The organism is Mesorhizobium sp. M1078 (genome assembly GCF_040318615.1).
Taxonomy (GTDB): domain Bacteria; phylum Pseudomonadota; class Alphaproteobacteria; order Rhizobiales; family Rhizobiaceae; genus Mesorhizobium.
Window position 1 is genome coordinate 1 of sequence record NZ_JAMYMP010000005.1, and the last position, 55,211, is coordinate 55,211.

Consider the following 55,211-nt stretch of genomic DNA (forward strand, 5'->3'; position numbering starts at 1 on the left):
GCCCTGCGCCAAAATCTCCATGCCTTGCGATATCGCTGGCGCGAACCACCACGAAAGCGCAAGTTTCAGTCCATGCCAAAGCTATCTTAGCGCCTATGCCCTTGACGGGAGATGTCGCCGAAGGCGACAGAGGGGGTCGCCTCGCGTGGAGCGCTAACCTCCTTCTGCAGCGGCAGGTAGGCCGAGCCCAGTCGACCCGACTCCCTCTGGCCTGCCGGCCATCTCCCCCGCACGGGGAGATTAGCGGCTCATGCGTTCCACCTACCGATCGATCCGTGTCGACAAAATAATCGACGACGACGTCCGCTCGACCCCGTCCATCGCCCCGATCTCGTCCAGCAACGCATCCAGATCCCTGATCGACGGCGCGTCGACGATGACGATCATGTCGAAATTGCCGCTCACCGAGTGCAGCGTCCGTACCGGCGGCAGCGCCTGCAGCGCCCGCACCACCTTGTCGGCGAGTTTCGGCGTGACGGTGAGCAGCACATGCGCCCGCACCAGCCCCTGCTCGTAGTCCGGCGCCATCCGCACGCCATAGCCGGTGATGATGCCGCGCTGTTCCAGCCGCTCGATCCGGCTCTGCACCGTCGTGCGCGAAACGCCGAGCTGGCGCGCCAGCTCAGTGGTCGATGCGCGGGCATTGGCGCGCAGCAAGGAAAGCAGCTTTTGTTCGGCGTCAGTGAGCATTTTGACGAACTTTATCGGCGTATTGATCAATTGTGGGGTTCGTTTCGAACAGTTTCACGCTTCCTTTCGACAGGCAAGCTGCGATTCTTGAAGGCATCGCGTCCACCGCGCGGCGGTCTGGGCCAAAGAGTTTTCACGAGGGGCAAGGTCATGAAGAAAATCATCGTCGTCGGCGCCGGCAAGATCGGCTCCACCATTGCAGGCATGCTCGCCGACAGCGGCGACTACCACGTCACCGTTATCGACCGCGCGGCGGCGCAGCTTGCCGCGGCCGAACTTCCCGCCGGCGTCGAGGGGCTGGAGCTCGATATCGCAGCGCCGGGCGCACTCGAGGCCGCCCTTGCCGGCGCCTTCGCCGTGCTGAGCGCCGCCCCCTTCCATTTGACCACGCGCATCGCCGAAGCGGCCGCCGCCACCGGCGTGCACTATCTCGATTTGACCGAGGATGTCGTCTCGACCCGCCGCGTCAAGGAGCTGGCCAAGTCGGGCAACAGCGCCTTCATTCCGCAATGCGGCCTGGCGCCGGGCTTCATCTCGATCGTCGCCAATGATCTCGCCAGCCGCTTCGACACGCTGGAAAGCGTTCGCATGCGCGTCGGCGCGCTGCCGCAATACCCATCCAATGCGCTGAACTACAATCTGACCTGGAGCACCGACGGCGTCATCAACGAATATTGCGAACCCTGCGAGGCGATCGTCGAGGGCGAGCTGATCGAGGTGCCGCCGCTGGAGGAGCGCGAAGAGTTCTCGCTCGACGGCGTCACCTATGAGGCCTTCAACACCTCCGGCGGTCTCGGCACGCTGGCCGAGACGCTGAAGGGCAAGGTGCGCACGCTGAACTACCGCACCATCCGCTATCCCGGCCACGCGGCGATCATGAAGGCGCTGCTCAACGATCTCGGCCTGCGCCACCGCCGCGACGTGCTGAAGGATATCTTCGAGAGCGCCCTGCCGGCAACGCTGCAGGATGTGGTCATCGTCTTCGTCACCGTCTCGGGCCGCCGCAATGGCCGCCTGCTGCAGGAAACCTACGCCAACAAGATCTATTCGCAGCGCATCGGCAACCAGGTGCGCAGCGCAATCCAGATCACCACCGCCTCCGGCATCTGCGCCGTGCTCGACATGCTGGCCGACGGCACCTTGCCGGCGACCGGCTTCGTCAAGCAGGAAAACATCGCGCTGGATGCGTTTCTCGCCAATCGTTTTGGGCGCGCTTATGCGCAGCACGAGATGGTAAGCCGGCTGGCAAGCTGAGCTACTTCACCCTCCCCCTTGTGGGGAGGGTCGGCGCGCAATCGGAGCGAAGCGGAGATGGCGAGACGGGGTGGGGGTGAGCGCCGACGGTTGGCGAGGACCCCCACCCCGCTCCGCTCCGCGATCGACCCTCCCCACAAGGGGGAGGGTGAAGCGCCCGCTACTTCCGCAGAGCCATCGGTCGTCCGAGCAGAAACCGGATGAAGTTGCCTGCGGTCCGCGGCGCCATGCGGGGCTGCGTCGCCTGTCGTGGCGCGCTTTGCCTTCGCGCTGGCACCTTGGGTTCGACACCCGGTCGGCCCACCGTGAAGGAGGGCCCCGAGACCGGCTTCCCCCTCAACACGTTGGCGGCGTTGTTGTCATGGATGACGATGCACCATTGTGCGCCCTTCGATGCCGCCACGACGGTGTTGAAGCGCGTCGCCATTTTTGCGTGGTGCTCGCTGTAGACGCCGCTCATCGCCGGCGATCTCCTTTCGACCAGCGTGCCGAACGCCGACGTGACATAGTCGTGGTGCGTGTAGCGTCCGCTTGCCGTGTCGAAATTCTGGCCGTCCGGAAAGGCAATGTAGAGCGGCTGCAGGTCCACCACACGCTTTTCGATCTCCCGGCGCGCGTAGTGCTCGACGCGCTCCATGAAGGTCGGCGCCAGCGCGTCGTCGCTGTCGAGCCGCGTGAGCGAAACATAGTCGGCATCGGTATCGGCCTGGACGAAGGCATTGAAGCGATCATTGTAATCCTCGCCCGCCTCGACAAGGATCGGCCTGACGTCGACACCGGCCACGCAGCTGCACACGGTGCGAACATAGTTCTCGTGCGTATCGGCATCGAACGCCAGAAGGACGGTAAAATCCTTCAGCGACTGGCCTTCGAGCGACGACGCGCAATAGGTGTCGAACAACGCCAGGCGCTCGACCAGCCAGACCGGGTCGAGATTGGCGCGGCCCTTTCCGTCCCACTGGCTTGGCTTGAAGCCAGCGGCGATGTTGTAGCGTATGGCGATGTATTTCTTCAGGCCGGTGTCCATGGACCGACACTTAGTACATTCCGCTGATCTGCGACAACCAACGGCTGAGCGGCCACCCTCCCCCTTGTGGGGAGGGTCGGCTCGCGGTCGGAGCGAAGCGGAGATGGCGAGACGGGGTGGGGGTGAGCGCTGACGGTCGGCGAGGACCCCCACCCCGCTCCGCTACGCGGATCGACCCTCCCCACAAGGGGGAGGGTAAGCGCACTTCAAATATGCAGCGCGTGGCCCAGCGCCTTCAGCGCCGCTTCCTGGAAGCCTTCGCCTTGCGTCGGATGCGCATGGATGGTCCCGGCGATATCCTCCAGCCGCGCGCCCATTTCCAGCGCCAGGCCGAACGCCGCCGCCAGTTCCGACACGCCTTGCCCGACCGCCTGGATGCCCAGCACCAGATGGTTGTCCGCGCGGGCGACAACACGAACAAACCCGTCCTCGCCGAGTTTCGTCATCGCCCGGCCGTTGGCGGCGAAGGGGAACTGGCCGATCTTGATTTCGCCTGAAGCCTTCGCCTCCTCCGGCGTTAGCCCTGCCGTCACCAGCTCCGGATCGGTGAAGCAGACGGCCGGGATCGAGCGCTTGTCCCAGCTGCGCTTGTGGCCGGCGACGATCTCGGCCACCATTTCGCCTTGCGCCATCGCCCGGTGCGCCAGCATCGGCTCGCCGGTGACGTCGCCAATGGCATAGATGCCGCGCATCGAGGTGCGGCACTGGTCGTCGATCTTGATGAACTTGCCGGCCATGTCGAGATCGATCTGATCGAGGCCCCAGCCCTCCGTCACCGGCTTGCGGCCGACCGTGACCAGGATCTTGTCTGCCGCGATTTTGGTGCTCTTGCCGTCCGCGGTCTCGACCAGCAACGCGTCGCCCTTGACCCCCTTGGCCTTGGCGCCAAGCATCACCTCGACGCCGAGCTGGGCCAGCCGTTTCACCACCGGCCGGGTCAGTTCCGCATCATACTGCGCCAGCACGCGCGGCAGCGCCTCGACCACGGTCACCGCGGCGCCCATTTTGGCGAACGCCATGCCGAGTTCCAGCCCGATATAGCCGCCGCCGACCACGGCGAGCTTTTTCGGCACCTCGCCGAGAGCCAGCGCTTCTGTGGATGAAATCACCGGGCCGCCGAACGGCAGAAACGGCAGTTCCACCGTCGCCGAGCCGGTGGCGATCACAACCGTTTCGGCGCGGATGATCTGGGTGCCGGTCTCGGTCTCGACCGCGACGGTCTTGCCGTCGCGGAACGTCGCCCAGCCATAGACGGTCTTGACCTTGGCCTTCTTCAGTAGCCCGGCAACGCCCCCGGTCAGCCGGCTAACAATGCCGTCCTTCCACGCAACCGTCTTGCCGAGATCGAGCACGGGCGCTGCTACCGAGATGCCGAGCGGACTGCTGCCGCCGGCCATATGCGCGACCTTCTCGAACTCTTCCGCCGCATGGATCATCGCCTTGGACGGGATGCAGCCGACATTGAGACAGGTGCCGCCCGGTTTGCCGGCTTCAACGATCACCGTATCGATGCCGAGCTGGCCGGCACGGATAGCGCAGACGTAGCCGCCGGGCCCAGCGCCGATGACCAGCAGCTTGCAGGAGATTTCTTTCATGGCGTGACCCTTTGATGCGAGGGAATGTTCCGTCCCGATCCTTCGCGCCCCCCTCTGTCCTGCCGGACTTCTCCCCACGAGGGGGGAGATCAGCAGTTTCTTCGCTTCGCTCATTCCTGCAACGATGGAGATTGGCGAAACCCTGCGTGACGTCCAATCTCCCCCCTTGTGGGGGAGATGCCTGGTAAGGCAGAGGGGGGCGCTGTCCCGCCGTCATCTCGGTCGTTCCGCCCCTCAATCCACAAATATCAGCGCTGGCGTCTCAATCAGCGCCTTGATCCGCTGCACAAACACCGCCGCATCCCAGCCGTCGACCACCCGGTGATCGAAGCTTGATGACAGGTTCATCATCTTGCGCGGGATGAACTGGGTGCCGTCCCACACCGGCCGCACCATCATCTTGTTGACGCCGACGATCGCCACCTCAGGATGGTTGATGACCGGCGTCGTCGCCACGCCGCCCATGGCGCCGAGCGAGGTGATGGTGATGGTCGATCCCGACAGCTCGTCGCGGCTCGCCGTGCCCGACTTCGCCGCTTCGGCCAGGCGGTTGAGCTCGGCCGCGCAATCCCAGAGGTCGCGCGCCTCGGCGTGCTTGACCACCGGCACCACCAGGCCCGACGGTGTCTGCGCGGCAATGCCGATATGGACGCCGCCATGTTGGTGGATGATGCCCGCCTCGTCGTCGAACAGCGCGTTGATGTTGGGCTGGTCGGCAATCGCCTTGACCATCGCCCGCATCAGGAACGGCAGCAGCGTCAGCTTCGGCCTCTCCACACCCTTGCGCTTTTCCTTGTTGAGCGCCGCGCGCAACTCCTCGAGTGCTGTGACGTCGATCTCCTCGACATAGGTGATGTGCGGGATGCGTGACTTCGCCAGCGACATTTTTTCGGCGATCTTGCGCCGTAGTCCGATGACCTTGATATCCTCGACGCTGTCATTGCGCGCCAGACCCGACGCCTTCGCCACCTGCGGCCCACGCGCGAGAAAGGCCTCGATATCTTCGTGGCTGATGCGGCCGGCAGGGCCGGTTCCCGACACCTGGCGCAGATCGATCCCCGCCTCCTTCGCCCTGAGCCGGATGGCGGGCGACGCCAAGGGCTTTTCGCCCTCCGCGCGCGGCGCGCCGGAGGGTGCCGCACCTTTAGATGTCGGCGCAGTACCCCCACCCCTGGCCCCTCCCCACAAGGGGGAGGGGGATTCAGTCTCAGCTGCCCGTGCGCTTTTGGCTGCTGGTGCAGGTAATGGCGACTTGGCGTCGGATTTCGTGGCCGAAACGCCTCCCCCTTGTGGGGGTCCGGAGGACGGGCGAGACCCGTGGCTCGCCCCGGCAGGGGTGGGGGTCGGTGCCGCCGTGGCCTCTGACGATTTCGAGCCTTCGGCGACATTGCCCTCGCCCGCAACCTTCAGCCGCACGATCGGCGAGCCGATCGCCACCGTGTCGCCGATCTCGGCGCCCAGCCACAGGATCTCGCCATCGACCGGCGAAGGTATTTCCACAGTGGCCTTGTCGGTCATCACGGCGGCAAGCACCGAGTCCTCCCGCACGAGGTCGCCGACCTTGACGTGCCACTCTACAAGTTCGGCCTCGGCGACGCCTTCGCCGACATCCGGCAGCTTGATGATGTGTTCGCCCATCCCTAAGCTCCCATGGTTTCGAGAAGCGCGCGGCCGACACGGGCCGGCCCCGGGAAATACTCCCATTCCTGCGCATGCGGGTAGGGCGTGTCCCAACCGGTGACGCGCGCCACCGGCGCTTCCAGATGGTAGAAACAATTTTCCTGCACCAACGCCGACAACTCGGCGCCGAAGCCGGAGGTCAGTGTCGCCTCGTGCACGACGACGCAGCGCCCGGTCTTCTTCACCGAAGCGACTATCGCGTCGAGATCGAGCGGCAGCAGGGTCCGCAAATCGATGATCTCGGCATTGATGCCGGTTTCTTCCACGGCCGCCTGCGCGACATAGACCATGGTGCCGTAGGCGAGCACGGTGACGGCCGAGCCCGCCCGGCGGATCGCCGCCTTGCCGAGCGGCACCGTGTAATGGCCGTCGGCGACCTCGCCCAGTTCATGCTTCGACCATGGCGTCACCGGTCGGTCGTGATGGCCATCGAACGGTCCGTTATAGAGCCGCTTCGGCTCCAGAAAAATCACCGGATCGGGATCCTCGATCGCCGCGATCAGCAGCCCCTTGGCATCATGAGGATTGGACGGCACCACCGTCTTCAGCCCCGACACATGGGTGAACAGCGCTTCCGGGCTCTGGCTGTGCGTCTGGCCGCCAAAAATGCCGCCGCCGGTCGGCATGCGGACAACGATCGGGCAGGTGAAATCGCCGTTCGAGCGGTAGCGCAGGCGTGCTGCTTCCTGCGTCAGCTGGTCGTAAGCCGGGTACATGTAGTCGGCAAACTGAATTTCCACGCATGGCTTCAGCCCATAGGCGGCCATGCCGATGGCGGAGCCGACAATGCCGGATTCGTTGATCGGCGCATCGAAGCAGCGGCTCTTGCCGTATTTCGCTTGCAGGCCTGCCGTGCAGCGAAAAACCCCGCCGAAGAAGCCGACATCCTCGCCATAGACGACGACGCGTTCGTCGCGCGCCATCGACACGTCCATGGCGTCGCGGATCGCCTCGATCATGGTCCGTCTCGGCATGGTCAGACTCCCGCCTGCTGGCGCTGGCGCCTGAGATGCGGCGGCATCTCGGCAAACACGCCCTCGAACATTTCGCGCGTCGACGGCTTGCCGCCGGCATGCAGCGTGCCGTTGCTTTCGGCCTCCTTCTGCGCCGCGATCACCGTGTCGAGGATTTCCGCTTCGGCCTGTACATGGCGCTCATCCGACCAGACGCCGCGCTGGATCAGATGGTTCTTCAGCCGCATCACCGGATCGCCGAGCGGCCAGGCGTCGGATTCAGTCTTCGGCCGATAGGCAGATGGATCGTCCGAGCTCGAATGCGCGCCGGCACGGTAGGTGACATATTCGATCAGAGTCGGGCCGAGATTCTGGCGCGCCCGCTCCGCCGCCCATTTGGCCACGGCATGAACGGCGAGATAGTCGTTGCCGTCGACGCGCAACGCCGGAATACCGAAGCCGAGGCCGCGCGCGGCAAAGGTGCCGGAACCGCCGCGCGCAATGCCTTGAAACGTCGAGATCGCCCACTGGTTGTTGACGACATTGAGGATGACCGGCGCCTTGTAGGTCGAGGCGAACACCAGTGCGGAATGGAAATCGGATTCGGCCGTCGAGCCGTCGCCGATCCACGCCGCCGCGATTTTCGAATCGTTGCTGATAGCGGAAGCCATCGCCCAGCCGACCGCCTGGATGTATTGCGTCGCCAGATTGCCGGAGATCGAGAAGAAGCCATGCTCCTTCGACGAATACATGATCGGCAATTGCCGCCCTTTGAGCGGATCGGCCTCGTTGGAATAAATCTGGTTCATCATCGTGACCATCGGATAGCCGTCGGCGATGAGCAGGCCGGCTTGCCGATAGGTCGGGAAATTCATGTCGCCTGGCGCTAGCGCCTTGCGGAAAGCGCAGCTCACCGCCTCTTCGCCCAGATGCTGCATGTAGAACGAGGTCTTGCCCTGGCGCTGCGCCATCTGCATGCGCGCATCGAAGCTGCGCAGCGTCATCATGTGGCGCAACCCCTCGAGCAGCTCCTCGTCGGTGAGCAGCCCGGCCCACGGCCCGACCGCCTCACCGGTGCGGTTGAGCACACGGATGATCGAAAACGCCATGTCGCGGACGGTGCGCGGATCGACATTGATGTCCGGTCGCGGCACCGAGCCGGCCTTGGGGATAGGCACGTTGGAGAAGTCGGGCGTTCCGCCCGGCCGCACTTCCGGCTCCGGCACATGAAACCGCAACATCCCAGCATCGGTCATGACCATGGTCCTCCCATTTGCCTGGCGTCGATATTTGCACATCCGCGCGCCCGGCACAGCGCCAATTCATGGGGCGCCGAAACCGATCCGGCGTCCCGGCCGGCAGGCGACCGCAAGATGCAGATATGTCGGCGAAATTTCTTGTCGATGTTGGGGAGCGGCGCGCAATTAGGCGCAAAGTTTTGCAGGATTTCCGGCAGATAGTCACTTCACAGCCTCCGGGAGAGATGAGGGAACCAAGGTCGGCGAACTTGCGCTTTCCTCTCCCCCGTCGATCGGGGGAGAGGTGTCGAGCGAAGCTCGACGGAGTGGGGGTCGACCCTTGGGCGCTAGGCAACGCTTGAGATAGTGCCCTTCCTTTGTCCGTTCGCGGCGATTGCCAGGTGGTTCCCCCACTCCGTCTCGGCTTCGCCGAGCCACCTCTCCCCCCTCCGGAGGAAGGGCAATCGGGTCTCGAACTCTCTGGAGAAGGTTCACTCCGCCCTCTCCCCATGCTAACCACCGCTAATGGCGCAGAAAAAAGGATACGAAGTCGATTCGTGGCTGGCGAAGCCGGACGCGCGCATATCGATCGTCCTGCTTTACGGACCCGACCGCGGCTTGGTCGCCGAGCGGGCCAAAACCTTTGCCGCGAAAACCGGCCTGCCGCTCGACGATCCGTTTTCCGTCGTACGGCTCGACGGCGCGGAGGTCGATCGCGACCAGGGCCGGCTGCTCGATGAAGCCCGCACCGTGCCGATGTTCTCCGACCGGCGGCTTCTGTGGGTGCGAAATGCCAGCGGTCAGAAGGCGCTGGCCGACGACGTCAAGGCGCTAACGGCGGAGCCCGTGCGCGACGCCATCATTCTCATCGAGGCCGGCGATCTCAAAAAGGGCGTCGGGCTGCGCGCCGTGGTCGAGGCGGCCGACAACGCCATGGCGCTGCCTTGCTATGCCGATGAAGCCCGCGACATCGACAGCGTCATCGACGACGAGCTGCGCAAGGCCGGCATGTCGATGGCGCTCGATGCGCGCCAGGCGCTGCGCCGCAATCTCGGCGGCGACCGGCTGGCCTCGCGCGGTGAAATCGAAAAGCTGGTGCTTTACGCCCACGGCCAGAAGGACATTGGCCTCGATGACGTCAGGGCGATGTCCGGCGACGTTTCCGGCGCCTCCTTCGACGACGCGGTCGATGCTGTGCTGGAAGGCAAGATCGGTGACTTCGACACCGCCTTCACCCGCCACTGCCTGTCCGGCGGCCATGCTTTCCTGGTGCTGTCCTCGGCGATGCGGCAGCTGCAGCAGCTTCAGGTCATGCGCGGCCAGATGGACACCGCCGGCCGCAACGCCGCCTCGGCCATGGCCGGCGCCCGTCCGCCGGTGTTTTTCTCGCGGCGCAAGCTGGTGGAGAAGGCGCTGGAGCGCTGGAACGTCGAGGCGCTCAGCCGCGCGCTGAACCGGCTGCAATCGGCCGTGCTGCAGACCAGGCGCAGGCCGGATTTGTCGGAAGCGCTGGCACGGCAGGCGCTGCTCGGCATTGCGGTGGAGAGCGCGAGGCTGGCGCAGCGGTGATTTCCCCCTTGAGGGGGAGATGTCGCCAAAGGCGACAGAGGGGGTCGCCGCGCGTGGAGCGCTGGCGCCTTTCGCAACGACAAACGAGGTCGGCGCTTGATGGGAGACGACCCCTTCTGGCCTGCCGGCCATCTCCCCCTCAAGGGGGGAGATCAGCAGTTCGATCCCTTCGGCAATCGCCAATAAAAAGAAGGGCCGGCAACCGCCAAGCCCTTTCTTCATCCTAAGCCAGAACTTCATTCGCCGGCTAAATATGGCGCAACCTCAACTTTCTACCGCTCGTCCTTCAACCGCCGGCATAGCTCGTCGAGCTGCTCCAGGCTGCGGTAGTCCACGCGGATCGCGCCGCCTTTGCCCTTGTGCTCGATGGTCACGATCATGCCGATCGTGTTGGTCATCAGCCTTTCCAGCGCCAGCGTGTCGGCATCCTTGCCCGATGCGCCGTGTGCTGGTTTTGCCTTGGGCGGCGTACCGCCCGCCGGCATTTGCGCCAGCGCCTCGGCCTGGCGCACCGAAAGCCCTTCTTCGACGATCTGCTTGGCTAGCCCGGCGGGATCCTGCGCCGTCACCAGCGTCCGGGCATGGCCGGCCGACAGCGCGCCGTCGACCAGCATGTCGCGGATCACGTCGGGCAGCTTCAACAGCCTGAGCGTGTTGGCGACGTGGCTGCGGCTCTTGCCGATTACATTGCCGAGGTCGGCCTGTGTGTAGCCGTGGTCGTCGATCAATTGCTGGTAGCCGAGCGCCTCCTCGACCGGGTTGAGATCGGTGCGCTGGACGTTTTCTATGATCGCCAGTTCCAGCGCTGTGCGGTCGTTGACGTCGCGCACGATGATCGGGATCTCGGTCAGCCCGGCTCGCTGGGCCGCGCGCCAGCGCCGCTCGCCGGCGATGATTTCGTAGCGCCCGGCCTGCGTCGGCGAAGGCCGCGCCACCACCGGCTGCACCACGCCATGCTCGCGGATCGACTGCGCGAGATCGGTGAGGTCGGCGTCGCCAAAGTGGCGGCGCGGGTTTTTCGGGTTCGGGCTCAGGAACTCTATCGGCACCTTGCCGTCCGCATTCAAGCCCGGCTTTTCGGCTGCCACCGGGCGGTCGATCTCGCCGATCAGCGCCGCCAGTCCACGCCCCAGTCTCTTTCTCGAAAGGTCTTCGCTCATCTCAATTCCAGATTCTTGATCGTTTCGGTGACGGATCGGCTTTGTTTATCGACCCTGCCTAGTCAAGCGGCGCGCAATTTGCGCTCGCGGCGGATCACTTCGGACGCCAGCTGCAGATAGGCCTGGCTGCCTGAGCACTTGAGATCGTAGAGGATTGCCGGCTTGCCGTAGGACGGCGCCTCGGACACCCGCACATTCCTAGGAATGATCGTCTCGTAGACTTTGTCGCCCATGTGTGCCCGCACGTCCTGCACCACCTGGTTGGCGAGGTTGTTGCGGCCGTCATACATGGTCAGCACGATGCCCTGGATGATCAGGTCTGGATTGATCGAACGACGCACCTGCTCCACCGTTTCCAGGAGTTGGCTTAGCCCTTCCAGCGCGAAGAACTCGCACTGCAGCGGCACAAGAACAGAATCGGCTGCCGCCATTGAATTCAAAGTCAAAAGGTTGAGCGAGGGCGGGCAGTCGATCAGCACATAGCCGAACGGCGCACCGCGCTCGGTGGCGGCGCGCAGCGCGTTGCGCAGCTTAAGCACGCGATCCGGCGCCGAGGCGATTTCCATCTCGATGCCGAGCAGATCGAGCGTCGACGGCACGATCGACAGGCCGGGCACCGCCGTTGGAATGGCGGCCTCTTCCAGGCCCAGTTCGCCGGTCAGCACATCGTAGGAGGAGACGGTGCGGTCCTTGCGGTCGATACCGAGACCCGTCGAGGCATTGCCTTGCGGGTCGAGATCGACGATCAGCACCTTTTCGCCGATCGCGGCCAGCGCCGTGGCCAGATTGATGGCGGTGGTTGTCTTGCCGACGCCGCCCTTCTGGTTGGCGACGGTGATGATGCGAGGTCCGGTTTTCATGGGTCTGTGCCAGGTATTCATGTGGGCCAGATATTCATTGCGTCGCCAAGGTTGCGAAGGAGAGCTTACGCAGTCTGCAGATCGGTCACTTCGAGGATGACGCCATGGGCGTCGGTCATGCTCGGATGTTCTACCAGATCGAAAGCCCAGCGGTGAGTGCTTTCTTCCACCTCGGAGCGGTAATCCCGGCCTTTGTGGAACAGCGCCCGCGATCCCTTGGTCAGCCACGGCGCCGACAGATCGAGCAGCGCCGGCAGCGCGGCAAGCGCCCGCGCCGTGATGATTTCCGGTGCGGAAACAAGCGCATAGCTGTCGTCGATGCGCCGGGCGACGACCCGTGCCGGCAAACCGAACTGGCCAATGACCGCCTGTAAAAACGACGCTTTCTTGCGATTGCTCTCGACCAGATCGATCGACGCGCCATCGCGTTCGACCAGCAGGAAGGCCATTACCAGGCCCGGAAAACCGCCGCCCGAACCGAGATCGGCCCAGCGTTTGGCCTGCGGTGCGATTCGCGCCAGCTGCGCGCTATCCAGAATATGGCGGCCCCAGACATCGTCCAGCGTCGACGGCGCGGCCAGATTGATGCTGCGGTTCCATTTCAGGAACAACTGTTCGAACGTCACCAACCGATCGAATGTTTCACGTGAAACCGGTCCCGCGGCCTCTTGCAGGCTCGCCCATGAGGCAGCGCTCACGCAACGGCCCTTTGGGCGGCCGATTCGGCGTTGCGGACGTGCGCGACGATGATGGCCAGCGCCGCCGGCGTCATGCCTTCCATACGCTGCGCGTCAGCGATCGACCGGGGCTGACGCGTTAGCATCTTCTGCTTCAGCTCATTGGACAGGCCAGGAACATCGGCGAAATCCACCGACGCCGGGATCAGCCGGCTTTCCTCGTGGCGGATCTGTGCGACATCCGCCTGCTGGCGATCAAGGTAAACCGAATATTTCGCTTCCGTTTCGAGCCGCTCAGCGGTTTTGACGTTGATTGCGCCAAAGGCCGGCGCAACACGGGCCAGCCAGGCTATATCGACGCCGGGATGAGCGAGCAATTCATAAGCGGAGCGGCGCACGCCGTCCCTGTTGATCTCCAGCCCATGCCGCGCCGCTTCGTTGGGCGTCATCGTCGTCGCAACTGCGAGTTCGCGCGCCCTATCAAGATCCTGTGTGACTTGATTGAACCGCCGCGTCCGCTCCGGCGACACGATACCAAGCCGATTTGCCAGCGGCGTAAGCCTTTCATCGGCATTGTCGGCGCGCAGCGATAGGCGAAACTCCGCCCGCGAAGTGAACATGCGGTAGGGCTCGGCAATGCCGCGGCTGGTGAGGTCGTCGACCATCACACCGATATAGGCTTCGGTGCGGCTGAGCACGATCTGGTCGCCAGCCGAAACCTTGCGCCCGGCGTTGAGCCCGGCGAGCAGGCCCTGCGCTCCGGCTTCTTCATAGCCGGTGGTGCCGTTGATCTGCCCGGCCAGGAAAAGCCCCGCAATACGTTTGGTCTCAAGCGTCGGCTCGAGCTCGCGCGGATCGACGTGGTCATATTCGATGGCGTAGCCGGGCTGCAGCATGGTCGCGCGTTCCAGGCCCGGGATCGTCTTCAGAATGTCGAGTTGGACGTCTTCGGGCAGGGAGGTCGAGATGCCATTGGGGTAGACGGTGTCATCGTCCAGCCCTTCCGGCTCCAGGAATATCTGATGACCTTCTCGATCGCCGAACTTGACGATCTTGTCTTCGATCGACGGGCAGTAACGTGGACCTACGCCTTCGATCGAGCCGGAATACATGGCGGAGCGGTCGAGATTGGCGCGGATCAGCTCGTGCGTCGCCGGCGTCGTACGCGTGATGCCGCAATGGATTTGCGGATTCTTGATTGTGTCGGTGAGCAGCGAGAACGGCACTGGATGTTCGTCGGCCGCCTGGCTTTCCAGCGACGCCCAGTCGATGGTGCGGCCATCGAGCCGCGGTGGCGTGCCGGTCTTCAGCCGTCCAAGCGCGAAACCGGCGCGGCTCATCGTCGCCGACAGGCCAAGGCTCGCCTGCTCGTTCATCCGCCCGGCGACAATCTTCCTGTCGCCAATGTGAATAAGACCGCGGAGAAACGTGCCGGTGGTCAGCACCACCGCGCCGCACACCAACCGGCGCCCGTCGGCCAGGCGCACAGCGGCGACCCGTCCATCCACGATGTCGAAGTCCAGTACCTCGCCTTCGACGACGTCGAGACCGTTCTGCTGCCGAATCGCTTCCTGCATGGCCAGCCGATACAGCTTGCGGTCGGCCTGCGTGCGCGGCCCGCGCACGGCAGGGCCTTTGCGGCGATTAAGCAGGCGGAATTGGATGCCGGCAGCATCGGCGATGCGGCCCATCAGCCCGTCCATTGCGTCGATCTCACGCACCAGATGGCCCTTCCCGAGTCCGCCGATCGCCGGATTGCAGGACATGAAACCGATCGTGTCGAAGCGCAGCGTGATCAGCGCGGTCCTGGCACCGGCGCGCGCGGCAGCGCTCGCAGCCTCGCACCCGGCATGGCCACCGCCCACCACAACCACATCATAGTGATCGATCATTGTCCCTTCCAGATTCAGAGATTTCCCGACACATGTCCCCACGAGAGCACGCTGTCAAGGATTGCAGGTTGATTCGTTCACGGGGAACGGAGTGCTGAAAGCCGCAGAGGTGTTTCACGTGAGTCAGGGAAGCGGCGACAATTACCTCGGCTGGCGCTGCCCCTCATCTGCCTGCCGGCATCTTCTCCCGGTGAACAAGGAGGAGCTCAAGCGCTGGCGCGCTTCGGTGGTTGGCGAAATCCCGGATAACAGTATCTTTCTCCCCGTCACTGCACGTGAGAAATGCCCGGAGGACAATGAGGGGCGGGGCCGGCCTTCGGCACTTGCCGTTTTTGCCAAACTCCTCATTTCACGTGAAACACGCACTAGGGCGGCCCCCTGTGTTTCACGTGAGTCACTCACACGCCCCCCCTGTTTCACGTGAGTCACTTTCCAATGCAAAACTGCGAAAAGATCACGTCCAGCAGGTCCTCGACATCCACCGCGCCGACAATCCGGCCAAGCCGGTCCGCCGCAAGACGCAGCTCTTCCGCCCGCAGCTCCTGGCCGCGCTCTTGCCCCGACAAAGCCGAGATCAGAAAGCGCCTGGTCTCATTGAGCAGCTCCACATGCCGCAACCGAGACGGCAGGATGTCACCGGCATCGCCGATAGCAGCTGCGGCGCGCCTGCCGATCTCGGCCAGGAGTTCAGCCAACCCAGTGCCGTCCACCGTCGATATCAACGCATCATACGCCTCTGATCGCGGCGAACCTTTCAAGAGATCGACCTTGGTGCCGATTCTCAAAGCCGGGGCGTCAACAGGCATGTTGCCGATGGCAGTAGGGTCCGCCAGATCTTCCAGCAACAGCACCAGGTCAGCCGTGTGCGCCTTGGCCCGCGCCTTTTCGATACCGATCGCTTCGATCTTGCCGGGCGACTGGCGCAGGCCCGCGGTGTCGGTTACCCTGACCCGCACTCCGTGGAGATCCAGCACCACTTCGAGCAAGTCCCGCGTCGTGCCGGGCTCGTCGGTAACAATCGCCGCCTCACGCCTGGCCAGCGCGTTGAACAGGCTGGATTTTCCGGCGTTCGGTGCACCGAGGATGACAACCTCAAACCCGTCACGGATGATCTCGGCGGCATGGAAGCCATCGACATGCCGGCCGATCTCGCCCACCATTGCGCGCACATCGGACCAGACCGTGTCCGAAACCGAACCGGGCACGTCGTCTTCGTCGGCGAAGTCGATTTCCGCCTCGATCATCGCCCGTGCATGGATCAGCCGACGGCGCCAGCCAAGATAGAGTTCGCTTTGCACTCCTTCGGCATTCTGCACGGCAAAGCGCCGCTGCGCTTCGGTTTCGGCATTGACCAGATCGGCCAACGCCTCCGTCTCGACCAGATCCAGCTTGCCGTTGAGAAGAGCCCGGCGCGTAAATTCCCCAGGCTCCGCATGACGCAGGCCGTCAAAGCCGACGACGATCTCCAGCATCTTGCCGGCGACCGCGCGGCCGCCATGGACGTGGAACTCGGCGACATCCTCGCCGGTAAAACTGTTCGGCCCAGGAAAAAACAGCACCAGGCCGTTGTCGATAAGCGACCCGTCCACCGTTCGGAGCTTGCGCAGGGTCGCACACCGGTCCTTGACCGTGCCACCAGCCACCGTTTCGACAACGAATCGAGTCCTCGGTCCGGAAATGCGGATGACAGCGATGCCGGCGGGCAGGCGCCCGCTGGAAAGCGCAACGATCGAATCGCCTGAAATCATTTGCCCTTCTCACCGGTCGCCTAGCTGTCCGATCGACAATCCCACAGTGTCGCGGCCGTCATGAACCGGCTGTTCGTCAATATCAAGGTTGATCGCGAGGAGCGGCCGGACATTACCAAATCTGTATAGCCGCCTTGTCATCCATGTGCGAGCAGGCGGGTCCTAATCCCGACGCCAAGCAGTTCTGGGCGGGCCAGCAAGCCCTACGGCAGGCCGGCATCGTTAATGCCTGTTCCTGGCCCGGAACCGTGAAGCTGGAGCTCATCTCCCCATGAGGCAAGCCTCGTTCCGGTTGCGAATCGGAAATCCCGACCCGCGTCACGCCGATCGTCTCCGCGATCGGAACGGATGCGAATCGACTTAACATTGGCCAGTGGCATCCGGCCGCAGACCGGCAGACCGGAGCTATGTACCGGCTATCCTGCCCGTGGGGCCGGATCCGTAGGAACCGAGCCGCTGTTGCGACCCCGGCAACCCGTGTTTCCGTCCAAGGCCGAAGGAAGCCGCGTCACATCAATGGATGGCGGCCGCGGCGCGAACAGCAAATCCTTGGCCGCGACCACCGCTCCGACCGTGATCAGGATGCAAGCAACAGCCACCGACCAGTGAAACACACCAAAGCCTGCCAGCAGAAGCACGATGACCGAGAAGAGGGGCGCCGCGTAGGAGAGGGCGCCGAGGATCATGATGTCGCCGTGCTTGCAGCCATAGTCCCAGGCGTAAAAGCCGGCGCCTAGCGGTATTACGCCCAAGATGACGATGGCGCTCCACTGCGTCGCCGTCTGTGGCCAGACGGTAGCCTCAAGCGTCAGGTGCAGCACCAAGGCGACCGCAGCCGTGATGAAGCAGTAACCGGCGACGACATCGGTCGGCACCTTGCCAAAGCGGCGCGATAAAACCGAATAGCCGGCCCAGATGAAAGCGCAGAACAGCGCGATGACATGCCCCTTCATCACACCATTGGCCAGTCCGATCGTGCCGCCCTTGGTGATCACCACAATGGCGCCGGCAAGGCCGAGCACGACGCCGGCGATGTGATGGGCCCTAAGCTTTTCTCCAGGCAGGAAGGCGGCAAAGACGACGATCAGCAACGGCCAGAGATAGGCGATCAGGCTGACCTCGACCGGCGGCGCCGAGTGGATGGCGAAGAAATAGGCGCAGTGATAGATGCACAGCCCCGCTGTGCCGAGCGCCCAGACCTGCCACGGCTGGCGCAGCGACTTGATCGCCGCCGGACGGACAAGCCAGCTCGACGCGCCGACCAACCCGCCAAGCAGAAACGTCATCGCCGCCAGCTGAAAGGGCGGAATCGGTCCAGCCGCAGTCGAAAGCAGCGCCAGGAACGACCATGTCAGGATGGCCGAGAAGCCGATCAGGGTCGGGATTGTTTTCTTCATGCGGCCTCCGATCTTCGAGACGGGATTACTCGCATGACGACAGCGATGGAAATTGCCGCCCAAGGCCACGCCCTGTCGGAAATGCGACCTGTTTGCCCCCGCAATGAAAAACCCCGTCCCGGTTTCCCGGAACGGGGTTTCATGCATGACCGATGATCCGGTGAAACTGCTTACGTGTTCATTGAATCGAAGAAATCGGCGTTGGTCTTGGTCTGCTTCAGCTTGTCGATCAGGAACTCGATCGCGTCGGTGGTTCCCATCGGCGCCAGGATGCGGCGCAGGACGAAGATCTTCTGCAGATCCTGCTTGGAGACCAGCAGGTCTTCCTTGCGGGTGCCGGACTTCAAAATGTCCATGGCCGGGTAGATGCGCTTGTCGGCGACCTTGCGGTCGAGCTGGATTTCGCAGTTGCCGGTGCCCTTGAACTCTTCGAAGATGACTTCGTCCATGCGGCTGCCGGTGTCGATCAGCGCGGTGGCGATGATGGTCAACGAGCCGCCTTCCTCGATGTTGCGGGCCGCGCCGAAGAAGCGCTTCGGCCGCTGCAGCGCGTTGGCGTCGACACCGCCGGTCAGCACCTTGCCGGAGGACGGCACAACGGTGTTGTAGGCACGGCCGAGGCGGGTGATCGAATCGAGCAGAATAACGACGTCGCGGCCATGCTCGACCAGGCGCTTGGCCTTTTCGATGACCATTTCGGCGACCTGGACGTGGCGCACCGCCGGTTCGTCAAAGGTCGAGGACACGACCTCGCCCTTCACCGAACGCTGCATGTCGGTCACTTCTTCTGGCCGTTCGTCGATCAGAAGTACGATCAGATAGCATTCCGGATGATTGGCCGTGATCGAGTGGGCGATATTCTGCATCAGCACCGTTTTACCGGTACGCGGCTGCGCGTTGATGAGCGCGCGCTGTCCCTTGCCGATCGGCGCCACCAGGTCGATTACCCGCGACGAGATGTCCTTGCCGGTCGGATTGTCGATCTCCATCTTCAGCCGCTTGGTCGGATAGAGCGGCGTCAGATTGTCGAAATGGATCTTGTGACGGATCTTTTCGGGATCGTCGAAATTGATCGTGTTGACCTTGAGAAGGGCGAAATAGCGCTCGCCCTCTTTTGGGCTGCGGATCGGGCCTTCGACGGTATCGCCGGTCTTCAAGGAGAAGCGGCGGATCTGCGAGGGCGAGATGTAGATATCGTCGGGACCCGGCAGATAATTGGCGTTGGCTGAGCGCAGGAAGCCGAAACCGTCCTGCAGCAACTCGACCACACCATCGCCGATGATCTCGACGTCCTGGGCGGCCAGTTTCTTCAGGATGGCAAACATCAACTCCTGCTTGCGCATGACGCTGGCGTTTTCTACTTCGAGCGATTCGGCATAGGCGATCAGCTCTGGCGGCTTCTTGTTCTTGAACTCTGCGAGTTTCATTTCTTGCATAGACGGACTCTGAATCTGCTTTGGGGAAAATATATCGGCTGGATGCGATAAATGCCGGGCGCGGCCGAAAGCAATCAAGGGCGGCGCATGACGGGAAGGAAGACCCGTCTTTTATCGTCGGTCGGGGGAAAGAGCAAGCTGCGTTTTGTCGACCGAAATGGGCCTAGAACGGCTTGACGACAACCAGGATGACGATGGCGATCATCAGCAATGTGGGGATCTCGTTGACGATTCGCCAGTGCCGCGCCGGTTTTTCATTGCGGTCCTCGGCGAATTTCCTGACAGCACCGGCCAGATAGCCATGCACGCCCGACAGCAACAGCACCAAGCCTATCTTGGCGTGCAGCCAGCCGCCGTGAAAGCCAAACACTTTCCAGGCAAGCCAAAGCCCGAACACCCAGGTGACGATCATCGCCGGATTGATGATGCCGCGCAGCAGACGCCGCTCCATCACCTTGAAGGTCTCCGATTGGACGGACCCCTTCTCTGCGTCGGCGTGGTAGACCAGCAATCGCGGCAGATAGAGCATGCCGGCCATCCAGGAGATGACGGCCAGGATATGGATTGCCTTCGCCCAGGGATAGAAACCCTCAGGCGCAAAGAAAAACAAAAGTGCGGTGAGAACAACCAGCACTCCGATGCCGATGGTCATGCGCATCATCGCCCCACGAGTGCTGTTGCCGCCCGTATTATCCGATTGAGCCATCAGCGTGTCGCGCTCCGCACCTGCTTCACCATCGCCTCGACATGTGCCACCGGCGTCTCCGGCGTGATGCCATGGCCGAGATTGAAGATCAGCGGTCCGTCTCCCAGCGCCTTGAGGATCGCATCAACGCCGTCCGACAGGGCTTTGCCGCCGGCCACCAGGCGCAAGGGATCGAGGTTGCCCTGGACCGCCCCTGAATGCTGCAGTTCGTTCGCAGCCGCCAGGGGCACGGTCCAGTCGATCCCCAGCCCCGTCACACCGGTCTTCTCACGATAGGTCTCGTAGCGGGCGCCGGCGCCCTTGGGAAAGCCGATGATCGGTACATCGGGATGAACCGCACGAACCTGGCCGACAATCTCCGCCACCGGCTGCACGCAGAACTGCTCGAAAGACGCATCATCAAGCACGCCGGACCAGGAATCGAAAATCTGCACCACGTCGGCACCGGCTTCGATCTGGCGGATCAAATAGGCCGCGGAGTTATCGGCGAGCACTTTCAGGAGATGCTTGAAGGCCGTCGGTTCGCGATAGGCAAACAGCCGCGCCGGCGCTTGGTCGGGTGTGCCGTGGCCAGCGATCATGTAGGTCGCCACCGTCCACGGCGCGCCGCAGAAGCCGATCAGCGTGGTCTCGTCAGGCAATCTTGCCCGCAGCCGGCGAACCGTCTCGTAGACCGGTTCGAGATTCACGTGAAACGTTTCGCCGTTGAGAGCCGAAATCTCAGCTGCAGTGATTGGCGTCAGCAGCGGCCCGCGGCCCTCCTCAAAGCGGACATCGCGCCCCAGCGCATGCGGCACGACCAGAATGTCCGAGAACAGGATCGAGGCATCGAAGCCAAAGCGCTCGATCGGCTGCAGCGTCACCTCGACGGCCAGATCAGGATTGTAGCAAAGATCGAGAAAGGACCCGGCGCGCTTTCTGGTCTCGCGGTACTCCGGCAAATAGCGCCCGGCCTGGCGCATCATCCAGAGCGGCGGCGGAAACACTGCCTCGCCTCTCAGCACGTCCAGCACGATGCGGTTCTCGGGCATTGAGCGCTCTCTTCCCTGCCTTCTCTGTAATTAAATAGTCTATTTCTAGAATCTTCTGATTCTAAGAGTCTGTTGGTATCGGTGGTTGTCACCTGTCCCGCTTTGCCCTGGAAAAGGCCAGCCAGCATTTTGTCGCGTGTTTCTTCCGCGGGATTGTCAAAGAGTGTGGATGACCAGGATTCCATCACTTGAGTCAATGGTTTGGCGTAGCCGCTGAAAAACCGCCTCTGTGGATGAAGCGCTGGCAAAAACGCCCGTCCCCAGATTTGTCCCCAGCCGCACAGTGAAGCTGACAGCGCATCGAATTGTGGACAACTGGCCTTCTGATACAGTCGCCTCCAGCCGGTCGCCTTTGCGGTCCCTATTTATCCACACAAGCCCACAGCCTGAGGCGCCCCCTGTGAACAAACCCCAGAGCTTCTTTCACCTGCACCTGATCTCCGACGCCACCGGCGAGACGCTGCTGGCGGCCGGCCGCGCCGCCTCGGCGCAATACAAGGATGCGCGCGCCATCGAGCATATCTATCCGCTCATCCGCACCGAAAAGCAGGTGGCGAAAGTCTTCGAGGACATAGAGGAGGAACCGGGCATCATCCTCTACACCGTCGTCGACCAGAAGCTGGCGCGCGGCATTGACGAGCGCTGCGCCACCATGGGGCTACCCTGTGTTTCGGTGCTGGAGCCGGTCCTCACCGTCTTCCAGTCCTATCTCGGCACGCCGGCCGGCCGCCGCGTCGGCGCCCAGCATGTGCTCGACGCCGATTATTTCCACCGTATCGACGCACTCAATTTCACCATGGAGCATGATGACGGCCAGCTGCCGCTCAATATGGACGACGCGGATGTGGTGCTGATCGGCATTTCCAGGACATCGAAGACGCCGACCAGCATCTATCTCGCCAACCGCGGCATCAAGACCGCCAACATCCCGATCGTGCTCGGCGTGCCGGTGCCCGAAAGCCTGGTCGCTGCCACCAAGCCGCTGATCGTCGGGCTGATCGCCACCGCCGAACGCATCTCGCATGTCCGGCAGAACCGCGTGCTCGGCAACAGCAGCACCTACGAAGCGACCGATTATGTCGACCGTGCCTCGATCGCCGAAGAGCTCGCCTATGCCCGCCAGATCTGCACCCGCCACAATTGGCCGATGATAGACGTCAGCCGCCGCTCGATCGAAGAGACCGCGGCAGCCATTGTTGCCCTGCGGGGGAAGAATAGATGATGGGATGGCAACTCGACCTCCTGCCCCAATCAACCACTATCGACCAGGCCCAGAACCCATGACCGAAAAAATCATCCTTGCCTCCGGCAGCCCGTTCCGCAAAGCAATGCTCATCAATGCCGGGCTCGGCATCGAAGCGGTGCCTGCCGATGTCGACGAGCGTGCGCTCGAGGCGCCGTTGCAGGACAGCGGTGTGTCGCCGGAAGATGTCGCCCTGATACTCGCCGAAGCCAAGGCGACCGAGGTCAGCGAACGCAGACCGGGCGCCCTGGTGCTCGGCTGCGACCAGACTTTGTCACTGGGAGATGAAGTGTTCCACAAGCCGGCCGACATGGAAGGCGCCCGCCGCCATCTGCTGGCGCTGTCAGGCAAGACGCATCAGCTGAACAGCGCCGCCGTGCTCTGCCGCAACGGCAAGGTGCTGTGGCGCCATGTCGGCATCGCCAGCCTTACCATGCGCAAGCTCGATCCGGCCTTCGTCGGCCGGCACCTGGCCCGCGTCGGCGCCAAGGCGTTGTCGAGCGTCGGCGCCTACCAGATCGAGGGCGAAGGCATCCAGCTGTTCGAAAAGATCGAAGGCGATTATTTCACCATTGTCGGCCTGCCGCTGTTACCGGTGCTGGCGGAATTGCGTGCGCTCGGAGCCATCGATGGTTGAGAAAAAAGCTTTCGTCACCGGCCATCCGATCGCGCATTCGCGCTCGCCGAAGATCCACGGCTATTGGCTGAACACATACGGCATCGACGGCAGCTATCATGCGATCGATGTCGCGCCGGCCGATTTCCCCGAGTTCCTCTCTTCCCTCCAGGCCAATGGCTACCAGGGCGGCAACGTCACCATCCCGCACAAGGAGGTCGCCTTCGCCCGGGTCGAGCGCCGCGACCAGGCGGCGGAGATGATCGGCGCGGTCAACATGCTGTGGCTGGACGACGGCGTGCTGTGGGGCGGCAATTCGGACTGGATCGGCTTTGCCGGCAATCTCGACGAGCATGCCCCGGGCTGGGAGAGAAACGCTCCGGCCGTGGTGCTCGGCGCCGGCGGCGCGTCGCGCGCGGTCATCCACGCGCTCAAAGTGCGCGGCATCAAAGATATCCGCATCGTCAACCGCACATTGGCGCGGGCGCAGGAACTCGCCGACCGCTTCGGCGCCGGCGTTTCGGCGCATGGCGCGGTCGGCGACTTGCTTGGCGATGCCGGCTTGCTGATCAACACGACGGCACTTGGCATGCATGGCGATGCGACGCTGGCCGCCGATCCGGCCTGCCTGCCAGCTCACGCCATTGTCGCAGACATCGTCTATGTGCCGCTGGAAACACCGCTGCTTGCCGCTGCCCGCGGGAGAAATTTGAAGACAGTCGACGGGCTCGGCATGCTGTTGCACCAGGCTGTGCCCGGTTTCGAACGCTGGTTCGGCAAGATGCCACAGGTCACGCCTGAGTTGCGACAGATGATCGTCGCCGACATCCTCGCCAAATGATGGGTCGCAAATGATGGGCGCCAAATGATGACCGTGCTCGGCCTCACCGGATCGATCGGCATGGGCAAGTCGACGACGGCGAAAATGTTCGTCGACGCCGGCGTGCCGGTGCATGACTCCGACGAGACCGTGCATCGCCTCTATGCCGGCAAGGCAGCACCTCTCGTCGAGGCGGCCTTTCCCGGCACCGTGATTGCCGGTTCGGTCGACCGCACCGAGTTGGCGCGCCGCGTGCTCGGCAACGCTGCTGCGCTGAAGACATTGGAGACGATCGTCCATCCGCTGGTGCGGGCCGATGCCGATGCCTTTCTGGCAAGGCACCGCGCCGCCGGCGCGCCGCTCGTCGTGCTCGACATTCCGCTGCTGTTCGAAACCGGCGGCCGCAACCGTGTCGACAAGGTCGTCGTCGTCACCGCGCCGGCCGAAATCCAGCGCGCCCGCGTGCTGGCGCGTCCTGACATGAGTGAGGAAAAGCTGGCGGCAATCCTGGCCAAGCAGGTGCCCGACGCCGAAAAGCGCCGGCAGGCCGATTTCGTCATCGACACCGGCGAAGGCATGGACGCCGCCCGCACCGCGGTCGGCGCGATCATTGCCGAGCTCTCAGGGCGCTGAACTCGCCTGCTAACTCCTGGGGGATAAGTCGCGCCCATCAGGCTCCTGACGGCAGGCTGTCGGCATTGCCCATTGCCATTTTGTTCCGCTCCATGATTCTACTCCTCCAGGAGTGGGTTGATTCTATGCGTGAGATCATTTTCGATACCGAAACCACCGGACTCGACATGCGCGACGACCGCATCATCGAGCTTGGTGGCGTCGAGCTGGTCAACCGCTTCCCGACCGGCCGCACCTTCCACAAATTCATCAATCCGCAGGGGCGCGCCGTCCATGTCGAGGCGCAAGCCGTGCACGGCATCAGCGCCGCCGACCTCGTCGGCAAGCCGACCTTTGCCGAAATCGCCGAGGAATGGCTCGCCTTCACCGACGGCGCCAAGCTCGTCGCCCACAACGCCAATTTCGACATCGGCTTCCTCAACACGGAATTCGGGCGGCTCGGCCAGCCGGCCATAGACACCGGGCGCGTCGTCGACACGCTGGCGCTGGCGCGGCGCAAGCACCCTATGGGACCCAATTCGCTCGACGCGCTCTGCCGCCGCTACGGCATCGACAACGGCCACCGCACCAAGCACGGCGCGCTGCTCGATTCCGAGCTCCTGGCCGAAGTCTACATCGAACTCATCGGCGGCAAGCAGGCCGCACTTGTCCTCGACGCCGTCGTGGTGCAGCTCAACAGCAATGGCGACGTTGCCGATATCGACATCTCGATCGCCGCCAGGCCAATTGCCCTGCCGCCGCGCCTGACCCAGGGCGAGCGAGCGGCGCATGCGGGGCTGGTGGCGACGCTCGGTGAAAAGGCGCTGTGGCTGAAGGTGGCGGCGGGGTGAACGGATCGCGGAGGTAGCGTTCCGTCACACCCCTCTCTGGCCTGCCGGCCATCTCCCCCTCAAGGGGGGAGATCAGCAGCTTCGCCGCTCCAGCCCATTCCTGCAACCTCTAAAGTTGGCGAAGGTCGCGATGACGGCCAATCTCCCCCCCTGAGGGGGAGATGCCTGGCAAGGCAGAGGGGGGTGCTGTCCCGCCAGCATCTCAGTATACAAAAAGCCCGGCACGAAGCCGGGCTTTCAACTCATGCGCGTGACGCTTGCCTTCAGCTCACCTTGACCTTCGATGCCGCCTGGTCCTCTGCCAGCTTCTGCTGGAACATCTGGGCGAAATCGATCGGGTCGAGCATCAGGGGCGGGAAGCCGCCATTGCGGGTGGCTTCGGCGATGATCTGGCGGGCGAACGGGAACAAAAGCCGCGGGCATTCAATGAACAGGATCGGCAGCATGTGCTCCTGCGGGAAGCCGGCGATGGCAAATACGCCGCCATAGACCAGTTCGACATTGAACAGCACTTCCTGGTCGAAGGACGCCTTGGCGTTCAAGGTCAGATTGACGTCGAACTGCTTGTCGGAGAGCGGGTTGGCATTGACATTGACGTTGATCGCGATGCCGGGGGCCTTGTCGCGGCCGCGCAGCGAGTTCGGCGCGCCGGGGCTTTCGAAGGACAGGTCCTTCACATACTGGGCAAGCACGTTGAGCGACGGCTGCGCCGTTTCGCCGTTGCCGTTGGCGGCGCCGACCGGCGCGTCATCTTTGCTGGCCATGAGCCTTGTTCCTTTTGCCTGGACAGCAGCGCTGACCGAATTGAAATCGGGCGTTGGCTAGCATGGTCGGCAAGACAAGACAAGGTTTGCCGCCTTCAGGCCGGAAGGGGTCAATAGTCAGTCGTCCTCAAGGCGACATTCAGTCGTCCTTCAGGCGGCGCCACGGCGAGTTATGGTCGGGACCGCGGTTGAAATCGTCCTCGCGCGAATAGTCGCCGTCGTCGAGGTCGATGACCTTGTCGCGCGACCTGCCGCGAAAACCGCCGGCGGTGAAATCGGTCGCGACGACGATGCGGCCCTTGAGCCTGCGCCAGGCAAGGTCGCGCACCGGCGGCAGGAACAGCAGCAGGCCGATAATATCGGTAATGAAGCCGGGGATGATCAACAGGATCGCGGCGACCACGATCATGGCGCCATGCGCGAGCTGGCGGCTGGGGTCGCCGCCGCCGGCCATCTCGGCGCGGACCCGCGCCATGACGCCAAAACCCTGGTGCCGGAGCAGAAGCACGCCGGCAATGCTTGAAGCCAGCACCAGGCCGACCGTCGCCAGCGCCCCGACCTCGCGGCCGACAATGACGAAACCGGCGATTTCCAGCAGCGGCAGCGCAAGCAGGAACAGAGGAAGGAAGGAAATGCGCAAGTCTAGACCGATCGTTTCCATGTTTGCCGGGCGGCGCATAATCGCCGCTGGCACTGAGGCCGTTAGATAGGTATGCCTGCCTTTGATTTGAATGATTGCGCCATGCGTTCTATATGCTTTGCATGTTTAACGCCATGCGACCGCCGCCCGATTGGCTGGCGGTCCCGGCCAGGTCAGGGATTGATTGGCGAAAGTTATGGGATTCTTCGACTTCGGCACCATTTTCTTTCTGATTGCGGCGGTGGTGATCTTTTTCCAGTTGCGCAACGTGCTTGGCCGCCGCACGGGCAGCGAGCGCCCGCCCTTCGATCCGTACACGGCCAGCCGCACCGAGAAGGACGCGACCCAGAAGCCCGAAAATGTGGTTTCGCTGCCACGCAAGCGCATGCAGGGCGAGACGGCTGCCGAGACCTATGCGGCCATCGATGCCTTCGCCAAGCCCGACACCGACCTCAACAAGGGCCTGCGCGCGATCAAGGATAATGATCCCTCCTTCGACCCCAAAGTCTTCGTCGACGGCGCCAAGATGGCTTATGAGATGATCGTCATGGCCTATGCCGATGGCGACCGCAAAACGCTGAAGAACCTGTTGTCGCGCGAGGTTTTTGACGGCTTCGTTGCCGCGATTGGCGACCGCGAGGCGAAAGCCGAAAAGATCCAGTCCTCCTTCGTCGGCATCGACAAGGCCGACATCGTCTCGGCCGAGATGAAGGGCGGCGAGGCCCACATCACGCTGCGCATCGTGAGCGAACTGATTTCGGCGACCCGCGACAAGGCGGGTGCCGTCATCGATGGCGATCCCGAGACGGTGGCCGAGGTCAAGGATGTCTGGACCTTCGCACGCGACACACGCTCGCGCGATCCGAACTGGAAGCTGGTCGCCACCGAGGAAGAAGACTGAGCCTATGCATGTCGCCCGGCGCGGGCAGCTTTTTTGGGATAGCGACATGCAGGCAAACATGGGCAGTGGCGAGGCTGAGGTGTCGCTCTCGCCGCTTTTCGTGGAAAAGTCCTTCGATGATCTTCCCGGTTGGAATTCCGATGACCATCTGCCCGCTTTCGAAGCCTTCCGCCGTTCGGCCTTTCATGTCCTGAACAAGCCCTACCGCACCGGTTCGTTGGGCGTCCGGTTCGACGCGTTTGCCGGCGCTTATGACGAGGCGCGCACCGTTTCGCCGGCGAATCGGTCGGCGGCCAAGGGTTTTTTCGAGCGCCATTTCGCACCAGTCCAGATTCGATCCGAAAACCCCGGCCTGGTCACCGGCTTCTACGAGCCCGAGGCCGAGGCTTCACCAGTGCGCACGGATGAATTCACGGTGCCGCTACTGGCGCGGCCTTCCGATCTCGTCGACATCGATGATGCCAACCGTCCTCGAGGGATGGACGACTATCTCGCCTTGGCCCGCGATACGCCGCAGGGCCTGGTGGAGTATTTCGACCGCAGTGAGATCGAGAGAGGCGCGCTGGCCGGCCAAGGCCTGGAAATCGCCTGGCTTGCCGACAAGGTCGACGTCTTCTTCATCCATGTGCAAGGTGCGGCCAGGCTGAAGATGACCGACGGCCGGCTTTGCCGCGTCACCTACGCCGCCAAATCCGGCCAACGTTTCAGCGGTCCGGGGAAGATTCTCGCCGAACTCGGCGAAATCCCACTGGAAAAAGTGACGATGCAGTCTATCCGCGCCTGGTTCAGGGCGCATCCGGATCGCGTCGACGAGATCCTCTGGCAGAACCGCTCCTACATCTTCTTTCGCGAAGCCGATGTCGACGATGCCGCACTCGGTCCTGTCGCCGCCGCCAAGGTGCCGTTGACGCCGGGCCGTTCGCTCGCGGTCGACCGGCTGCTGCACACATTCGGTACCCCCTTCTACATCGACGCTCCGTCGCTGACCGCCTTCGACGGAAAACCGTTCCGGCGGCTGATGATTGCGCAGGACACCGGCTCGGCCATCATCGGGCCGGCGCGGGGCGATCTGTTCGCCGGCTCCGGCGATGCGGCCGGCGAGATCGCCGGCGTCGTTCGCAATGCGGCCGATTTCTATGCCTTGGTTCCACGCGCTCTCGTTTCGGAATCGAATCGATGAGCAAGCGCCCCGATAAACTCAACGAAGACGATCGGGTGCTGTGGAACCTGGTGGCGCGTACCGCCCGACCGCTGAAGGGCCGGACCGCGGTCGAGATTCCCGACATCGTCGTAGACCCTAGGCCGGCACAGACGCCGGTCGCTGTCGGTCCGGTCCTCGCCGCCAAGCCGAAGGCGCAGCATGTATCGCACGCGCTGGACGAGCCGACATTGGACAAGCTGAAGAAGGGCCGGCTGCCGATCGAAGGCCGCGTCGATCTGCATGGCATGACCCAGGACGAGGCCTATTCGCTGCTGTTTTCGTTCCTGCACCGGGCCCATGCCGGCGGCATCCGCTATGTCCTCGTCATTACGGGAAAAGGGTCGTCGTCGGGCGGCGACGGCGTCTTGCGGCGCGCCGTGCCTGCCTGGCTGTCGACGCCTGCCTTCCGGCCGCTGGTCTCCAGCCACGATCACGCCGCCCGCAACCACGGCGGTTCGGGCGCGCTCTACGTTCGACTCAGGCGAACCCGCTGATGACGCCGTTCGGCGAAAAACTGCGGGCGCTTCGAGCCGAGCGCGGCTTGCGCCAGAAGGACATGGCGCAGGCGATCGGAGTCAGCGCCGCCTATTTGTCGGCGCTGGAACATGGCCGCCGCGGCGCGCCGACCTGGACGCTGATCCAGAAGATCATCGGCTATTTCAACGTCATCTGGGACGATGCCGAAGAGCTGGCGCGTCTGGCCGAGGCCTCACATCCGCGGGTGAGACTCGATACGTCCGGCCTCAGTCCTGCCGCCACCGAGTTGGCCAATCTGTTGGCCGAAAACATCGAGAAGCTGGACGAAGCCGAGCTTGCCCGCATCACCGGCTCGATCCGGGCGGCACTGGAGCGGCGTAAGTAGGGCGGCGCCAAGGCCACGAATGCTCATCAATAGCGCCGGCATTTCATCCTGAAGGCGATGCCCGCCGGCCGTTAGCCAGCGGGCATATAGCGAGATTACTTCGCGCCGGCCTGGCCGCCACGGCCGCCAGTGCTGTCATGATCGCCGCCGCGACCGCCACCCAGGCAGTCCGAGGTGAGATCGCAACAGCGATTGCCCCACTGGTTGTTCTTGGCGCAGCCGGTCTGGTCGGCCATAGCGGATCCGGCCAGGGACGATACCGCGATGGCGGCGAGGAAAGCATTACGCAGGAAAGCAGTCATTTGAAGTCTCCATGGTTGGGTTTCTGTTTACGGCTGTGTGTCGCCGCTGGAGACGGTTTGGTTCACGCAGGTAGCGAAATTTTTTGAGGAGGCGTTTCGAGAGGTAAGATTTCGAGGGCAGCGCTGCCCTCATCCGCCTGCCGGCGACTATTTTGCAACGTTGACGATTGGCGAAATCACCGATGGCAGCATCTTTCTCCCCGTCACTATACGGGGAGAAATGCCCGGCAGGGCAATGAGGGGCAGCGCCGACTTGCGGTTATCTCGTGAAAGTTATTAGCCGCGGGCTTCCGACGAAGCTGTTCGCAGCGACGCGCTCACATGCATCGTCCTTATTTACTGGACCGCGCCGACCAGCACCTGCTGGCCGCCGCGGATCGAGACCCAGCGGCCGGTGTTGTCGATGGCCTGCCGCTTGAGGAAGCGATAGCCGGTGGCGTCCCAGATCTTCACCTTGTCGGTCAGATTGTCGAGGACGTAGTCGCCCTTGTCGGTGCGTACGGTCAGCACGGCATGGCCTTCGCCGTCCGGCTTGCGCACGACGGTGATCAAGAGATCGGCCAGCGACACGCCCGAGCGCGAGAGCTGGCGGCGTTTTTCCAGCACATAGTCTTCGCAATCGCCGACGCCCTTGTCGGGATAGGCCCAGACCTCGTCCTTGCCATAGATGTCGTAGTCGCTCATCGGCTTGACGGCGGCGTTGACCCTTGACGTCACGTTGATCAGCTTGCGCATGAAGGCGTCGGTCATCGCGGCGGGGTTGAGGTTGCTCGGCCGGATCGAGCATTCGCCGGGCTGGGTTTTACAGAAATCATAGTGGCCGATCGGCTGCGAGGTCATGCCGCCCGTCGCCATGGCGCCGCCTGCAAGTGCCGGCATCGCCCAGCATGCAGAGATCGCCAGCCCTGCTGCCGCCCACAGGCGCAGCGTCCGTGCCATCGGTGAGGAAGTCATTGTCCCCGTTCGCCCTTGTTCTTAACGAAAGGTTAAAGGGGATTTACACTCCGTGTCAATTATGGGGGGAGCCAGATTCTTCGGCATGGTTACCCGCGCCCGCCCAACAGCGTCTATTGTGCAACAGAACGCCTGTGGCGCGCAAAATCGCCTCGCTTTTGCGGGCAATGCACGCTGCAGCCGGATCGAGCCTCAGCCTTTGGCGGAGCGGACCAGCTTGGGTTTCACCGCTACGCGTGTTTGGCGGCCGTAGCTTGTGATGAAATCGACGATGCGCGGCACGATCTCCGAGCGGAATCGCGACCCGTTGAAGACGCCGTAATGGCCGACGGCCGGCTGCATGTAATGCGCATGCCGGTCAGCCGGGATGTTGGGGCAGAGATCATGCGCGGCCTGGGTCTGGCCGAGACCGGAAATGTCGTCGTTCTCGCCTTCGACCGTGAACAGCGCGACATTGCGGATCGCCTTGGTGTCGACCACCTCGCCGCGATGCGTCATCTCGCCCTTGGGCAGCGCATGGCGCACGAACACCGTGTCGACGGTCTGCAGATAGAATTCCGCCGTCAGGTCCATCACCGCCAGATATTCGTCGTAGAAATCGCGGTGCTTCTCGGCATTGTCGCCGTCATGCTTGACCAGATGCATGAAGAAGTCCTTGTGGGCGGTGATGTGGCGGTCGAGGTTCATGCTCATGAAGCCCGACAGCTGCAGGAACCCCGGATAGACCTCGCGGCCGAAGCCCAGCACCGGCCATGGCGCATGCATGATGACGTTGTCGCGGAACCAGTCGATGCCCTTTTCCTTGGCCAGAAGATTGACCGCGGTCGGGTTGCGGCGTGTGTCGATCGGCCCGCCCATCAGGGTCATGGTCGAGGGCACGAAGGGATCGCCGCGCTTTTCCATCAGCGCCACCGCTGCCAGCACCGGCACCGAAGGCTGGCACACCGCCATCACATGGGTGTCCGGCCCCAGCGCATGCAGCATGTCGATGATGTAGTCGATATAGTCGTCGAGGTCGAAATGGCCGTCAGTCACCGGTACCATGCGGGCATCGACCCAGTCGGTGATGTGCACGTCGGCATAGGGCAGCATCGCCTCGACCGTGCCGCGCAGCAGCGTCGCATAATGGCCCGACATCGGCGCCACGATGAGAAGCTTGGGGTCGGCCTTTCGCCCGGCGGGCACCGACCGCTCGAAGCGGGTAAGATTGCAGAACGGCTTCGACCACACCGTCTTTTCGCTGACCTCGACGCTCTTCCAGTCGACCACGGTCTTGCTCAGGCCGAAATGCGGCTTGCTGTAGCGGCGCGTCGTGCGCTCGAACAGTTCGGCGGTGGCGGCGACCGAGCGGCCCCACGGCGTATGCGAAAACGGATTGAGCGGGTTGGTGTAGAACAGCCGCACTGCATCGGCATAAAGCCGCGCGGGCTGCAAGGCGGCATGGTTCATTTCATAGAGCTGATAGAACATCAGGTACTCCGCAGCTGCCGTGACCGAAGGGACGACGGACAGCGCCGAGCCTTGAATGTCTCGCGCGGAGGTTAACAAGATATTGCTGCGATGCAATACGTCACGTGGCGTGACATATGCCAATCTTTCGTCCAAGGCCTTGAGAAACCGCGTTGGGCGGGTGCAGCCGGCTCAATGTGCACTGCAAAATGCAAGGCTGTTGGACGACGGGGCAGGATGTGTCCGGCCCGATCGGGCCGGACTTGGACAGATCTAGACGCGCGCCATGCACACCGAGGTATGGCCGGAGCCGATGAAGCCGAGTTGGCCGGCGGCGCCCTTGGACAGATCGAGCACGCGCCCTTTGATGAACGGGCCGCGGTCGTTGATGCGCACGATGACGCTGCGGCCATTATTCTGGTTGGTCACTTTCAACTTGGTGCCGAAAGGCAGGCTGCGGTGCGCGGCGGTCAGCGCCGACGGGTTCATGCGTTCGCCATTGGCGGTCCTGGAATGCAGTGCGTACCAGGAGGCGCGGCCGCACTGGCCAGCGGCGGAGGAGGCGGATGCACCGACCATTAGGCCAGCCGCGATCGTTACCGCGACAAGCGCGGTCTGGTTTGTTTTCTTCATGTTGGGGGGATTGGCTCCGTTTTCGACAGACCCCAGCCGTTAAGTGTCGAATAAGGCAGGAAATGCGGCAAGCATCAGGCAGTTCCGTGGCACCGGCACACGTTTGGAGTCGCTGGGAAACAGTTTGTCAGGCATCTTTCGTGTGGCGCGGCCGTATCGCCGGCGATATTGCGAGCTGTTTCACAGATTCCGTGAGCAAGGCAGGACGTTATAGTACAAGTAGAAGAGAGCGCGATTGGGCGCCGTCCTTTCGCTCTGTCATCACGGTCATGGCGCAGTTGACGATCGACTTTGAAAAGGGATTCCAACGATGAGACTGTTCAAATATCTGCTGGCTCTGATCGTACTGGCCATCGGCGCGCTGTGGTCGCTGCAAGGCATTGGCGTGGTCGGCGGCAGCTTCATGACCGGCCAGTCGCAATGGCTCTATATCGGCATCGTGACCATGCTGGTCGGTTTCGCCGGGCTGGTATGGGCGAGCCGTTCGCCGGGGTGAGTTGCGACGAAAGTCGACCGCCACAGATCGACCCCCACTCGGGCTCGCTTCGCTCGACACCTCTCCCCCGATCGACGGGGGAGAGGAAAGGCGCGAGCCTTGCAGGGGCGCGAATTTATGCGGCCTGGCTCCCTTCCTCTCCCTCCGGAGGGGGGAGAGGTGGCGCCGCAAAGCGGTGACGGAGTGGGGGAAGGCGCTGGTCAAACCCGCAGTCGCAAACAGGGCCAACCCGGCGAGCAAGAAAACAGCCACCCCATATTGCCGGTCCATTCTGTTACCTATCTATCCGGTTCGGATAGAATGCCCGCGACAGCACTACCCGAACAGCTGATCCAGAATCCTGCCCTCCAGCCTGGCAAGCTCGACCGAACCGCGCCGGCGCGGCCGCGCCACCGATACGTCGAGATCGAGCGCGATGCGGCCGTCCTCGATCACCACCACCCGGTCGGCGAGCGCAACCGCCTCGGCGACGTCATGCGTGACCAGCACCGCGGTGAATTTTTGCTCCAGCCAGATGCGTTCCAGAAGCTGCTGCATTTCGATGCGGGTCAGCGCATCGAGCGCGCCGAGCGGCTCGTCGAGCGCCAGGATCCGAGGCTGGCCGATCAGGGCGCGCGCCAGCGCCACGCGCTGCTTCTGGCCGCCCGACAGCACCGAGGGCCATTCGTCGGCGCGGTCGGCGAGGCCGACTTCACCCAGGATGGCGAGCGCGCGCCGCCTGGCTTCCGCACCGGTGGCAAGCCCGGTCAGCCCGACCTCGACGTTTTTCACCACGCTGGCCCAGGGCAACAGCCGCGGCTCCTGGAACATGAAGCGGCTCTCTTCGCCGGCGCCGGCCTTCGCCTCCGGCCCGAATGTAAGGGATCCAGCGGTTGGCCGATCGAGCCCGGCCAGCAGCCGCAACAGCGTACTCTTGCCGCAGCCGCTCTTAGTAGAGAAACGATTTTGCGAGATGAATAGGCGGAACGGAATTGTTTTCTACGGGCGGGTCGAGAAAGCCTCTTTCTCGCCGTTCACGGGGCGAGGAGCGCCAATCACCTCACTGCGACCAATACTGCCAGGCCCAGTAAAATCCCTCGTCGCGTGGCGGCAGGCGGTCGCGTTCGGCGTCGAGTTGCACCGGGGCCGGCGATTTCGGCTGCGGCTGCCACGACGAGTTCTCCCGCCAGGCGAGCAGCCAGTTGCCGAGATGGGCGAACAGCACCGCGGTGGACTGGGTCATGACATCACTCCTTCTGTTCCGGATCGGCGGTCGCCGTGCTGCGAAGGGAAGCAGCCGGTCAAACCGGCAGAAACTTGTTTCATTCCTTTCCCGCCCACGGAACCAGCTGACGCTCGATCCGGCGGATGATGAATTCCAGCACGAAGGCTATTGTCGCGATCACCACTATTCCCATCACCACGACATCGGTGACCAGGAACTGGGCGGCCGACTGGATCATGAAGCCGAGGCCGCGCGTTGCCGCCACCAGCTCGGCTGCAACCAGCGTCGACCAGCCGGCGCCGAGCGCGATGCGCAGGCCGGTGAGGATCGACGGCAGCGCGCTGGGCAGGATGACATGGCGCACCACTTGGCGCTGCGTCGCACCAAGCGAACGGGCCGCATCGATGCGCTCCTTTGAGACACCGCGCACGCCCGAGGCCGTCGACAGCGCCACCGGCGCCAGCATGGCAATGGCGATCACCAGGATCTTTGACGGTTCGCCGATACCGAACCAGATGATGACCAGCGGCAGATAGGCGAGCGGCGGGATCGGCCGCAAAAATTCGAGCAAGGGATCGAAGATGCCGCGCCCGACCGTCGAAATGCCGATAGCCAGCCCAACCGGAACGCCGATGACGATGGCCGCGAGCAGCGCCGCGAACACGCGGCCGAGGCTGGCGACGATATGCTGGAGCAAAGTCGCGTCGACGAAGCCGTCCTTGATCACCACGATGAACTTGGTCCACACGGCGGCGGGCGACGGCAAGAACACCGGCGACACCAGTTGCAGGCGCGCAGACAGCGCCCATGCCGCCAGCACGACCAGGATGGTGACGGCGCTGATCGCCCGCGAGGAAACCCTGCGCCGCTTCCGCACCGGCCGCGACCACGGGACCGAAAGGGCATCGGCCTCGCCGGTTGCGACGGCCGGCCGCTCGCTGTAGGAGGTGACGCTCATGCCACCTCTCCTTCGAAGATCGCGTCGGTCAGTTCGCCGCGCGCCGCGGCAAAGGCCGGATCGGCCTTGATGGCGCGGATCGGCTCGCCTGCGGCATAGCGCCGGCTGAAACCGGTCTTGAATGTCCGCACCACATGGCCAGGTCCCGGCGCCAGCACGACGATGCTTGTGGCCAGCACCAGCGCCTCCTCGATGCCGTGCGTGACCATCAGCACGCCAACCCGGCTTGCGGTCCACAGGTCGAGCAGCGTCGTCTGCATGCGCTCGCGCGTCAGCGCATCGAGCGCGCCGAGCGGTTCGTCGAGCAGCAGGAATTCCGGTTCGGCGGCGAGTGCACGGGCGAGGCCGACGCGCTGGCGCATGCCGCCGGACAATTCCCATATGCGCTTGTCGCCGACGCCGTCGAGCTTGACCAGTACCAGCAATTCGTCGGCGCGACGCGCCCGCTCCGCTTGCGGCACGCCGCGCAGCCTGAGCGCAAAGGCGACGTTTTCCCGCGCCGTCAGCCAGGGAAACAGCGCATCGTTCTGGAACACGACCGCCCGGTCGGAGCCCGGCCCGGTGATCGGCCGGCCGCCGATCGTGGCGACACCGCGCGCGGGCTCGACCAGGCCGGCGGCGACATTGAGCAGCGAGGTCTTGCCGCAGCCGGAGCGGCCGACCAGCACGACGAAATCACCCTTGGCGACATCGATGGAAACTCGGTCGACCGCCGGCGTTGCCTGGCCGTCATAGTGAACCGAGACCTTGTCGAGTACGAGATGCGGGTCGAGTACGAGATGCGGCATGAAAAGGGGCTCCGGAAGAAAATCAGCCTGCCCCGGCCCTCGTTAAGCGGATCCGGGACAGGCAGCACGCGGCGTCAGGGAAGAAGAACCGCGCGTGTCACTAAAGCGCCGCGTGCCGCTGGGGCACGAAAAGGACGCCCTAAAACTCAGCTGTCAGTTCGAGGCCAGAGCCTCGGTCACGTATTTCGACGACACGTATTTCGAATAGTCGGGCAGCACGGCGTCGATCTTGCCCTGCTCCTTGAGGAAGGCCGAAGCTGCCTCGATCGCCTTGACCGTGCCGCCGCCGAGGAATTTGTCGGAAGCCTGCTCCTCCAATGTCGGGAAGACGTAACCCTTGAGGAGCTGCGGCACCTCTTCCAGTTTGGCGCCGGTGATCTTGGCGATCTTGGCCGCTTCCGGCGACGAAACCGACCATGCCTCGGGCTTGGCCAGGAACTGGGCATAGGATTCGCCGGTCACCTTGACGAAATCGCGCACGGCGTCCGGGTTCTTTTCGGCGAAGTCGGTGCGCACGATCCAGGCGTCGAAGGTCGGCGCGCCCCAGGCGGCAACCTGCGAGGAATCCAGCACCACCTTGCCTGTCGTCTTGATCTGGCCGAGCGCCGGATCCCAGACATAGGCCGCGTCTATGTCGCCGCGGGCGAAGGCGGCGGCTATTTCCGGTGGCCTGAGATTAAGGATTTCGACCGACTTCGGGTCGACGTTGTCGTGCTTCAGCGCCGCAAGCAGGCTGTAATGCGTGGTCGACACGAACGGCACCGCCACCTTCTTGCCGGCGAGGTCGGCGATCTTCTCGATGCCGGATCCGTTGCGGGCGACCAGCGCTTCGGACTGGCCGATCAGGCCGACGACAAAGATGGTCTGGATCGGCAGTTCGCGGCTGGCGGCCGCGGCCAGCGGACTCGAGCCGACATAGCCGATATCGACCGAACCGGATGCGACGGCGGCGATGACATCGGCGCCGGAATCGAATTTGCGCCAGTCGATCGTGGCCTTGGTCGCCTTTTCATAGGCGCCGTCGGCCTGCGCTACTTTGGAAGGTTCGACCACCGTCTGGTAGCCGATGGTGATGTTGAGGTCCTGCGCCTGGGCCGGGCCGAGGAAGGCCGCACCCGCCAAAGCTGCCGACGACAGGAGGACAATGCGTCGCGAAATGCTGGACATGAAAGGCTCCATGAAAAATGAGAAAAAGCGGATGCCTGTTCATAGTCAGCTAATTCTATCATTCTTGTAGAGTTAAATCCTTCCAAGCAAGAAGCACTTGTTAGAAAAAAACCACCGGCTGATGCGGGCGCGGTGACCGGCCCGTGTCGATCCATGCGCAAACGCAAACGGCGCCCGAAAGGTGCTGAAGAGTTGGTGGTCCTGCCAACCCCTGGCTGCGGGAGAAGGCCTGGACTTTCGGCAGATGCCGGTCACAGTGGCGCGAGCGTGCCGATTTACACCGGCTTTCAATCCGGCATCGTTGGCCGGCATCGTTGGGCCCGTATCGTTGGGCCCGTATCGTTGGCAAGCTATTTTGCCGGCCGAAACCGTCACGAACCGTGATCCTCTACACGCGATCGCCTTGTAGGGGCGGCGCAACCAAGAAGTCGCCGGCCTCAGCGGCTCGGAAAGAGGCAGTCTTTTCTCATGCTTGTACGCCTGACCATGATCTGCAGTGGCGCCACGCCTGCCACGCGCAAGGGGTCGTTCCACCTGGATGAGGCGTTGGAGCCGCGATCCCTGGCGCTTGCCGAAACGATGGGCCTGCGCCGCGCCGACCGGGTCTGGGTGAGCCCGGCGCTGCGCGCCCGCCAGACCGCCGAAGCCATGGCGCTCAAACCGTCGGTCGAGCCGCTGCTGGCGGAGCAGGACTTCGGCAGCTGGGCGGGCCGGAGCTTTGAGGACGTCCAGGCGCTTGAGCCGGATGGCATCGCCGCCTGGCTCGGCGATGCCGAGGCCGCGCCGCATGGCGGCGAGTCGCTGGCCGATGTCGCGCGCCGCGCCGCGCGCCTCATGGACGGAATGATGCAGACGAGCGGCCACACCATCGCGGTGACCCATGCCGGCGTCATCCGAGCGGCGATCGTCCATGTGCTCGGCGCGCCGCTTGCGGCCTGCCGCAGCATCGATGTCGAGCCGTTGAGCCTCACCGACTTCCGCAGCGACGGCCACCGCTGGATGCTGCGGTCAAGCGGCGTGCCGGTGGCCGCTAAGGCCGCCCGGTCTCAGAGCGGCAAGGCGGCGTCCTGATATCGGGCGCAGGGCGGCGCCCGAGTTGTCGGGAGTCATGTTTCGCCGATCCGCAGGCTGCGACCCAAAATTCCCGGCAAAGCCCCAAATGGCGCAAATCCATGCTGTAAAAGAGGGTCGATTTGAAAACACTTTTCGCGTGTTCGAGGGTAAGTATAGTAATCTTATCGACATTGGGAGCAGGAGCCGCCGCTCATCGCCGCAATCGCTCGCGGCTGGCTGTGACCTTAACGGCACAAAGCTTGCCAAAGTGGCCCCTGCGGCGTGAAAACGAAGCAAAATCAAGGTTTCTCGGCTTGTATATCATTTCAGTAGAATTTATGTGTCGAAGCAGCTTGCACGCGGCGGGGAGGCACGTCAGGCGTTTCGCAACCGATGGTTTTGGGCCATCGCCTGACAGAGAAACATTCGGTCTATGCTCACCAAAAAAGGCAAGTACGGCCTCAAGGCGCTGGTCCATCTGGCGCAACTGCCGATGGGACAGCTCGCCTTTGTCGGCGACATCGCCAGCGGCAACAACATTCCGAAGAAATTCCTCGACGCCATTCTGGGCGAATTGCGCAATGCCGGCTTCGTCCAGAGCCGCAAGGGCAAGGATGGCGGCTATCGCTTGGCGCGCCCGGCCGACGAGATCAAGGTCGGCCATGTCGTGCGCGTGCTCGACGGACCGCTGGCGCCCATCCCCTGCGCCAGCCGCACCCAGTATCAGCGCTGTGAAGACTGCAATGAGGCGACATGCCAAGTCCGACATCTGATGCTCGAGGTCCGGCAGGCGATCGCCGAGGTGCTCGACCAGCGCACGCTGGCCGAGATGCGGGACATCGTCCTCGACGACCTTCCGGTCGCGAGGGACATCGACGAGCTTGCGCCGGCGCAAAAGGTCCCCGCCTGATCCTGAGCGTGCTCGCATGAGCGTCGCGCGCGCCAATTCGATCATCCCCAGCTCGATCATCATCGTCGGCGGCGGCGCCAGCGGCGTCGTGTTGGCCGCGCATCTGCTGAAGTCGCCGAACCCGGACCTTCGCGTCACGCTGATCGAAAAGCGTCCGCATTTCGGCCAGGGCATCGCCTATTCGACGCTTTTGTCGGCGCACGTGCTGAATGTCAGCGCCGCGGGGATGAGCGCCTATGCCGAAGATCCCCTGAATTTCTGGCGCTGGTTGCAGGGGCGCGGCCTGATAAGCCAGGAACAGACGCCGCAGACACCCTTCTATGCACCGCGCAGCGTCTATGCCCGCTACCTCAAGGAAGTGCTCGACGAGCTCGAAGCGCGCGAAAAGGAAACCGGCCGTCTCAGGCTAATTCGCGAGGAAAGCCTGTCGATCTCGCCGACATCGTCCGGTGTCGAAGTGGTGCTGGCCAACGGCACCAGCGTCGTCGCGCATCTGGCGGTGCTTGCCACCGGCCATGACGAGCAGCCCGGCGCCGGCCAGGGCCACGCCATCCGCATGGGCACCGAGGCCGACACCGCGCTCGGTCCTGAAGCCCGCGTGCTGGTGCTGGGCACCGGGCTCAGCATGGTCGATGCCTTCCTGTCGCTCGAGCAGCGCGGCCATCGCGGCGAGATCGTCGCCATGTCGCGGCGCGGCCTGCTGCCGTCGCCGCACCGCAAGGGCAACCCGATCAAGCTCGACGTCGCCGACATTCCGCTCGGTACGCAGCTCTCCTATTTCGTCGGCTGGTTCCGCGACCTGATCCGAGAAAACCAGAAGGCCGGCATCGACTGGCGCGACGTCGTCGATGGGCTGCGACCCTTCAACCAGAAGATCTGGCAGAACTGGCCGTCCTCGGCCAAGCGCCGCTTCGTCGAGCACACCAAGGCCTGGTGGGACATCCATCGCCATCGGCTGGCGCCCGAGGTACATACCCGCGTCACCGAGGCGGTGCGCACCGGCCGCATCCGCCCGGTCGCCGGCCGTGTCGTCGGCATCGAGGCCGGCGATGGATTCACCGTCGGCATCCAGTCCCGCCACACAAAGGCGCTGGAAACGCTGCAGGTCGCGCGCATCTATGATTGCACCGGCATCGCCCGCGACATCTCGACCACGTCGAACAGCGTGGTGCGCTCGCTGGTCGACCGCGGCCTGGCGCGGCCCGACCCGCTGCGGCTTGGCCTCGATGTAACGGCCAAGTGCGAAATCATCGCCGGCGACGGCACCGCATCGGCCAAGATCCTCGCCGTCGGGCCGCTGACCCGCGGCACCTTCTTCGAGATCGACGCCATCCCCGACATCCGCGTGCAATGCGCTAGACTGAGCAAGCAGCTGCTGGGGTAAAGCTGTTGACGTCGGCGGGATAGCACGCCCCTCAGAGGGGGGTGGGAAGGATCGCTACGGAGGGTGTTGGGCTTGAGTCCAAAGCCGGCCTAAAACTGGAATTCCATTCCCCCTCTCGCCGGTTGATTGGCACGATCTACCTTCTTTCCGACTGCAAACGGCCGGAAAAGAAGCTACGCTGCCGCTCTGCCCCCGAGGCGGTCGCTTGTTCAAGGGAGCACATCGACATGAGCGAGCACGGAAAAGCTGCGCCAGGCAGTTCGGACGGCACGTTATCGCGCCTGCGTCCGCCATACGCCTCGGTGCTCGACCTCATCGGCCAGACGCCGGTGGTCGAATTGACCAAATTCGACACCGGCAAGTGCCGGCTGTTCATCAAGCTTGAAAGCCAGAATCCCGGTGGCTCGATCAAGGACCGCATTGCGCTGTCGATGATTGCCGCGGCCGAGAAGGAAGGCAAGCTGAAGCGCGGCGGCACCATCGTCGAGGCGACCGCCGGGAATACCGGTCTCGGCCTCGCCCAGGTCGGCATCCCCAAGGGCTACCGCATCATCCTCGTCGTGCCCGACAAGATGTCGCGCGAAAAGATCCAGCATCTGCGCGCGCTCGGCGCCGAAGTGCGCATGACGCGCTCCGATGTCGGCAAGGGCCATGCCGAATATTACCAGGACATGGCCGAGAAGATCGCATCGGAAACGCCCGGCGCCTTCTACGCCAACCAGTTCGCCAACCCGGCCAACCCCGAGGCGCATGAGACCACCACCGGACCGGAAATCCTTGCCCAGCTCGATGGCGACCTCGACGCCGTGGTCGTCGGCGTCGGCTCCGGCGGTACGCTGACCGGGCTTGGCCGCTACTTCGCCAGAACATCGCCGAAGACCGAAATGGTGCTGGCCGATCCCGTCGGATCGGTGCTGGCGCCGCTGATCAAGACCGGCAAGATGGAAGAGGCCGGCAGCTGGACCGTCGAAGGCATCGGCGAGGATTTTGTGCCGCCCAATGCCGATCTGTCGCTGGTCAGGAAAGCCTATTCCATCCCAGACAAGCAGAGCATGCTGGCCGTGCGGGACCTGCTTTCGAAGGAAGGCATTCTCGCCGGCTCGTCTTCCGGCACGCTGCTGTCGGCCGCGCTTCGCTATTGCCGCGAGCAGACGACAGCAAAACGTGTCGTCACCTTCGTCTGCGACAGCGGCAACAAATATTTGTCCAAGGTGTTCGACGATTTCTGGCTGGCCGAGCAGGGGCTGGCCGAACAGGAACAGCATGGCGATCTGCGCGACCTCGTCATGCGCTCGCACCGCACCGGCGACACCGTCTATGTCGGCCCCGACGAAAGCCTGCTCAACGCCTATGGCCGCATGCGCCGCTCCGATGTCTCGCAGCTGCCGGTGCTGGACAACGGCAAGCTGGTCGGCATTATCGATGAGGGCGATATATTGGCCAAGGTCGACGGCCCCTATGACGGCCGCTGGGACCGCTTCAACGCCCCGGTGCGCACCGCCATGACCTCCAATCTGCACACGCTGCAGGCCAATCAGACGCTGGATGCGCTGCTGCCGGTGTTCGACCGCAACGAGGTCGCCATCATCTTCGATGGCGACGAGTTCGTCGGCCTGATAACCCGTATCGACCTGATCAACCATTTGAGGCGCGCACGATGACTGCTGAAACATCCCCATCGGGCAAGAACCGCCTGGCTTTTTCCACGCGCACCATCCATGGCGGCCAGAGCCATGACCCGCTGACCGGCGCGGTGATGGTGCCGATCTACGCGACCTCGACCTATGGCCAGCAGTCGCCCGGCGTGCACAAGGGGTTTGAGTACGCCCGCAGCCAAAACCCGACCCGCTTTGCCTTCGAGCGCGCGGTGGCCGATCTCGAGAGCGGCTCGGCCGCCTTTGCCTTTGCTTCCGGCCTGGCGGCGATCTCGACCGTGCTCGAGCTGCTCGACAGCGGCGCCCATATCGTTGCAACCGACGACATCTATGGCGGCTCGTTCCGGCTGATGGAGCGGGTGCGCAAGCGCTCGGCCAATCTGCAGGTGAGTTTTGTGGACTTCACCGATCTGGCGGCGGTGGAAGCAGCGATTCGCCCGGAGACAAAACTGCTCTGGGTCGAAACTCCGACCAATCCGCTGCTGCGTATCGTCGACCTCGAAGGCGTTGCGGCACTCGCCAGGCGCAAAGGGGTTTTGACGGTCGCCGACAACACGTTCTGCAGCCCCTACATCCAGCGGCCGCTTGAACTCGGCATCGACATCGTCGTCCACTCGACGACGAAATATCTCAACGGCCATTCCGACATGGTCGGCGGCGTCGCCATCGTCGGCGACAACAAGGATTTGGCGGCCCAGCTGAAATTCCTGCAGAACGCCATCGGCGCCATCTCCGGTCCCTTCGACAGTTTTCTCGCGCTGCGCGGCATCAAGACACTGGCGCTCAGGATGGAGCGGCATTCCACGAACGGCCTGAAGATTGCGCAGTGGCTGGAGGCGCGAAAAGATGTGCGCCGCGTCGTCTACCCCGGCCTGGCCAGCCATCCGCAGCACGCCATCGCCGTCCAACAGATGCATGCCTTCGGCGGCATGATCTCGGTCGACCTCGACCGCGACCTCGCCGGCACCAAACGCTTCCTCGAACGGACGCAACTGTTCACGCTGGCTGAAAGCCTCGGCGGCGTCGAAAGCCTGATCGAACACCCGGCGCTGATGACGCACGGCTCGATCCCGGCCGAAAAGCGCGCGGAAATCGGCATTTCGGATTCGCTGGTGCGGTTGTCGGCGGGGATAGAGGATGGCGATGATCTGATCGCCGATCTGGAGCAGGCGTTGCGGGGGTAGGCGTACGGGATGCGTACCGATGACAATGAGGGGCGGCGCTGACCGTCAAGATTACATCCCAATCCGCCGCGCGTTAACACATTCAGCAGCCTTTGCTTAACCCTTCGCCGCTATGTCCAGCCTGGGGTGGCATGGCGAGAGTGAGTGTGATGGACAACAGCCCGGAAAAGCGCAGCGAATGGCGCGCCATCTTTTATGTGCAGGCCCGCGTGGCCATCCTGTTCGTCCCGGTCGTCGCCAGTCTTCTGATCATTGCCGCACTTGCCGGCAACGACCACAATCCCAATGCCATAGACCGCACGGTTACTGGCTCGGTGAAATAGGCGCAGCGGTCGGCCGACAGTCGGCCGCCTCAGAAAAACTTCGGGATCGGGCCGTTCTGCGGCGTCACGTCGCCTTCCAGGTCGATGAACGCCTCGTCGACAAAGCACCAGGCCCAGCCTTCCGGCGGGTCGTAGCCTTCGATGATAGGGTGCTTGGTGGCGTGGAAATGCTTGGTGGCGTGGCGGTTGGGCGAGTCGTCGCAGCAGCCGACATGGCCGCAGGTGCGGCAGAGCCTGAGATGCACCCACATGGAGCCGCTCTTCAGGCACTCCTCGCAGCCGAGCGCGCTCGGCGTCACCGTCTTGATGTCGCGCGTGTGTTTGCATTCATCCATTATGCTCTCCTGGCCAGTTCGGGCGCTGCTGCGTTGGGTCGCGCGAGATAGGCGTGCAAGGCAGCCACCACCTGGGCGCCTTCGCCGACGGCGGCGGCGACCCGCTTGACCGAGCCGGAGCGCACGTCGCCAATGGCGAACACGCCGCTGCGGCTGGTCTCCATCTGGCCCGCCCCTATGTCGGCGCCGGTGCGCACGAAGCCCCTGGCGTCGAGCGCGATATCGCACCCAGCCAGCCAATCGGTGTTGGGGTCGGCGCCGATGAACAGGAAGAGATGCTGGATCGGGCGCGTCTCGACGCCGCCGGGGTTGCGCCAACGCAACTGGGTGAGATTGCCGCCTTCGCCTTCCAGCGCCTCGATCTCGGTCTCGCCAAGCACCTCGATGTTGGGTTGCGCCTCGATACGCTCGACCAGATAGCGCGACATGGTTTCCCTGAGGCCGCCGCGGCGCGCCAGCATCGTCACCTTGCGCACCTGGCTGGCGAGATAGACGGCCGCCTGCCCCGCCGAATTGCCGGCGCCGACCAGCGCCACTTCTTGCCCTGTGCATAGCCGCGCTTCGATCGGCGAGGCCCAGTAATGCACCGACGTGCCCTCGAACTCGGCCAGCTTGGCGACGTCGAGGCGGCGGTAGCGCGCGCCGCTGGCGATCACCACGGTGCGCGCGCGCAGGCTTTCACCGTCGCCGACGATGAGCGTGTAGCCCTCGCCTGCTGCACCGAGCAGCTTGGCCTCGTCGGGGATGACTATTTCGACGCCGAATTTCTGCGCCTGGTTGTAGGCGCGCGCCATCAGCGCCATGCCGGAAATGCCGGTGGGGAAACCCAGATAGTTCTCGATACGCGCGGAGGCGCCGGCCTGGCCGCCGAAGGCGCGGCAATCGAGCACGATGGTCGACAGCCCTTCGGATCCCGCATAGACCGCGGCCGCCAGCCCCGCCGGCCCGGCGCCGACAATGGCGACGTCATAGACCATGTCGGGATCGATCGGCCGCAGCAGGCCGATGCAGCGGGCAAGTTCGGTTTCGCCGGGATTGTGCATCAGCTTGCCGTTGGGGCAGAGCACGATCGGCAGATGGTGCGGGTCGACATGAAAATGCTCAATCAGCGTCTTGGCGCACGGGTCGCTGTCGGAATCGAGCGCGCGGTGCGGCTGGCCGCTGCGGCGCAGAAACCCCTGCAGCCGCAGCGTGTCGCCATTGCCGGTCGGACCTACGACGATCGGTCCGCTGCTGCCGCTTTCCAGGAGCCCGACGCGGCGCAGGATCAGCGCCCGCATGATCCGCTCGCCAAGGCTTGCCTCCTGCACCATCAGGTCGCGCAGCCGCTGCGAGGGGATGACGAAGGCCTCGACCGGCTCGGCCGCCTCCGCATTGACCAGCGACGGCCGGCTGGAAAGCTGCGCCAGCTCGCCGATGAAATTGCCCGGACCATGAGTGACGATGGTCTCGCGCCGGCCGGGCCTGACATCCTGGGTGATATCGACCGTGCCCGACAGGATGACGATCAGCCCCGGCGCCACGGTGCCGGCGGTGACGATGTGCTCGCCGGCGGCATAGGAACTCGCCTCGCCGAACCGGCGCATGCGCTCGATATCGGCGTCGCCCAGGATGGGAAACATCTGGTCGCGGCGGGTGACGGTGATCGGCTGGGTGGGTGGGGCCATAGGTGCGAACGTAGCGCCGAGACGGCCGGGTTTGAAGTGGTTTGTTGGAGGACTGGCCGGAAGGGGAGGTGGCTCCCGCGCCAGCTGGTTCGGATGCTTCGCATGGCCCCGCAAGGCAAACAGCGCGCCGACCAGTGCGACCTTTATAAGGGCGAGCCCGAGCAGTACCGTCGGCAGTCCTCGATCACCGGTGTGTTGCAGGAGCAGCGCGCCGACGAACGGCGCCGCGGCTATCGCGTTACGCCAAGCGCCTGGGGTGCGGTGGTATCCTCGGGCTCCCCGAAGGCAGATCCCGGCGAAAGCCCATTCGTCACATCTTTGTAGAGCGCTATCGGATGCGGGCGCCCCACCAGATATCCTTGGATTTCGGGACATCCTTCCTTCATCAGGAAGGCACGCTCGTCCTCTGTTTCGACACCCTCCGCGATGACAGGCAAGGCCAGCGCATTCCCCAGGCTGAGTATCGTGCGAACGATGGCGGCCGATTGGGCATTCGAACCGACACCCGAAACAAAACTGCGATCGATCTTGATCTTGTCGAATGGAAACGCCTGCAACGAGGACAACGAGGCATACCCCGTGCCAAAATCATCCATCGAGACCCTGACGCCCAACGCCTTCAACCTCCGCAAAACCGACAAGGCGGTTGCCCGGTCGCGGATGAGAACCCCTTCCGTGATTTCCAGTTCCAGCCGCCCCGGAGCAAGGCCGGTCTCGTAGAGGATAGAATGAACGAGGCCTACCAGGTCCCCGAAACGGAACTGCACGGGAGAGAGGTTGACGGCGATCTGCAGCGGTGAGGGCCAGGAGGCCGCGTCTCTGCACGCCTGCCTGAGCGTCCATTCACCTATCTCAACGATCGTGCCATCCTGTTCGGCAAGCGAGACAAACGCGTTTGGGGAGATGAGCCCACGCTTTGGATGGTGCCATCGGGCGAGTGCCTCGAAACCAAAGATTTCGCCGTCCATCCTGGCTTGCGGCTGATAATGAAGCACAAGTTCGCCATGGCCGACCGCAGAGCGCAAATCTCGCTGCAAGGCGTAGCGCTCTCTTAGCCGCTTATCCATCTCAGGATCGAAGAATTGCACCATTCGACGGCCGTCCGCCTTGGCCCGGTAGAGCGCTGCGTCGGCATTTGCCATCAGCGCCGCTGCATTCTCTCCGTCTTTCGGATAGATCGCCGCCCCGATGCTCACCCCGATCGAAATGTGCTGGCCCCGGATTTCGAATTTGCCTGCCGCCGATTCGAACAGACGGTCCGCAACGTCCTTGGCACTCGCGGACCGGTCATCCATGGCCAGGACAACCGTGAATTCGTCCCCGCCCATGCGCGCGATAAAGGCCTCAGGCGCCGCAGTTTGGAGACGCCGGGAGATGGTGCAAAGCAGATCGTCGCCGGCGGCGTGCCCGAAAACGTCGTTCGCCTCTTTAAAATGGTCAAGGTCGATGCTGAAGACGGCAAAGCTGGCGTGCGTTGCTTTTGCACGCTCGAGCGTCGTGGCCAAGTGTGCTGCAAGCGCGGCTCGGTTCGCCAGGCCGGTAAGCGGATCGTGGTGCGCGAGATGCGCGATTTCCTCGTGCCGTGCCATCAGTTCGCTGCGCGCTACGTTCATGTTCTCGCGCGCGTCGTCCAGGCCGTGGGCGGCTTCCCTCACCTTGTCCTGGAGCAGGTTGAAGCTTTCGGCCATCTCTCCAAGTTCGTCACGAGAGTTTACGGTAACCGGCATGATGTTCACGGAGGCGTGCGCCGCAGCGAGGTCTCCCCGCCCCAGGGCGACCATGGCAAGAGAGAAATCCTTCAGCGTTCCGGATGTCAGACGCTTTGCCGCGTTGCTCACCTCGGTTGCCGAATGGGTGATCATTCCCGGCAAGATCAGGCCAACGCTGATGGTCAGCAGCGCGACAACGACAAAAATGTCCTCCAGCGCGGCGACCAATGAAGTGTCGCCTTGGGGAACGCTGCCGATCGCCAGGAAATAGCCGGCACCGTCAAGCACGAGCACAAAAAGCATGGCTCCGGTAAGCTTCAGGTGAAGCGTATGTGGCAGCAAGGGTAGACCGAGTGCGTATCGATCCTCCATCGTGCGCCAGGCGTAGAGCGCAGCACCCGAATATGCCAAAGCCAGACCGAACAGGACGGTAGGAAGGCCAAATTGCTGAAATCCCAGTATGGCAGTCAACAGCCATATTGCAGCCGCGCCTACGCCAAGGATGATCGTTCCCCTGGGAGCCCGGAAGGGTCGCTCGGCTTCGGGACTGTCACGGCGCAAGAGCCAGACTGCGATGTTTGGCATGCAGATGCTGATCAGGTACGTAAAATTGGCCGCGGCGATCATCCAGAGCGGATACCCGCACAGCATGAAGCCGATTGCCGCAGCAGCTGTGAGCAGCGTTGCCGCCCAGGGACAATCTGTTGAGGTGCGCCTGGCCAGGAAGCTCGGCAGCAGGCCGTCTTCGCTCAGCTGCGCAAGGGTCCGCGCGGCGCCTGCCAATGGCTGCAACGTTCCATGGAACATGTTCAGCATGATGAGCCAGATGGCGGCCGCCTTGCCGAAACTCCCCAACAAGGGCGCAAAGGTAGGCCCGAGAGCTATGGCGAGGTCGGTGCCGAGCGGCTCCGGTCCGAGCACACCCAGCCAGACAACCGGCAGAACCAGGAAATAGACGCCGGCCATTGCGGCGCTGGCCCACATCGCTAGAGGAATGTTGCGGTTGGGATCGATGGTTTCGCCAACATGGCAGGCTGCAGCCTCAAATGCCGGTGCGGCAAACCCGATCAGGTACAGTCCCGCCATCACCGACGTGATGTCGCCGAACAGGCCGGTAAACGGGCTGGTCAGGGCAAAATCCGTCGCCTGCCGCCAGTCGACCGAGCCACTGATGACCGGTACGAGGGATGAGAGAAACGCAAGCGTCGCGGAGGCCGTGGCGATCGGGATCGCCAGTTGGACCACCCACTTGATTCCACACAGGTTGATCGCCGTAAAGAATGCGATAAGCCCGCAGGCGACCGCCTCCACGGGGAGGCCCGGCAGGTACCATTGTTGGATTGCAGACGCTGAAAGAACCGCTGTCAGTCCGCAGGTAGGCACCCAACCCCACCAATAGCAGGTGCCGGTCAGAGCGGAGAGAACGGGACTGTAAGGTCGGAAGGCTTCGGCGCACGCTGCAGAGATACCGCCGACGCGGTTTGGCCACATGAGAACCAACTCGGTCCAAGCCGGCGCGGCGGCCCAGCCTAGAAGCAGACCAACAACGAGCAAAGGAACAGCAGCGCTTCCTTGACCGGGAATATTCCCTTGGCCGACAAAAAGGGCGGCAATCAGAAACAGGCTTTGATTGCTGCCACCCATGGCGAGCGCTGTCGTGCCCATCCATCCCAAGGTTCTCGGGTGCGGTCGTGAAGGCGTGAGGCCCGGCATTCAGAGACATCCATTCGAGTGCGGAGCGCTGTCTGACTGGCGAATGTAACCTGCGGAGATATTTCTGTCGAACGTCGCGCTCCCGAAGTCAAAGTTGGAACTTAGGTGAGACGTATTAAGACTTCGTACCAAATCCGATCCCGCTGATGATCACTGTCAACTTCCGGTGGCTGCGGTTCAATCATGCTGATGCCGGTCCGAATGGCTCGACCTCCTCCGACCCGGGATATCATTTCCAATTTTATCTAATCGCCCACTATGGAAGAGCGATCGAATAGTCGCGAATACAGCGTAATATCGCTTATTATCGACAAATCTCGTGATTGCGGAGCGTGACCGCCTTTGACTTCGTACCTCGCCATCGTGGGGGCAGGCACCGAGACTTCACGCCGTGCCTCAAGTTGGAGCTAACTTGTGCGAGCACGCCGAATAGCCGCGCGTTGCAGGGTAAACAGCGCGCCGACCACGCTGGGCGCGGCGGTCGGCCTCGGCGCGCTGGTGGGTCCTTCCCAGGCCGGCGCCCGTACGGTCGAGATGGCGATCGCCCGCTACCATCATCCGATCTGGACCAAACTGGCCTCGGTGACATTTGTGACCATAGGCGTGGCGACGCTCTGGACCGGCCTGCCGGTTCTGCCGGCCGCGCTGATACGGCGCCGGCATCGGCTCGCATGGCCGGGTATCTTCACATGCGGCGACATGGTGTTCTGGACGATGCTTGAGCGCGACGCGACCTCGCCAGCGGGCACGCCTTCGACGCCGGCCCGCAGCAGGAATGTGTTCAGCACCAGAACACTTGGGATCAGCGTTGCGGGCGCCTGCACACGTGAGTACTCCGCCTCACAAGCCTTCCGGCTGGTCCTCGAGGACGAACGACGCTGCAATCAGGTCATCGCCGCTGATGCGGCCGCTGCCGCCAACCATGATGGATGCGACTTTCTGAAAGGTCTTCATGTCGGCCTCTGTTATGCGCGCATCGCGCATTCTCGCCCTGAGAGAACCCAGGCGGGTATGGAGGGCTGGCGATGTCTCGACGTCATCGATCATTTTCGACCATCCTGGAGCGCAATGTGATCCACAGCCCGCCGCCATGGCCGGCGGCGGGCGGCAGCTATTCGATCAGTCGTAGACCTTCACAATTTTCCGGGTGCCGGGGTCGACCAGGACGGTGCGGTTGTCGACCACGACATAGCGGTATTTGACGTTGGGAACTTCGTGCAGCTCGACCGTATCAGGCAAGGCACTGCCGACGTTCAGCTCCACGCCCGGGATCTTCACCGAAGCCAGCGGCTGCTTTTTTACGTATTCGCGGACGACCGTATCCTGCTCCGGTGTGATGACGACATCCTGAGCTGCGGCGGCGCCGACCCCAGCCAAAAGCAACAAGCCTGCAGCGGCACTTGCAAAGTGGATTTTCATGGTTTTCTCCTCGCGTAATCCGGCGACGGCACCACGCCTGTTCGCCGAGGGACCGAACTTGAGATCAGCCAGATTGTTCCTGTGACTTCAGTCCGCGGCGAACCAGACCAAAGTCGGATATCAGCTAAGACCCAAGTCCCGAGGCGGAACGTTCAAGCGGGGCAGGCGTTTCCCAAATGCAACTAAATAAAACAGGAGAGGAACACATGGCCGACGGCCCAACTGTTGTTAATTCTGGTGGTGGGGGCGGCACTGCAATTGCTGTTGTTCTTGCACTTATTGCAGTCGTAGTATTGCTTATTTTTACCGGCGTCATCAATATCCGCGGCAACGGCGGCAAGGATATCAACGTCAAAGTTGAAGCGCCAAAGGTGGAAGCTCCGGCTGCACCCGCAAAGCCTGCGGCACCTGCCCCAGCCCCTGCGAGTGGCGGCTGATCTGCTCGTATCCACGCTTCCGAACTGACCTATGAAAAGGAAATTCCCATGACCAGATATTTCGTCAGCGCCGCCGGCGCCCTCGTCCTTATGGCGGGCATCGGCACCTCGTTTGCCGAGGACGTTATTGTTCTCAAGCCCGAACAACAGACGGTCATTCGCGAATATATCCATAAGCAGAAGCTGGCCTCAGTCAGTTTGCTCGGCGTCGAACTCAACGTCGGCACGGCACTTCCCGACACTGTCGAGCTCCACGCAATCGACGTTCCGGATGTCCGCTACAAGTATACGGTAGTCGGAGATCATGCGGTTCTCGTCGATCCCGACACGCGCAAGGTCGTGCAGATCATCGAGTAACGCGCGAGCCCGCCGCTCCGATCAGGAGCGGCGGGCTGTGGCTGCGCTGTGAAGGCTCTACGGGCAGCCGTTTTCTGAACGGGAGGATGTCTGATGTTTAGCGACAAGGAAACTTGGGTCCTGGAAGCTGCCTTACTCGCAGCAATTCCAATTTGCGTAGCCGTCACCGCACTCGTGGCATTTTTGACCGCGGCCTGGATATGAACCGCTTCCTCTTTGTGATGGGCGACTTTCTATCCCGGCCACCGGGCTTCTATGTCCTTCTTGTAGCCATGCTGCTCTGTACTGCGTTGGTGCCATTCGGCCTGACGAATGTGGTCACCTACGCATTGTCGGTAGCGGCCATCGTGATCACCGGCGTTGTGCTGATCCAGGGTTACCGCGACACGGCCGCCATTCACGCCAAGCTTGATGAGATTATCGTTTCGCTGAATGAGACCAGAAACGATGTCGTCGGCTTGGAGCATGCCGAGCCGGAGGAGATTCGGGAGAAGCTCCAGACACTCGAAGAAGAAGCAATGAAAGCGGTTCGCCCGCCGCATTGACCCTCCGCTGGACTATCTGTCATCCATCAGCAAAAAAGCCCGGGAACCGGGCTTTTTTGCTTCGCGTCTAAATCATTTCGGACTTATCCGAAACGGGAATTTGGTGCCCAGAAGAGGACTCGAACCTCCACTCCTTGCGGAACACGGACCTGAACCGTGCGCGTCTACCAATTCCGCCATCTGGGCTGGTGCGGGCTCATGTAAGCGGGCAAACGATATGTGTCAACGCGCTTTTTCGAGGGCCGCTGCCTGCCGGCTTAGTTTCCCGGGGGTCAGCGCCGCCCCTCACCTGCCTGCCGGCATCCTCTCCCCGTACAGTGACGGGGAGAGGGGCGCTCTCATCGATGATTTTCGCCGGTCACCTGCGTCACAAGAAGAGCGCCGAGGCTGCGGCCAGCCCCTTCTCCCCGTCACTATACCGGGAGAACTGCCCGGCAGGGCAATGAGGGGCAGCGCCGACTTGGCGAATGCGCTGGCCGAAAACCTCACCCCTCCAGCACGTCCTTCGACGCCACAGTGGAATCGGCGTTGAGCTTGTAGATCACCGGCACGCCGGTGCCGAGCTCGAGCTTGACGATCTCCTCGCCGCTCTTGCCGTCCAGCGCCATGATCAGCGCGCGCAGCGAATTGCCATGCGCGGCGACCAGCACGGTGCCGCCTTTCAGAACATGCGACTGCATGTCGTGCAGGTAATAGGGCCAGACGCGGGCGCCGGTGTCCTTCAGGCTTTCGCCGCCGGGCGGCGGCACGTCGTAGGAGCGGCGCCAGATGTGCACCTGCTCCTCGCCCCACTTCTGGCGCGCGTCGTCCTTGTTGAGGCCGGAGAGATCGCCATAGTCGCGCTCGTTCAGCGCCTGGTCGCGGATCGTCTTCAAATCGCTCTGGCCGACCGCGTCGAGAATGTGCTGGCAGGTCTTCTGCGCCCGGATCAGCGCCGAGGTGAAGGCAATGTCGAATTTCAAGCCGCGTGCCTTGAGCTTCTGGCCGGCTTCCTTGGCCTCCTTGTGGCCCTGCTCGGTAAGGTCGACATCGCGCCAGCCGGTGAACAGGTTCTTCAGGTTCCATTCGCTCTGGCCGTGGCGCACGAGCACGAGAGTTCCCGACATGTTTGCTCCTTCAAAATTATGGATAGTTTAGCTCAAGCCGAGCACGTCCCGCATGGAATAAAGTCCGGGCTTCTTGCCGCGCGCCCAGAGCGCGGCCTTGACCGCGCCGCGGGCAAAGATGGCGCGGTCCTCGGCATGGTGCGACAGCGTGATGCGCTCGCCGGTTCCGGCCAGGATGACGCTGTGGTCGCCGACCACCGAGCCGCCGCGCAAGCTGGCAAAGCCGATGGTTCCTGGCTTGCGCACGCCGGTATGGCCGTCGCGTGACCGCACATCGTTGCCGGCAAGGGAAATGCCGCGTCCCGCCGCCGCCGCTCCGCCGAGCAGCAAGGCGGTGCCCGACGGCGCGTCGACCTTGTGCTTGTGATGCATTTCGAGGATCTCGATGTCGAAATCCTCTGGACCGAGCGCGCGCGCGGCCTGCTCGACCAGCACCGCCAGAAGATTGACGCCGAGGCTCATATTGCCGGATTTGACGATCGTCGCGTGGCGCGCCGCGGCCTCGATCCTGGCGTCGTCTTCCGCCGAGCAGCCGGTGGTGCCGATGACATGGGCAATGCGTGCCTGCGCGGCATAGCCTGCGAATTCGACGGTGGCTGCCGGCATGGTGAAATCGAGCACGCCGTCGGCCTTGGCGAACACCGGCAGCGGATCGTCGCCGATCGTCACATTGATGATGCCGATGCCGGCAAGCTCGCCCGCATCCCTGCCGAGATAGGGCGATCCGGTTCGTTCGACCGCGCCGACGACGCGGGCGCCGGGGATCGAATGGATGGCGCGGATCAGCGTCTGGCCCATGCGGCCGGCCGCCCCCACCACCACCAGGCCCATTTCGCCGGATTCGCTCATGCTGTTCTCCCCACCGCCTTCTTGGCGCGGCTGCGCCGGACCGGAGTTTGGACGGGCTTCGAGTCGTCGACAAGCCCCAGTCCGTTCTTGCCTTGAATGCGGTGGAAGCGGGCGTAGACACTGTTTGGATCGGCCATCAGTGCGGCATGGGTGCCTTCCTCGACCAGGCGCCCCTCTTCAAGCACGATAATGTGGTCGGCGTTGACGACCGTCGACAGGCGATGCGCTATCACGATGGTGGTGCGCCCTTCCATCACATGGGTCAGCGCCTCCTGGACGCGCGCCTCGGCCTCGTTGTCGAGCGCCGAGGTCGCTTCGTCGAGCAAAAGGATCGGCGCGTTGCGCACGATCGCCCGCGCAATCGAGACGCGCTGGCGCTGGCCGCCGGAAAGTGTCGAGCCGCCCTCGCCGACGGGCGTGTCGTAGCCCTGCGGCTGCTGACGGATGAACTCGTCGGCCGCCGCCAGCACCGCCGCCCGCTCGATCTCGGCGTCGGTCGCCGAAAGTCGGCCAAAACGGATGTTGTCGCGTATGCTGCCTTCGAACAGATAGGGCGCCTGCGAGACATAGGCGATCGAGCCGCGCAGCGAGTGCTTGGTGACTTTGGAAATGTCCTTGCCATCGATCTCGATCGAACCCTTGTCGACATCGTAGAAGCGCTGCAGCAGCGCCACGAGCGTCGTCTTGCCGGCACCCGAGGCCCCGACCACCGCCGTAACCTTGCCGGCCGCGGCGGTGAAACTCAGGTTCCTGATCACCGGCATGTCGGCGCTGTAGCCGAACGTCACATTGTCGAAGCGAACCTCGCCGGTGGTGATCCTGGCTTCGACCGCGTCGGGCGCATCGCCCTGTTTAGGCTCCAGGTCGAGCAGCTCGTAAATCATCCTGGCGTTGACCAGGGCACGTTCCATACCGACCTGCGTACGAGCCAGGCGCCGTGCCGGATCGTAGGCCATGATCAGCGCGGTGATGAAGGAAAACACAGCGCCTGGTGGTTGTCCGAGCACCAGCGCCCGGTAGCCGGAATAGGCAAGGACGGAGGTAATGGCGAGACCGCCCAAAATCTCGGAAATCGGCGACAGCCGCTCCGCGACCCGGGCGATCTTGTTGTTACGCTGCTCGGCCGTATCGGCCATGATGCCGATCCGGCGCGCCAGCTCGGCTTCCAGGGTGAAGGCCTTGACGATGGCG

At 63.4% G+C, this 55,211-nt stretch carries 55 protein-coding genes, 1 tRNA gene and 2 pseudogenes (1 of these 58 running past the window's edge); 22 read left to right on the forward strand and 36 right to left on the reverse strand.

The annotated features are described in order from the left end of the window. Positions 1–261 precede the first annotated feature (261 nt). Positions 262–690: an Lrp/AsnC family transcriptional regulator gene (locus NKH38_RS09020; protein WP_023685052.1), complete on the reverse strand. Its 429-nt coding sequence runs from the start codon at positions 688–690 to the stop codon at positions 262–264. 150 nt (positions 691–840) lie between these two features. Here NKH38_RS09020 and NKH38_RS09025 point away from each other — a divergent pair, with 150 nt between their 5' ends. Continuing rightward, the gene (locus tag NKH38_RS09025; RefSeq protein ID WP_023715718.1) at positions 841–1,944 is read left to right on the forward strand and encodes a saccharopine dehydrogenase family protein; all 1,104 of its coding nucleotides are present in this window, start codon (positions 841–843) and stop codon (positions 1,942–1,944) included. Positions 1,945–2,104: 160 nt separating this feature from the next. Here NKH38_RS09025 and NKH38_RS09030 read toward each other — a convergent pair whose 3' ends face one another. From NKH38_RS09030 to NKH38_RS09050, 5 genes are all read right to left on the reverse strand, one after another. Further along, positions 2,105–2,971, reverse strand: coding sequence for a glycosyltransferase (locus tag NKH38_RS09030; protein ID WP_352759794.1), 867 nt, complete (start codon positions 2,969–2,971; stop codon positions 2,105–2,107). 206 nt (positions 2,972–3,177) lie between these two features. Beyond that, positions 3,178–4,566, reverse strand: coding sequence for a dihydrolipoyl dehydrogenase (lpdA, locus tag NKH38_RS09035; protein WP_352498845.1), 1,389 nt, complete (start codon positions 4,564–4,566; stop codon positions 3,178–3,180). Between the two features lie 234 nt (positions 4,567–4,800). Continuing rightward, positions 4,801–6,204: a dihydrolipoamide acetyltransferase family protein gene (locus NKH38_RS09040; RefSeq protein ID WP_352759791.1), complete on the reverse strand. Its 1,404-nt coding sequence runs from the start codon at positions 6,202–6,204 to the stop codon at positions 4,801–4,803. A 2-nt stretch (positions 6,205–6,206) separates the two neighbouring features. Beyond that, positions 6,207–7,220: an alpha-ketoacid dehydrogenase subunit beta gene (locus NKH38_RS09045; RefSeq protein WP_352759789.1), complete on the reverse strand. Its 1,014-nt coding sequence runs from the start codon at positions 7,218–7,220 to the stop codon at positions 6,207–6,209. 2 nt (positions 7,221–7,222) lie between these two features. Further along, complete coding sequence (locus NKH38_RS09050; protein ID WP_352759786.1) at positions 7,223–8,455, reverse strand: 3-methyl-2-oxobutanoate dehydrogenase (2-methylpropanoyl-transferring) subunit alpha; 1,233 nt, start codon at positions 8,453–8,455, stop codon at positions 7,223–7,225. Positions 8,456–8,962: 507 nt separating this feature from the next. On the opposite strand from NKH38_RS09050, the gene holA reads away from it, so the two are divergent. Continuing rightward, entirely contained in the window at positions 8,963–10,006 is a 1,044-nt protein-coding gene (gene holA / locus NKH38_RS09055; RefSeq protein WP_352739899.1) for a DNA polymerase III subunit delta, read from the forward strand. 272 nt (positions 10,007–10,278) lie between these two features. Here the strand turns inward: holA and NKH38_RS09060 are convergent, their stop codons facing one another. The 5 genes from NKH38_RS09060 to mnmE form a co-directional block, all read right to left on the reverse strand. Continuing rightward, positions 10,279–11,166 (reverse strand): ParB/RepB/Spo0J family partition protein, encoded by an 888-nt coding sequence (locus NKH38_RS09060; RefSeq protein ID WP_023726719.1) that lies wholly within the window; start codon positions 11,164–11,166, stop codon positions 10,279–10,281. A gap of 62 nt (positions 11,167–11,228) precedes the next feature. Then, positions 11,229–12,026: a ParA family protein gene (locus NKH38_RS09065; RefSeq protein ID WP_023672118.1), complete on the reverse strand. Its 798-nt coding sequence runs from the start codon at positions 12,024–12,026 to the stop codon at positions 11,229–11,231. Positions 12,027–12,091: 65 nt separating this feature from the next. After that, on the reverse strand, positions 12,092–12,724 hold the full coding sequence (gene rsmG, locus NKH38_RS09070) for a 16S rRNA (guanine(527)-N(7))-methyltransferase RsmG (protein ID WP_352759781.1): 633 nt from the start codon (positions 12,722–12,724) through the stop codon (positions 12,092–12,094). After that, the gene (gene mnmG, locus NKH38_RS09075; protein WP_352759778.1) at positions 12,721–14,595 is read right to left on the reverse strand and encodes a tRNA uridine-5-carboxymethylaminomethyl(34) synthesis enzyme MnmG; all 1,875 of its coding nucleotides are present in this window, start codon (positions 14,593–14,595) and stop codon (positions 12,721–12,723) included. Before mnmG ends, rsmG begins: the two co-directional genes overlap by 4 nt. Positions 14,596–15,020: 425 nt before the next feature. Further along, positions 15,021–16,343 (reverse strand): tRNA uridine-5-carboxymethylaminomethyl(34) synthesis GTPase MnmE, encoded by a 1,323-nt coding sequence (mnmE, locus tag NKH38_RS09080; RefSeq protein ID WP_352759776.1) that lies wholly within the window; start codon positions 16,341–16,343, stop codon positions 15,021–15,023. Positions 16,344–16,379: 36 nt separating this feature from the next. On the opposite strand from mnmE, the pseudogene NKH38_RS09085 reads away from it, so the two are divergent. Next, positions 16,380–16,558, forward strand: a pseudogene (locus tag NKH38_RS09085) (DUF255 domain-containing protein); the annotation flags it as partial. A gap of 201 nt (positions 16,559–16,759) precedes the next feature. Here the strand turns inward: NKH38_RS09085 and yddG are convergent. From yddG to hemE, 4 genes are all read right to left on the reverse strand, one after another. Continuing rightward, a complete protein-coding gene (gene yddG / locus NKH38_RS09090) occupies positions 16,760–17,740 on the reverse strand; it encodes an aromatic amino acid exporter YddG (RefSeq protein WP_352759773.1) in 981 nt (326 codons plus the stop codon). Positions 17,741–17,910: 170 nt separating this feature from the next. Beyond that, entirely contained in the window at positions 17,911–19,176 is a 1,266-nt protein-coding gene (rho, locus tag NKH38_RS09095; RefSeq protein WP_023672113.1) for a transcription termination factor Rho, read from the reverse strand. Positions 19,177–19,339: 163 nt separating this feature from the next. Further along, the gene (gene hemJ / locus NKH38_RS09100) at positions 19,340–19,882 is read right to left on the reverse strand and encodes a protoporphyrinogen oxidase HemJ (protein WP_023715711.1); all 543 of its coding nucleotides are present in this window, start codon (positions 19,880–19,882) and stop codon (positions 19,340–19,342) included. Then, positions 19,882–20,913 carry a uroporphyrinogen decarboxylase gene (gene hemE / locus NKH38_RS09105; protein WP_352759770.1) on the reverse strand — a complete coding sequence of 344 codons (1,032 nt, stop codon included), beginning with the start codon at positions 20,911–20,913 and terminating at the stop codon, positions 19,882–19,884. Before hemE ends, hemJ begins: the two co-directional genes overlap by 1 nt. Positions 20,914–21,196: 283 nt before the next feature. Between hemE and NKH38_RS09110 the strand changes: the two genes are divergently transcribed. From NKH38_RS09110 to dnaQ, 5 genes are all read left to right on the forward strand, one after another. Next, positions 21,197–22,135, forward strand: a complete 939-nt coding sequence (locus NKH38_RS09110; protein ID WP_502896583.1) for a pyruvate, water dikinase regulatory protein — start codon at positions 21,197–21,199, stop codon at positions 22,133–22,135. A 58-nt stretch (positions 22,136–22,193) separates the two neighbouring features. Further along, positions 22,194–22,793 (forward strand): Maf-like protein, encoded by a 600-nt coding sequence (locus NKH38_RS09115; RefSeq protein WP_023685039.1) that lies wholly within the window; start codon positions 22,194–22,196, stop codon positions 22,791–22,793. Then, positions 22,786–23,613: a shikimate dehydrogenase gene (locus NKH38_RS09120; RefSeq protein WP_352759766.1), complete on the forward strand. Its 828-nt coding sequence runs from the start codon at positions 22,786–22,788 to the stop codon at positions 23,611–23,613. The genes NKH38_RS09115 and NKH38_RS09120 overlap by 8 nt, the downstream gene beginning before the upstream one ends. A 27-nt stretch (positions 23,614–23,640) precedes the next feature. Beyond that, positions 23,641–24,225: a dephospho-CoA kinase gene (gene coaE, locus NKH38_RS09125; RefSeq protein WP_352759813.1), complete on the forward strand. Its 585-nt coding sequence runs from the start codon at positions 23,641–23,643 to the stop codon at positions 24,223–24,225. A gap of 125 nt (positions 24,226–24,350) precedes the next feature. After that, positions 24,351–25,055, forward strand: coding sequence for a DNA polymerase III subunit epsilon (dnaQ, locus tag NKH38_RS09130; protein ID WP_023822335.1), 705 nt, complete (start codon positions 24,351–24,353; stop codon positions 25,053–25,055). A gap of 263 nt (positions 25,056–25,318) precedes the next feature. Here dnaQ and secB read toward each other — a convergent pair whose 3' ends face one another. Further along, a complete protein-coding gene (gene secB, locus NKH38_RS09135; RefSeq protein WP_023672105.1) occupies positions 25,319–25,819 on the reverse strand; it encodes a protein-export chaperone SecB in 501 nt (166 codons plus the stop codon). Between the two features lie 139 nt (positions 25,820–25,958). Further along, positions 25,959–26,459: an FxsA family protein gene (locus tag NKH38_RS09140; protein WP_352655401.1), complete on the reverse strand. Its 501-nt coding sequence runs from the start codon at positions 26,457–26,459 to the stop codon at positions 25,959–25,961. Positions 26,460–26,655: 196 nt separating this feature from the next. Between NKH38_RS09140 and NKH38_RS09145 the strand changes: the two genes are divergently transcribed. The 4 genes from NKH38_RS09145 (at position 26,656) to NKH38_RS09160 (ending at position 29,423) form a co-directional block, all read left to right on the forward strand. Continuing rightward, the gene (locus NKH38_RS09145; RefSeq protein ID WP_352759761.1) at positions 26,656–27,360 is read left to right on the forward strand and encodes a Tim44/TimA family putative adaptor protein; all 705 of its coding nucleotides are present in this window, start codon (positions 26,656–26,658) and stop codon (positions 27,358–27,360) included. A gap of 79 nt (positions 27,361–27,439) precedes the next feature. Further along, positions 27,440–28,540: a murein transglycosylase A gene (gene mltA / locus NKH38_RS09150; protein WP_352759811.1), complete on the forward strand. Its 1,101-nt coding sequence runs from the start codon at positions 27,440–27,442 to the stop codon at positions 28,538–28,540. Further along, the gene (locus tag NKH38_RS09155) at positions 28,537–29,055 is read left to right on the forward strand and encodes a Smr/MutS family protein (RefSeq protein ID WP_023710324.1); all 519 of its coding nucleotides are present in this window, start codon (positions 28,537–28,539) and stop codon (positions 29,053–29,055) included. The genes mltA and NKH38_RS09155 overlap by 4 nt, the downstream gene beginning before the upstream one ends. Further along, a complete protein-coding gene (locus NKH38_RS09160) occupies positions 29,055–29,423 on the forward strand; it encodes a helix-turn-helix domain-containing protein (RefSeq protein WP_023672100.1) in 369 nt (122 codons plus the stop codon). The genes NKH38_RS09155 and NKH38_RS09160 overlap by 1 nt, the downstream gene beginning before the upstream one ends. Before the next feature lie 95 nt (positions 29,424–29,518). Here NKH38_RS09160 and NKH38_RS09165 read toward each other — a convergent pair whose 3' ends face one another. The 4 genes from NKH38_RS09165 to NKH38_RS09180 form a co-directional block, all read right to left on the reverse strand. After that, the gene (locus tag NKH38_RS09165; protein ID WP_023672099.1) at positions 29,519–29,725 is read right to left on the reverse strand and encodes a hypothetical protein; all 207 of its coding nucleotides are present in this window, start codon (positions 29,723–29,725) and stop codon (positions 29,519–29,521) included. A gap of 336 nt (positions 29,726–30,061) precedes the next feature. Further along, positions 30,062–30,679: a transglutaminase-like cysteine peptidase gene (locus NKH38_RS09170; RefSeq protein WP_352759756.1), complete on the reverse strand. Its 618-nt coding sequence runs from the start codon at positions 30,677–30,679 to the stop codon at positions 30,062–30,064. A gap of 192 nt (positions 30,680–30,871) precedes the next feature. Further along, a complete protein-coding gene (locus tag NKH38_RS09175; protein WP_352759753.1) occupies positions 30,872–32,149 on the reverse strand; it encodes a polyhydroxyalkanoate depolymerase in 1,278 nt (425 codons plus the stop codon). 252 nt (positions 32,150–32,401) lie between these two features. Beyond that, positions 32,402–32,761, reverse strand: coding sequence for a septal ring lytic transglycosylase RlpA family protein (locus NKH38_RS09180; protein WP_023672096.1), 360 nt, complete (start codon positions 32,759–32,761; stop codon positions 32,402–32,404). A 310-nt stretch (positions 32,762–33,071) separates the two neighbouring features. Between NKH38_RS09180 and NKH38_RS09185 the strand changes: the two genes are divergently transcribed. Next, positions 33,072–33,257 carry a hypothetical protein gene (locus tag NKH38_RS09185; RefSeq protein WP_023750996.1) on the forward strand — a complete coding sequence of 62 codons (186 nt, stop codon included), beginning with the start codon at positions 33,072–33,074 and terminating at the stop codon, positions 33,255–33,257. Positions 33,258–33,572: 315 nt separating this feature from the next. Here the strand turns inward: NKH38_RS09185 and NKH38_RS09190 are convergent. From NKH38_RS09190 to tauA, 5 genes and pseudogenes are all read right to left on the reverse strand, one after another. Continuing rightward, positions 33,573–34,187: pseudogene (locus tag NKH38_RS09190) on the reverse strand (ATP-binding cassette domain-containing protein); the annotation flags it as partial. A 109-nt stretch (positions 34,188–34,296) separates the two neighbouring features. Next, on the reverse strand, positions 34,297–34,479 hold the full coding sequence (locus NKH38_RS09195; protein WP_023692929.1) for a hypothetical protein: 183 nt from the start codon (positions 34,477–34,479) through the stop codon (positions 34,297–34,299). A 79-nt stretch (positions 34,480–34,558) separates the two neighbouring features. Then, on the reverse strand, positions 34,559–35,419 hold the full coding sequence (locus NKH38_RS09200) for an ABC transporter permease subunit (RefSeq protein WP_352759749.1): 861 nt from the start codon (positions 35,417–35,419) through the stop codon (positions 34,559–34,561). Then, positions 35,416–36,207, reverse strand: a complete 792-nt coding sequence (locus NKH38_RS09205; RefSeq protein WP_023692931.1) for a taurine ABC transporter ATP-binding protein — start codon at positions 36,205–36,207, stop codon at positions 35,416–35,418. The genes NKH38_RS09200 and NKH38_RS09205 overlap by 4 nt, the downstream gene beginning before the upstream one ends. 153 nt (positions 36,208–36,360) lie before the next feature. Next, positions 36,361–37,374 (reverse strand): taurine ABC transporter substrate-binding protein, encoded by a 1,014-nt coding sequence (gene tauA / locus NKH38_RS09210; RefSeq protein WP_023692932.1) that lies wholly within the window; start codon positions 37,372–37,374, stop codon positions 36,361–36,363. Positions 37,375–37,842: 468 nt separating this feature from the next. On the opposite strand from tauA, the gene NKH38_RS09215 reads away from it, so the two are divergent. From NKH38_RS09215 to NKH38_RS09240, 6 genes are all read left to right on the forward strand, one after another. Beyond that, positions 37,843–38,445, forward strand: coding sequence for a histidine phosphatase family protein (locus NKH38_RS09215; protein ID WP_023692933.1), 603 nt, complete (start codon positions 37,843–37,845; stop codon positions 38,443–38,445). Between the two features lie 415 nt (positions 38,446–38,860). Beyond that, positions 38,861–39,337: an RrF2 family transcriptional regulator gene (locus NKH38_RS09220; RefSeq protein WP_352759745.1), complete on the forward strand. Its 477-nt coding sequence runs from the start codon at positions 38,861–38,863 to the stop codon at positions 39,335–39,337. Between the two features lie 16 nt (positions 39,338–39,353). After that, entirely contained in the window at positions 39,354–40,721 is a 1,368-nt protein-coding gene (locus NKH38_RS09225; RefSeq protein ID WP_352759743.1) for an FAD/NAD(P)-binding protein, read from the forward strand. A gap of 227 nt (positions 40,722–40,948) precedes the next feature. Further along, a complete protein-coding gene (locus NKH38_RS09230; protein ID WP_352759740.1) occupies positions 40,949–42,382 on the forward strand; it encodes a pyridoxal-phosphate dependent enzyme in 1,434 nt (477 codons plus the stop codon). Further along, the gene (locus NKH38_RS09235; protein ID WP_352443640.1) at positions 42,379–43,560 is read left to right on the forward strand and encodes a trans-sulfuration enzyme family protein; all 1,182 of its coding nucleotides are present in this window, start codon (positions 42,379–42,381) and stop codon (positions 43,558–43,560) included. Before NKH38_RS09230 ends, NKH38_RS09235 begins: the two co-directional genes overlap by 4 nt. Positions 43,561–43,706: 146 nt before the next feature. Beyond that, positions 43,707–43,883 (forward strand): hypothetical protein, encoded by a 177-nt coding sequence (locus tag NKH38_RS09240; protein WP_352759821.1) that lies wholly within the window; start codon positions 43,707–43,709, stop codon positions 43,881–43,883. 29 nt (positions 43,884–43,912) lie between these two features. On the opposite strand, the gene NKH38_RS09245 is transcribed toward NKH38_RS09240, so the two are convergent. From NKH38_RS09245 to NKH38_RS09270, 6 genes are all read right to left on the reverse strand, one after another. Beyond that, entirely contained in the window at positions 43,913–44,218 is a 306-nt protein-coding gene (locus tag NKH38_RS09245) for a UBP-type zinc finger domain-containing protein (protein WP_023672079.1), read from the reverse strand. Beyond that, positions 44,218–45,885, reverse strand: a complete 1,668-nt coding sequence (locus NKH38_RS09250) for an FAD-dependent oxidoreductase (RefSeq protein ID WP_352759734.1) — start codon at positions 45,883–45,885, stop codon at positions 44,218–44,220. Before NKH38_RS09250 ends, NKH38_RS09245 begins: the two co-directional genes overlap by 1 nt. Before the next feature lie 230 nt (positions 45,886–46,115). Next, positions 46,116–49,307 (reverse strand): amino acid permease, encoded by a 3,192-nt coding sequence (locus NKH38_RS09255; protein ID WP_084569837.1) that lies wholly within the window; start codon positions 49,305–49,307, stop codon positions 46,116–46,118. Positions 49,308–49,861: 554 nt separating this feature from the next. Then, positions 49,862–50,131, reverse strand: a complete 270-nt coding sequence (locus NKH38_RS09260) for a hypothetical protein (RefSeq protein WP_031196666.1) — start codon at positions 50,129–50,131, stop codon at positions 49,862–49,864. A 16-nt stretch (positions 50,132–50,147) separates the two neighbouring features. Next, entirely contained in the window at positions 50,148–50,354 is a 207-nt protein-coding gene (locus NKH38_RS09265) for a hypothetical protein (protein WP_023728739.1), read from the reverse strand. 72 nt (positions 50,355–50,426) lie between these two features. Further along, positions 50,427–50,726: a DUF1236 domain-containing protein gene (locus NKH38_RS09270; RefSeq protein WP_023672073.1), complete on the reverse strand. Its 300-nt coding sequence runs from the start codon at positions 50,724–50,726 to the stop codon at positions 50,427–50,429. 176 nt (positions 50,727–50,902) lie between these two features. Here NKH38_RS09270 and NKH38_RS09275 point away from each other — a divergent pair, with 176 nt between their 5' ends. From NKH38_RS09275 to NKH38_RS09285, 3 genes are all read left to right on the forward strand, one after another. Beyond that, positions 50,903–51,163 carry a hypothetical protein gene (locus tag NKH38_RS09275; protein ID WP_245264444.1) on the forward strand — a complete coding sequence of 87 codons (261 nt, stop codon included), beginning with the start codon at positions 50,903–50,905 and terminating at the stop codon, positions 51,161–51,163. A 48-nt stretch (positions 51,164–51,211) separates the two neighbouring features. Continuing rightward, positions 51,212–51,520: a DUF1236 domain-containing protein gene (locus NKH38_RS09280; protein WP_023681217.1), complete on the forward strand. Its 309-nt coding sequence runs from the start codon at positions 51,212–51,214 to the stop codon at positions 51,518–51,520. Between the two features lie 200 nt (positions 51,521–51,720). Continuing rightward, entirely contained in the window at positions 51,721–52,065 is a 345-nt protein-coding gene (locus NKH38_RS09285) for a low affinity iron permease family protein (protein ID WP_023672069.1), read from the forward strand. A gap of 101 nt (positions 52,066–52,166) precedes the next feature. Here NKH38_RS09285 and NKH38_RS09290 read toward each other — a convergent pair. From NKH38_RS09290 to NKH38_RS09305, 4 genes are all read right to left on the reverse strand, one after another. After that, positions 52,167–52,251: transfer RNA gene (locus NKH38_RS09290), tRNA-Leu, on the reverse strand. A gap of 299 nt (positions 52,252–52,550) precedes the next feature. Next, positions 52,551–53,171: a 2,3-bisphosphoglycerate-dependent phosphoglycerate mutase gene (locus tag NKH38_RS09295; protein WP_023672068.1), complete on the reverse strand. Its 621-nt coding sequence runs from the start codon at positions 53,169–53,171 to the stop codon at positions 52,551–52,553. A gap of 27 nt (positions 53,172–53,198) precedes the next feature. After that, positions 53,199–54,020, reverse strand: coding sequence for a 4-hydroxy-tetrahydrodipicolinate reductase (dapB, locus tag NKH38_RS09300; RefSeq protein ID WP_023728741.1), 822 nt, complete (start codon positions 54,018–54,020; stop codon positions 53,199–53,201). Continuing rightward, positions 54,017–55,211 carry the 3' portion of an ABC transporter ATP-binding protein gene (locus NKH38_RS09305; RefSeq protein WP_352759727.1) on the reverse strand. It continues 665 nt past the right edge of the window, so 1,195 of the gene's 1,860 nt are visible here — the last part of the coding sequence; its start codon lies off the right edge, out of view; the stop codon is at positions 54,017–54,019. Before NKH38_RS09305 ends, dapB begins: the two co-directional genes overlap by 4 nt.

What these genes read in the sequence shown, in the direction of transcription:
- NKH38_RS09020 (WP_023685052.1), bottom strand. Translation starts at nt 690, where the DNA reads ATGCTCACTGACGCCGAACAAAAGCTGCTTTCCTTGCTGCGCGCCAAT.
- NKH38_RS09025 (WP_023715718.1), top strand. Translation starts at nt 841, where the DNA reads ATGAAGAAAATCATCGTCGTCGGCGCCGGCAAGATCGGCTCCACCATT.
- NKH38_RS09030 (WP_352759794.1), bottom strand. Translation starts at nt 2,971, where the DNA reads ATGGACACCGGCCTGAAGAAATACATCGCCATACGCTACAACATCGCC.
- lpdA (WP_352498845.1), bottom strand. Translation starts at nt 4,566, where the DNA reads ATGAAAGAAATCTCCTGCAAGCTGCTGGTCATCGGCGCTGGGCCCGGC.
- NKH38_RS09040 (WP_352759791.1), bottom strand. Translation starts at nt 6,204, where the DNA reads ATGGGCGAACACATCATCAAGCTGCCGGATGTCGGCGAAGGCGTCGCC.
- NKH38_RS09045 (WP_352759789.1), bottom strand. Translation starts at nt 7,220, where the DNA reads ATGCCGAGACGGACCATGATCGAGGCGATCCGCGACGCCATGGACGTG.
- NKH38_RS09050 (WP_352759786.1), bottom strand. Translation starts at nt 8,455, where the DNA reads ATGACCGATGCTGGGATGTTGCGGTTTCATGTGCCGGAGCCGGAAGTG.
- holA (WP_352739899.1), top strand. Translation starts at nt 8,963, where the DNA reads ATGGCGCAGAAAAAAGGATACGAAGTCGATTCGTGGCTGGCGAAGCCG.
- NKH38_RS09060 (WP_023726719.1), bottom strand. Translation starts at nt 11,166, where the DNA reads ATGAGCGAAGACCTTTCGAGAAAGAGACTGGGGCGTGGACTGGCGGCG.
- NKH38_RS09065 (WP_023672118.1), bottom strand. Translation starts at nt 12,026, where the DNA reads ATGAAAACCGGACCTCGCATCATCACCGTCGCCAACCAGAAGGGCGGC.
- mnmG (WP_352759778.1), bottom strand. Translation starts at nt 14,595, where the DNA reads ATGATCGATCACTATGATGTGGTTGTGGTGGGCGGTGGCCATGCCGGG.
- mnmE (WP_352759776.1), bottom strand. Translation starts at nt 16,343, where the DNA reads ATGATTTCAGGCGATTCGATCGTTGCGCTTTCCAGCGGGCGCCTGCCC.
- yddG (WP_352759773.1), bottom strand. Translation starts at nt 17,740, where the DNA reads ATGAAGAAAACAATCCCGACCCTGATCGGCTTCTCGGCCATCCTGACA.
- rho (WP_023672113.1), bottom strand. Translation starts at nt 19,176, where the DNA reads ATGCAAGAAATGAAACTCGCAGAGTTCAAGAACAAGAAGCCGCCAGAG.
- hemJ (WP_023715711.1), bottom strand. Translation starts at nt 19,882, where the DNA reads ATGGCTCAATCGGATAATACGGGCGGCAACAGCACTCGTGGGGCGATG.
- hemE (WP_352759770.1), bottom strand. Translation starts at nt 20,913, where the DNA reads ATGCCCGAGAACCGCATCGTGCTGGACGTGCTGAGAGGCGAGGCAGTG.
- NKH38_RS09115 (WP_023685039.1), top strand. Translation starts at nt 22,194, where the DNA reads ATGACCGAAAAAATCATCCTTGCCTCCGGCAGCCCGTTCCGCAAAGCA.
- NKH38_RS09120 (WP_352759766.1), top strand. Translation starts at nt 22,786, where the DNA reads ATGGTTGAGAAAAAAGCTTTCGTCACCGGCCATCCGATCGCGCATTCG.
- coaE (WP_352759813.1), top strand. Translation starts at nt 23,641, where the DNA reads ATGACCGTGCTCGGCCTCACCGGATCGATCGGCATGGGCAAGTCGACG.
- dnaQ (WP_023822335.1), top strand. Translation starts at nt 24,351, where the DNA reads ATGCGTGAGATCATTTTCGATACCGAAACCACCGGACTCGACATGCGC.
- secB (WP_023672105.1), bottom strand. Translation starts at nt 25,819, where the DNA reads ATGGCCAGCAAAGATGACGCGCCGGTCGGCGCCGCCAACGGCAACGGC.
- NKH38_RS09145 (WP_352759761.1), top strand. Translation starts at nt 26,656, where the DNA reads ATGGGATTCTTCGACTTCGGCACCATTTTCTTTCTGATTGCGGCGGTG.
- NKH38_RS09155 (WP_023710324.1), top strand. Translation starts at nt 28,537, where the DNA reads ATGAGCAAGCGCCCCGATAAACTCAACGAAGACGATCGGGTGCTGTGG.
- NKH38_RS09160 (WP_023672100.1), top strand. Translation starts at nt 29,055, where the DNA reads ATGACGCCGTTCGGCGAAAAACTGCGGGCGCTTCGAGCCGAGCGCGGC.
- NKH38_RS09165 (WP_023672099.1), bottom strand. Translation starts at nt 29,725, where the DNA reads ATGACTGCTTTCCTGCGTAATGCTTTCCTCGCCGCCATCGCGGTATCG.
- NKH38_RS09170 (WP_352759756.1), bottom strand. Translation starts at nt 30,679, where the DNA reads ATGACTTCCTCACCGATGGCACGGACGCTGCGCCTGTGGGCGGCAGCA.
- NKH38_RS09175 (WP_352759753.1), bottom strand. Translation starts at nt 32,149, where the DNA reads ATGTTCTATCAGCTCTATGAAATGAACCATGCCGCCTTGCAGCCCGCG.
- NKH38_RS09180 (WP_023672096.1), bottom strand. Translation starts at nt 32,761, where the DNA reads ATGAAGAAAACAAACCAGACCGCGCTTGTCGCGGTAACGATCGCGGCT.
- NKH38_RS09185 (WP_023750996.1), top strand. Translation starts at nt 33,072, where the DNA reads ATGAGACTGTTCAAATATCTGCTGGCTCTGATCGTACTGGCCATCGGC.
- NKH38_RS09195 (WP_023692929.1), bottom strand. Translation starts at nt 34,479, where the DNA reads ATGACCCAGTCCACCGCGGTGCTGTTCGCCCATCTCGGCAACTGGCTG.
- NKH38_RS09200 (WP_352759749.1), bottom strand. Translation starts at nt 35,419, where the DNA reads ATGAGCGTCACCTCCTACAGCGAGCGGCCGGCCGTCGCAACCGGCGAG.
- NKH38_RS09205 (WP_023692931.1), bottom strand. Translation starts at nt 36,207, where the DNA reads ATGCCGCATCTCGTACTCGACCCGCATCTCGTACTCGACAAGGTCTCG.
- tauA (WP_023692932.1), bottom strand. Translation starts at nt 37,374, where the DNA reads ATGTCCAGCATTTCGCGACGCATTGTCCTCCTGTCGTCGGCAGCTTTG.
- NKH38_RS09215 (WP_023692933.1), top strand. Translation starts at nt 37,843, where the DNA reads ATGCTTGTACGCCTGACCATGATCTGCAGTGGCGCCACGCCTGCCACG.
- NKH38_RS09220 (WP_352759745.1), top strand. Translation starts at nt 38,861, where the DNA reads ATGCTCACCAAAAAAGGCAAGTACGGCCTCAAGGCGCTGGTCCATCTG.
- NKH38_RS09225 (WP_352759743.1), top strand. Translation starts at nt 39,354, where the DNA reads ATGAGCGTCGCGCGCGCCAATTCGATCATCCCCAGCTCGATCATCATC.
- NKH38_RS09230 (WP_352759740.1), top strand. Translation starts at nt 40,949, where the DNA reads ATGAGCGAGCACGGAAAAGCTGCGCCAGGCAGTTCGGACGGCACGTTA.
- NKH38_RS09235 (WP_352443640.1), top strand. Translation starts at nt 42,379, where the DNA reads ATGACTGCTGAAACATCCCCATCGGGCAAGAACCGCCTGGCTTTTTCC.
- NKH38_RS09245 (WP_023672079.1), bottom strand. Translation starts at nt 44,218, where the DNA reads ATGGATGAATGCAAACACACGCGCGACATCAAGACGGTGACGCCGAGC.
- NKH38_RS09250 (WP_352759734.1), bottom strand. Translation starts at nt 45,885, where the DNA reads ATGGCCCCACCCACCCAGCCGATCACCGTCACCCGCCGCGACCAGATG.
- NKH38_RS09255 (WP_084569837.1), bottom strand. Translation starts at nt 49,307, where the DNA reads ATGCCGGGCCTCACGCCTTCACGACCGCACCCGAGAACCTTGGGATGG.
- NKH38_RS09265 (WP_023728739.1), bottom strand. Translation starts at nt 50,354, where the DNA reads ATGATCGATGACGTCGAGACATCGCCAGCCCTCCATACCCGCCTGGGT.
- NKH38_RS09270 (WP_023672073.1), bottom strand. Translation starts at nt 50,726, where the DNA reads ATGAAAATCCACTTTGCAAGTGCCGCTGCAGGCTTGTTGCTTTTGGCT.
- NKH38_RS09275 (WP_245264444.1), top strand. Translation starts at nt 50,903, where the DNA reads ATGCAACTAAATAAAACAGGAGAGGAACACATGGCCGACGGCCCAACT.
- NKH38_RS09280 (WP_023681217.1), top strand. Translation starts at nt 51,212, where the DNA reads ATGACCAGATATTTCGTCAGCGCCGCCGGCGCCCTCGTCCTTATGGCG.
- NKH38_RS09285 (WP_023672069.1), top strand. Translation starts at nt 51,721, where the DNA reads ATGAACCGCTTCCTCTTTGTGATGGGCGACTTTCTATCCCGGCCACCG.
- NKH38_RS09295 (WP_023672068.1), bottom strand. Translation starts at nt 53,171, where the DNA reads ATGTCGGGAACTCTCGTGCTCGTGCGCCACGGCCAGAGCGAATGGAAC.
- dapB (WP_023728741.1), bottom strand. Translation starts at nt 54,020, where the DNA reads ATGAGCGAATCCGGCGAAATGGGCCTGGTGGTGGTGGGGGCGGCCGGC.